The sequence below is a fragment of the Pseudomonas paraversuta genome, assembly GCF_904063065.1.
In the GTDB taxonomy this organism is placed as follows: Bacteria; Pseudomonadota; Gammaproteobacteria; order Pseudomonadales; family Pseudomonadaceae; genus Aquipseudomonas; species Aquipseudomonas paraversuta.
The window spans coordinates 401,987-458,935 of the sequence record NZ_CAJFCL010000004.1; the positions used below are offsets into that span (position 1 = coordinate 401,987).

General features: G+C 58.7%; 55 protein-coding genes, 1 tRNA gene and 1 other RNA gene (2 of these 57 only partly in view). 34 read left to right on the forward strand and 23 right to left on the reverse strand.

Annotation, left to right across the window (positions count from 1 at the left end; all coding sequences use genetic code 11):
• Nucleotides 1–109, reverse strand: partial view of an HhH-GDP family DNA glycosylase gene (locus JQ845_RS10690; RefSeq protein WP_203008970.1) — the start only. 323 nt of this gene lie to the left of the window's left edge; only the first 109 of its 432 coding nucleotides appear in the window; the start codon lies at nucleotides 107–109; its stop codon lies beyond the left edge, outside the window.
• Between the two features lie 147 nt (nucleotides 110–256).
• Between JQ845_RS10690 and JQ845_RS10695 the strand changes: the two genes are divergently transcribed.
• Nucleotides 257–332, forward strand: a tRNA-Thr gene (locus JQ845_RS10695).
• 116 nt (nucleotides 333–448) lie between these two features.
• Here JQ845_RS10695 and JQ845_RS10700 read toward each other — a convergent pair.
• The 5 genes from JQ845_RS10700 to JQ845_RS10720 form a co-directional block, all read right to left on the reverse strand.
• Nucleotides 449–1,216 carry an amino acid ABC transporter ATP-binding protein gene (locus tag JQ845_RS10700; RefSeq protein ID WP_003438455.1) on the reverse strand — a complete coding sequence of 256 codons (768 nt, stop codon included), beginning with the start codon at nucleotides 1,214–1,216 and terminating at the stop codon, nucleotides 449–451.
• A complete protein-coding gene (locus JQ845_RS10705) occupies nucleotides 1,213–1,872 on the reverse strand; it encodes an amino acid ABC transporter permease (RefSeq protein WP_010656847.1) in 660 nt (219 codons plus the stop codon). The genes JQ845_RS10700 and JQ845_RS10705 overlap by 4 nt, the downstream gene beginning before the upstream one ends.
• Before the next feature lie 10 nt (nucleotides 1,873–1,882).
• Entirely contained in the window at nucleotides 1,883–2,530 is a 648-nt protein-coding gene (locus JQ845_RS10710; RefSeq protein ID WP_003438446.1) for an amino acid ABC transporter permease, read from the reverse strand.
• Between the two features lie 62 nt (nucleotides 2,531–2,592).
• On the reverse strand, nucleotides 2,593–3,381 hold the full coding sequence (locus tag JQ845_RS10715) for an ABC transporter substrate-binding protein (RefSeq protein ID WP_127195672.1): 789 nt from the start codon (nucleotides 3,379–3,381) through the stop codon (nucleotides 2,593–2,595).
• A gap of 156 nt (nucleotides 3,382–3,537) precedes the next feature.
• Nucleotides 3,538–6,585, reverse strand: a complete 3,048-nt coding sequence (locus JQ845_RS10720) for an aminotransferase class III-fold pyridoxal phosphate-dependent enzyme (RefSeq protein WP_203008971.1) — start codon at nucleotides 6,583–6,585, stop codon at nucleotides 3,538–3,540.
• Between the two features lie 139 nt (nucleotides 6,586–6,724).
• Between JQ845_RS10720 and JQ845_RS10725 the strand changes: the two genes are divergently transcribed.
• The 8 genes from JQ845_RS10725 (at nucleotide 6,725) to JQ845_RS10760 (ending at nucleotide 15,605) form a co-directional block, all read left to right on the forward strand.
• On the forward strand, nucleotides 6,725–7,162 hold the full coding sequence (locus JQ845_RS10725; RefSeq protein WP_003438435.1) for an Lrp/AsnC family transcriptional regulator: 438 nt from the start codon (nucleotides 6,725–6,727) through the stop codon (nucleotides 7,160–7,162).
• Between the two features lie 174 nt (nucleotides 7,163–7,336).
• Entirely contained in the window at nucleotides 7,337–8,677 is a 1,341-nt protein-coding gene (locus JQ845_RS10730; RefSeq protein ID WP_203008972.1) for a GntT/GntP/DsdX family permease, read from the forward strand.
• A gap of 44 nt (nucleotides 8,678–8,721) precedes the next feature.
• Entirely contained in the window at nucleotides 8,722–10,074 is a 1,353-nt protein-coding gene (gene dsdA / locus JQ845_RS10735) for a D-serine ammonia-lyase (protein ID WP_203008973.1), read from the forward strand.
• 100 nt (nucleotides 10,075–10,174) lie between these two features.
• Complete coding sequence (gene dsdC / locus JQ845_RS10740; protein WP_003438430.1) at nucleotides 10,175–11,125, forward strand: DNA-binding transcriptional regulator DsdC; 951 nt, start codon at nucleotides 10,175–10,177, stop codon at nucleotides 11,123–11,125.
• Nucleotides 11,126–11,301: 176 nt separating this feature from the next.
• Nucleotides 11,302–11,802, forward strand: coding sequence for a sigma-70 family RNA polymerase sigma factor (locus tag JQ845_RS10745; protein ID WP_003438428.1), 501 nt, complete (start codon nucleotides 11,302–11,304; stop codon nucleotides 11,800–11,802).
• Nucleotides 11,802–12,749, forward strand: a complete 948-nt coding sequence (locus tag JQ845_RS10750) for a FecR domain-containing protein (protein WP_203008974.1) — start codon at nucleotides 11,802–11,804, stop codon at nucleotides 12,747–12,749. Before JQ845_RS10745 ends, JQ845_RS10750 begins: the two co-directional genes overlap by 1 nt.
• A 112-nt stretch (nucleotides 12,750–12,861) precedes the next feature.
• Nucleotides 12,862–15,300 carry a TonB-dependent siderophore receptor gene (locus JQ845_RS10755; RefSeq protein WP_203008975.1) on the forward strand — a complete coding sequence of 813 codons (2,439 nt, stop codon included), beginning with the start codon at nucleotides 12,862–12,864 and terminating at the stop codon, nucleotides 15,298–15,300.
• 5 nt (nucleotides 15,301–15,305) lie between these two features.
• Entirely contained in the window at nucleotides 15,306–15,605 is a 300-nt protein-coding gene (locus JQ845_RS10760) for a TagA domain-containing protein (RefSeq protein ID WP_203008976.1), read from the forward strand.
• 182 nt (nucleotides 15,606–15,787) lie between these two features.
• On the opposite strand, the gene JQ845_RS10765 is transcribed toward JQ845_RS10760, so the two are convergent.
• The gene (locus JQ845_RS10765) at nucleotides 15,788–17,071 is read right to left on the reverse strand and encodes an OprD family porin (protein WP_003438421.1); all 1,284 of its coding nucleotides are present in this window, start codon (nucleotides 17,069–17,071) and stop codon (nucleotides 15,788–15,790) included.
• A gap of 248 nt (nucleotides 17,072–17,319) precedes the next feature.
• Entirely contained in the window at nucleotides 17,320–18,018 is a 699-nt protein-coding gene (locus JQ845_RS10770; protein WP_203008977.1) for a DsbA family protein, read from the reverse strand.
• A 259-nt stretch (nucleotides 18,019–18,277) separates the two neighbouring features.
• Here JQ845_RS10770 and JQ845_RS10775 point away from each other — a divergent pair, with 259 nt between their 5' ends.
• Entirely contained in the window at nucleotides 18,278–20,350 is a 2,073-nt protein-coding gene (locus JQ845_RS10775) for a TonB-dependent receptor (RefSeq protein ID WP_003438412.1), read from the forward strand.
• Between the two features lie 60 nt (nucleotides 20,351–20,410).
• Here the strand turns inward: JQ845_RS10775 and aguA are convergent, their stop codons facing one another.
• Nucleotides 20,411–21,517, reverse strand: a complete 1,107-nt coding sequence (aguA, locus tag JQ845_RS10780; protein WP_161720026.1) for an agmatine deiminase — start codon at nucleotides 21,515–21,517, stop codon at nucleotides 20,411–20,413.
• Between the two features lie 129 nt (nucleotides 21,518–21,646).
• On the reverse strand, nucleotides 21,647–21,847 hold the full coding sequence (locus tag JQ845_RS10785; RefSeq protein ID WP_203008978.1) for a hypothetical protein: 201 nt from the start codon (nucleotides 21,845–21,847) through the stop codon (nucleotides 21,647–21,649).
• A 129-nt stretch (nucleotides 21,848–21,976) separates the two neighbouring features.
• Between JQ845_RS10785 and rfbB the strand changes: the two genes are divergently transcribed.
• From rfbB to JQ845_RS10810, 5 genes are all read left to right on the forward strand, one after another.
• Complete coding sequence (gene rfbB, locus JQ845_RS10790) at nucleotides 21,977–23,059, forward strand: dTDP-glucose 4,6-dehydratase (protein WP_203008979.1); 1,083 nt, start codon at nucleotides 21,977–21,979, stop codon at nucleotides 23,057–23,059.
• Between the two features lie 17 nt (nucleotides 23,060–23,076).
• Nucleotides 23,077–23,946: a dTDP-4-dehydrorhamnose reductase gene (gene rfbD, locus JQ845_RS10795; RefSeq protein ID WP_003438405.1), complete on the forward strand. Its 870-nt coding sequence runs from the start codon at nucleotides 23,077–23,079 to the stop codon at nucleotides 23,944–23,946.
• Nucleotides 23,947–24,323: 377 nt separating this feature from the next.
• Nucleotides 24,324–26,138, forward strand: a complete 1,815-nt coding sequence (locus JQ845_RS10800) for a sensor histidine kinase (RefSeq protein ID WP_003438402.1) — start codon at nucleotides 24,324–24,326, stop codon at nucleotides 26,136–26,138.
• Nucleotides 26,135–27,529, forward strand: a complete 1,395-nt coding sequence (locus tag JQ845_RS10805; RefSeq protein WP_203008980.1) for a sigma-54-dependent transcriptional regulator — start codon at nucleotides 26,135–26,137, stop codon at nucleotides 27,527–27,529. The genes JQ845_RS10800 and JQ845_RS10805 overlap by 4 nt, the downstream gene beginning before the upstream one ends.
• A gap of 12 nt (nucleotides 27,530–27,541) precedes the next feature.
• Entirely contained in the window at nucleotides 27,542–27,997 is a 456-nt protein-coding gene (locus JQ845_RS10810; protein WP_161720024.1) for a YiiD C-terminal domain-containing protein, read from the forward strand.
• Between the two features lie 64 nt (nucleotides 27,998–28,061).
• On the opposite strand, the gene cysQ is transcribed toward JQ845_RS10810, so the two are convergent.
• Together cysQ and nudE are read right to left on the reverse strand one after the other, a co-directional pair.
• A complete protein-coding gene (gene cysQ, locus JQ845_RS10815) occupies nucleotides 28,062–28,895 on the reverse strand; it encodes a 3'(2'),5'-bisphosphate nucleotidase CysQ (RefSeq protein WP_202211159.1) in 834 nt (277 codons plus the stop codon).
• A complete protein-coding gene (nudE, locus tag JQ845_RS10820) occupies nucleotides 28,892–29,458 on the reverse strand; it encodes an ADP compounds hydrolase NudE (protein ID WP_003438392.1) in 567 nt (188 codons plus the stop codon). Before nudE ends, cysQ begins: the two co-directional genes overlap by 4 nt.
• Before the next feature lie 88 nt (nucleotides 29,459–29,546).
• On the opposite strand from nudE, the gene yrfG reads away from it, so the two are divergent.
• A complete protein-coding gene (gene yrfG, locus JQ845_RS10825) occupies nucleotides 29,547–30,209 on the forward strand; it encodes a GMP/IMP nucleotidase (protein WP_203008981.1) in 663 nt (220 codons plus the stop codon).
• A gap of 78 nt (nucleotides 30,210–30,287) precedes the next feature.
• Here yrfG and lysM read toward each other — a convergent pair whose 3' ends face one another.
• Nucleotides 30,288–30,728: a peptidoglycan-binding protein LysM gene (gene lysM / locus JQ845_RS10830; RefSeq protein ID WP_003438388.1), complete on the reverse strand. Its 441-nt coding sequence runs from the start codon at nucleotides 30,726–30,728 to the stop codon at nucleotides 30,288–30,290.
• 115 nt (nucleotides 30,729–30,843) lie between these two features.
• On the opposite strand from lysM, the gene JQ845_RS10835 reads away from it, so the two are divergent.
• From JQ845_RS10835 to JQ845_RS10855, 5 genes are all read left to right on the forward strand, one after another.
• The gene (locus tag JQ845_RS10835; protein WP_203008982.1) at nucleotides 30,844–31,731 is read left to right on the forward strand and encodes a LysR family transcriptional regulator; all 888 of its coding nucleotides are present in this window, start codon (nucleotides 30,844–30,846) and stop codon (nucleotides 31,729–31,731) included.
• Nucleotides 31,732–31,824: 93 nt separating this feature from the next.
• Nucleotides 31,825–32,658, forward strand: coding sequence for a formate dehydrogenase accessory sulfurtransferase FdhD (fdhD, locus tag JQ845_RS10840; protein ID WP_003438382.1), 834 nt, complete (start codon nucleotides 31,825–31,827; stop codon nucleotides 32,656–32,658).
• Complete coding sequence (locus tag JQ845_RS10845) at nucleotides 32,655–35,003, forward strand: FdhF/YdeP family oxidoreductase (RefSeq protein WP_010656863.1); 2,349 nt, start codon at nucleotides 32,655–32,657, stop codon at nucleotides 35,001–35,003. The genes fdhD and JQ845_RS10845 overlap by 4 nt, the downstream gene beginning before the upstream one ends.
• Nucleotides 35,004–35,255: 252 nt before the next feature.
• The gene (locus JQ845_RS10850; protein WP_003438376.1) at nucleotides 35,256–35,732 is read left to right on the forward strand and encodes a glycine zipper domain-containing protein; all 477 of its coding nucleotides are present in this window, start codon (nucleotides 35,256–35,258) and stop codon (nucleotides 35,730–35,732) included.
• A 250-nt stretch (nucleotides 35,733–35,982) separates the two neighbouring features.
• Nucleotides 35,983–36,915, forward strand: coding sequence for a hypothetical protein (locus JQ845_RS10855; RefSeq protein ID WP_010656864.1), 933 nt, complete (start codon nucleotides 35,983–35,985; stop codon nucleotides 36,913–36,915).
• A 151-nt stretch (nucleotides 36,916–37,066) separates the two neighbouring features.
• On the opposite strand, the gene JQ845_RS10860 is transcribed toward JQ845_RS10855, so the two are convergent.
• Nucleotides 37,067–37,531 (reverse strand): Lrp/AsnC family transcriptional regulator, encoded by a 465-nt coding sequence (locus JQ845_RS10860; protein WP_003438371.1) that lies wholly within the window; start codon nucleotides 37,529–37,531, stop codon nucleotides 37,067–37,069.
• A gap of 127 nt (nucleotides 37,532–37,658) precedes the next feature.
• Between JQ845_RS10860 and JQ845_RS10865 the strand changes: the two genes are divergently transcribed.
• From JQ845_RS10865 to JQ845_RS10890, 6 genes are all read left to right on the forward strand, one after another.
• Entirely contained in the window at nucleotides 37,659–38,015 is a 357-nt protein-coding gene (locus JQ845_RS10865; protein ID WP_203008983.1) for a hypothetical protein, read from the forward strand.
• A gap of 111 nt (nucleotides 38,016–38,126) precedes the next feature.
• Entirely contained in the window at nucleotides 38,127–39,890 is a 1,764-nt protein-coding gene (locus tag JQ845_RS10870; RefSeq protein WP_203008984.1) for a GspE/PulE family protein, read from the forward strand.
• A gap of 128 nt (nucleotides 39,891–40,018) precedes the next feature.
• On the forward strand, nucleotides 40,019–40,939 hold the full coding sequence (locus JQ845_RS10875) for an SPFH domain-containing protein (RefSeq protein WP_003438363.1): 921 nt from the start codon (nucleotides 40,019–40,021) through the stop codon (nucleotides 40,937–40,939).
• A 3-nt stretch (nucleotides 40,940–40,942) separates the two neighbouring features.
• The gene (locus JQ845_RS10880; RefSeq protein ID WP_010656866.1) at nucleotides 40,943–41,392 is read left to right on the forward strand and encodes an NfeD family protein; all 450 of its coding nucleotides are present in this window, start codon (nucleotides 40,943–40,945) and stop codon (nucleotides 41,390–41,392) included.
• Between the two features lie 66 nt (nucleotides 41,393–41,458).
• On the forward strand, nucleotides 41,459–41,773 hold the full coding sequence (locus JQ845_RS10885; RefSeq protein WP_003438359.1) for a DUF2388 domain-containing protein: 315 nt from the start codon (nucleotides 41,459–41,461) through the stop codon (nucleotides 41,771–41,773).
• 189 nt (nucleotides 41,774–41,962) lie between these two features.
• Nucleotides 41,963–43,105: a DegT/DnrJ/EryC1/StrS family aminotransferase gene (locus JQ845_RS10890; protein WP_060781842.1), complete on the forward strand. Its 1,143-nt coding sequence runs from the start codon at nucleotides 41,963–41,965 to the stop codon at nucleotides 43,103–43,105.
• 95 nt (nucleotides 43,106–43,200) lie between these two features.
• On the opposite strand, the gene gcvH is transcribed toward JQ845_RS10890, so the two are convergent.
• The 8 genes from gcvH to JQ845_RS10930 form a co-directional block, all read right to left on the reverse strand.
• Entirely contained in the window at nucleotides 43,201–43,584 is a 384-nt protein-coding gene (gene gcvH / locus JQ845_RS10895; RefSeq protein ID WP_003438354.1) for a glycine cleavage system protein GcvH, read from the reverse strand.
• Nucleotides 43,585–43,646: 62 nt separating this feature from the next.
• Nucleotides 43,647–44,729 carry a glycine cleavage system aminomethyltransferase GcvT gene (gene gcvT / locus JQ845_RS10900; protein ID WP_203008985.1) on the reverse strand — a complete coding sequence of 361 codons (1,083 nt, stop codon included), beginning with the start codon at nucleotides 44,727–44,729 and terminating at the stop codon, nucleotides 43,647–43,649.
• Between the two features lie 156 nt (nucleotides 44,730–44,885).
• Nucleotides 44,886–46,502: an ABC transporter permease gene (locus tag JQ845_RS10905; protein WP_010656870.1), complete on the reverse strand. Its 1,617-nt coding sequence runs from the start codon at nucleotides 46,500–46,502 to the stop codon at nucleotides 44,886–44,888.
• Between the two features lie 147 nt (nucleotides 46,503–46,649).
• A complete protein-coding gene (locus JQ845_RS10910; protein WP_010656871.1) occupies nucleotides 46,650–47,651 on the reverse strand; it encodes an extracellular solute-binding protein in 1,002 nt (333 codons plus the stop codon).
• Between the two features lie 119 nt (nucleotides 47,652–47,770).
• A complete protein-coding gene (locus JQ845_RS10915; RefSeq protein ID WP_203009003.1) occupies nucleotides 47,771–48,988 on the reverse strand; it encodes a 2-octaprenyl-3-methyl-6-methoxy-1,4-benzoquinol hydroxylase in 1,218 nt (405 codons plus the stop codon).
• 84 nt (nucleotides 48,989–49,072) lie between these two features.
• On the reverse strand, nucleotides 49,073–50,260 hold the full coding sequence (gene ubiH, locus JQ845_RS10920) for a 2-octaprenyl-6-methoxyphenyl hydroxylase (protein ID WP_010656873.1): 1,188 nt from the start codon (nucleotides 50,258–50,260) through the stop codon (nucleotides 49,073–49,075).
• Nucleotides 50,257–51,591 (reverse strand): Xaa-Pro aminopeptidase, encoded by a 1,335-nt coding sequence (gene pepP / locus JQ845_RS10925; protein ID WP_203008986.1) that lies wholly within the window; start codon nucleotides 51,589–51,591, stop codon nucleotides 50,257–50,259. Before pepP ends, ubiH begins: the two co-directional genes overlap by 4 nt.
• Nucleotides 51,592–51,620: 29 nt before the next feature.
• Nucleotides 51,621–52,184, reverse strand: a complete 564-nt coding sequence (locus tag JQ845_RS10930) for a YecA/YgfB family protein (protein WP_003438334.1) — start codon at nucleotides 52,182–52,184, stop codon at nucleotides 51,621–51,623.
• A 134-nt stretch (nucleotides 52,185–52,318) separates the two neighbouring features.
• Between JQ845_RS10930 and JQ845_RS10935 the strand changes: the two genes are divergently transcribed.
• From JQ845_RS10935 to JQ845_RS10950, 4 genes are all read left to right on the forward strand, one after another.
• Complete coding sequence (locus JQ845_RS10935; RefSeq protein ID WP_003438332.1) at nucleotides 52,319–52,528, forward strand: TIGR02449 family protein; 210 nt, start codon at nucleotides 52,319–52,321, stop codon at nucleotides 52,526–52,528.
• Complete coding sequence (locus JQ845_RS10940; RefSeq protein ID WP_003438329.1) at nucleotides 52,525–52,842, forward strand: cell division protein ZapA; 318 nt, start codon at nucleotides 52,525–52,527, stop codon at nucleotides 52,840–52,842. Before JQ845_RS10935 ends, JQ845_RS10940 begins: the two co-directional genes overlap by 4 nt.
• Nucleotides 52,843–52,873: 31 nt before the next feature.
• Nucleotides 52,874–53,051, forward strand: a non-coding RNA gene (ssrS, locus tag JQ845_RS10945) — 6S RNA.
• An 82-nt stretch (nucleotides 53,052–53,133) separates the two neighbouring features.
• Nucleotides 53,134–53,733 (forward strand): 5-formyltetrahydrofolate cyclo-ligase, encoded by a 600-nt coding sequence (locus tag JQ845_RS10950; RefSeq protein WP_010656874.1) that lies wholly within the window; start codon nucleotides 53,134–53,136, stop codon nucleotides 53,731–53,733.
• A 36-nt stretch (nucleotides 53,734–53,769) separates the two neighbouring features.
• Here JQ845_RS10950 and JQ845_RS10955 read toward each other — a convergent pair whose 3' ends face one another.
• The gene (locus JQ845_RS10955; RefSeq protein WP_003438323.1) at nucleotides 53,770–53,919 is read right to left on the reverse strand and encodes a hypothetical protein; all 150 of its coding nucleotides are present in this window, start codon (nucleotides 53,917–53,919) and stop codon (nucleotides 53,770–53,772) included.
• Between the two features lie 196 nt (nucleotides 53,920–54,115).
• Between JQ845_RS10955 and JQ845_RS10960 the strand changes: the two genes are divergently transcribed.
• From JQ845_RS10960 to rbbA, 3 genes are all read left to right on the forward strand, one after another.
• Entirely contained in the window at nucleotides 54,116–54,565 is a 450-nt protein-coding gene (locus JQ845_RS10960) for an EVE domain-containing protein (RefSeq protein WP_003438320.1), read from the forward strand.
• Nucleotides 54,566–54,711: 146 nt separating this feature from the next.
• On the forward strand, nucleotides 54,712–55,677 hold the full coding sequence (locus tag JQ845_RS10965; protein ID WP_003438317.1) for an HlyD family secretion protein: 966 nt from the start codon (nucleotides 54,712–54,714) through the stop codon (nucleotides 55,675–55,677).
• Nucleotides 55,674–56,949 carry the 5' portion of a ribosome-associated ATPase/putative transporter RbbA gene (gene rbbA / locus JQ845_RS10970; RefSeq protein ID WP_003438315.1) on the forward strand. It continues 1,457 nt past the right edge of the window, so 1,276 of the gene's 2,733 nt are visible here — the first part of the coding sequence; its start codon is at nucleotides 55,674–55,676; the stop codon falls past the right edge of the window. Before JQ845_RS10965 ends, rbbA begins: the two co-directional genes overlap by 4 nt.

The window sequence follows — 56,949 nt, forward strand, 5'->3', positions numbered from 1 at the left end:
GTATTCGCTTGCCCATCAAAAAACTGGCAACGAACCATTTGAACAGGGCGGTCTCATCGCTGGCCTGCAACCTGATGCCCAGATCTTTGGCGGTGATCACTTCAGTCATGACGCGCTCCCTCATCAGCCCTGTGTAGATATGAAAAACACCAGGTGTGGAAGTTCGTTTTTTCGGGTCCGCTGACGCGCGCGTAAAAATAGTCAGTTATCAGGGGTTTACAACTAAAAACATCCGGGTATACTCGTCGCCCATAACGCCGGTATAGCTCAGTTGGTAGAGCAACTGACTTGTAATCAGTAGGTCCCGAGTTCGACTCTTGGTGCCGGCACCATACAAGGTTACAAAGACAGCCAACACAGTCTTTGAAACCACCGAAAAACCCGCCTTCTGGCGGGTTTTTTCGTTTTGGGGTTCCGGGCCTGGCGCTAAAAGGATGCCCGTTAACCGCTAGCTATTGTGCAGATGCTTTTTCAGGAACGACCGGGTTCGCTCCTGAACCGGGTTTTGCAGGATCTCGCCCGGCGCCCCTTCCTCGACCACAACCCCGCCGTCCATAAAGATAATCCGGTCTGCAACTTCGCCTGCAAAACGCATTTCATGGGTGACGATCAACATGGTCATGTTCTCCGCGGCGAGCTGCTTCATGACCAGGTTGACCTCTTCGACCAGCTCGGGGTCCAGCGCCGATGTGGCCTCATCGAACAACATGACTTTGGGCTGCATTGCCAGCGCCCTTGCGATGGCAACCCGCTGTTTCTGTCCGCCAGAGAGGCGGGAGGGATATTCATCAAATTTGTCGGCCAGTCCGACTTTTGCCAAATATTCCAGCGCCAGTTCACGCGCGGCTTTTTTCGTCAGCCCCTTGAGCTTTAGCGGGCCCAGCGCAATGTTTTCATATACGGTCAAATGCGGAAATAAATTGAAGTGCTGGAAGACCATGCCCATTTGCTGACGCACGGCATTTATATGCTGTTCATAGGCACGGCCTTTCAATGGCCGGTTAACTTGTTCTCCATCTAACCAGACCTCGCCATCATTCAGCACTTCCAGGTGATTGATGGAGCGCAGCAGAGTGCTTTTGCCAGATCCACTGGGGCCGATGATGGCGATGATTTGCCCGCGAGCGACACAAAGATCTATGCCCTTGAGTACTTCTAGTGCTCCATATGCCTTACGGGCACCCTTGACCTCAACCATATATGTATTATTGATCATCGTGACATCTCTACTTTCTTTTCGAGAAGATGCAGGCCGGCTTCGAGAACAAGATTGGCCGCGTAATAGATAACCGCCACAGTCAGATAAAACTCGAACGGGCTATAAGTTTCGCTGACTGCCAGTTGCGCGCTGTATACCAGCTCTGCAATCCCGATCATTGACACCAGTGAAGTGTCCTTTAACAGGACAATCAGATTATTTCCCAGCGGCGCAAGGGTCCTGCGCAGTGCTTGCGGCACTATGACGTAACACTGGGTCTGTCCACGGCTGAGACCGATAGAACGGGCACCTTCAATCTGACCGGGGTCAACCGAGACCACGCCGGCACGTATCACGTCGGCATTGTAGACAGCGAAGTGCAGGCTAAGGCCAATGATCCCGGCCACCGGTGCAGGAATATCGATGCCCACTTGCACCAGACCATAATAAATCACGTACAACTGCAAAAGCAGTGGCGTGCCCATGAGCAGCCACGTCATAAAACGCACGGGCAATGCCACAACTTTGGGGGCATAAAGAACGATCAGGGCAAAGGCGATCCCGGCCAGCAGACTTACTACGCTGGACGTTACAAACATTATTAGCGTCCACCACAGCCCCATCGCCAGCATCTCGGAATAGGGTGTAACGATACTCAGATCCAGGCTTTGCATATGAATGCTCTCACCTTGCCGCGAAGCGATTGTCGAGATAATCCACAATAAATCTGACCGAGTAGACCATCACAATATAAAGCAGTGCCGACACCATAAAGATTTCGAATGGCTTGTAGGTTGAACTGATAAAGCGTTGCGCCGTATATGAAAGTTCAACCACAGAGATCGTCGACACCAGTGCAGACCCTTTAATCAGTGCGACAGCGTTAACCCCCAGCGGCCGGATCATTAACTTTGCAGCTTGTGGCAGGGTGATGAACCATAACGTCTGGCTGCGCCCGAAACCAATTGAACGTGCAGCCTCTTCCTGGCCAGGGTCCACGTTGGAGATGGCGCCACGAATGGATTCCGCCATATAAGCGGCGATGTTCAGGCCCAAACCTATGACACCTGCGGCAAACGGCTCCAGTTCAATTCCGATCTGCGGGCCGCCGAAGTAGATGATGAACAGCTGAACCAGGCAGGGGGTGCCACGAAAAACACTGATGTAGAGCCTTGCCAGCCAGCGAAATATGAGGACTGTGGATAACCGCGCAGCCACCAGCACGATGGCCACCAGAAAACCAAGCAACAGTGCGAGCACGGAGATTTGCACCGTAATCCAGGCCGCCTCCAGGAAAAACGGAAATGTGCGCTGTATGAGAGTCAAATCCATGGGCACGCTCAGAAAAGTCAGATGACTGGCCCGACGACGAGTCGGGCCAGGCTAACGCCGAATCAGCGGATATCTTTGCCAATCCACTGCATCGAGATCTTTTCGTAAGTACCATCGGCGAGCATGTCTGCAAGCGCGCCCTGCAGCGCCGCCTTGAGCTCGGGGTTATTTTTGCGCAGTGCAATGCCCATGCCTTCAATCCCGCCATCGCTCTGCGGTGGCGTAATGATGCGCACCTTCTGCCCGGTTTCCTTGACTGCGACCAGCACCGGAACGCTGTCCATCACTATCGCATCGATACGCCCGGCATCCAGATCGACCAGCATTTCGGGCAGACCTTTATAGGCTCGCACCTTCAGGTTGCCGCGCGCCCTGGCCCATTTATCGTGGGCATCCCCGAGCGTGACGCCAACCACCACATCTTTAAGGTCATCAAGGCTTGTGATCGAAGAGTCATCCTTCACCACGATCGTGCGGCCCGCATGGTAATAAGGCCCCACGAAATCCACGGCCCTCTGGCGTTCCGGGGTAATGGTCATGGAGGCGATAATGGCGTCATATTTTTTCGCCAGCAGACCGGCAATTATCCCGTCGAACGGCGTGGTAATAATCTTCACCTTTACCCCCAGGCGCTCGGCCAGGGCCTCGCTGATGGAGGCATCGAAGCCGACAATCTGGTTCTGCTCGTTGGCAAAGCTGAAGGGAGAGTATTGGCCGCTCATCGCGATACGGATTTCTTTGGAGTCCTGGACCGACGCCAAATCATCGGCCTGAACAGCTGACGTGCAAAACAGGGCCGCAGCCGCAACTGTGGACGCGGCAATCAATTGCTTGAGCTTTGTAGTTAGCATTGGAGGCACCTTGGAAGAATTGTTTTTTATTTTTCTTGGGATTACTCACCCAGCCTTCACCAAAGCTTTGCATAGGTCATTGCGCAAAGCACCCTGCAAGGTGTCAGCCTGACTGACACATTGCCGGAGTTGGCCGACACAATGTCGGCCGAGGATTTACTCAAGTGCAGCCTTAAAGCTTTCGTCCAGAACCTCAAGCAGAAAATCAGCATTGGTCTGACTGAAAATCATCGCCGGGCGCATTTTCAGAACATTGTCATGGGGGCCTTCCGTACCGATCAAAATGCCTCGCTCCCGGGCACCGTCGGCGACCTTCCTGGCCAGCGCGGTGGCGGGAACCCTGGTTTTTCGATCCGTGACCAGTTCGATGCCGAGGAACAGCCCCTGGCCGCGCACATCGCCTATGGCCTCGTAGCGTAGCTGCAGCTTGCGAAAGCCATCGAGCAGATAGTTACCCATGGTCAGTGCGTTGAGCTTCAAGTTATCGCGCTCGATCACATCCAGCACCGAGAGCCCTATGGCGCATGAAACCGGGCTGCCGGCAAAGGTATTGAAGTACTCCATGCCGTTGTTGAAGCTGTCGGCAATTTCACGGGTGGTCACCACCGCCGACATGGGATGCCCGTTGCCAATGGGTTTGCCCATGGAGACTGCATCGGGAACCACACCCTGGGTTTCAAACGCCCACCAGTGGCTGCCGACCCGACCAAAGCCGACCTGGACTTCGTCAGCCAGGCACAGACCACCCTCTGCACGCACCATGGCATAGACTTCTTTGAGGTAGTTTTCCGGGAAGAACAGTTGCCCGGCGACGCTGGGAATGGACTCCGCCAAAAAGAACGCCGGGGCTCTGCCCTGCTTGCGCATGATCTCGATCTGGTCCGCCACGCTTTCAGCGAAACGTTTGCCCAGCTCCTCGAACGGCCAGTCAGCCGCAGCACGGTACGCATCCGGTACAACCGCCTCAAACACATGCTCTGCACGGCCCTTGCCGGCTTTGCGCTTGTACTTGTAAGGGCTGAGGTCGATCAGTTCCTGGGTCGTGCCGTGGTAAGCCCAGTCCAGCACAATCGCATCGTTGCGACCCGTGTGATTGCGCGCCATACGGAGCATCAGGCTGTTGGCTTCACTGCCTGAACAACCGAAGGAAGCAACCGCCAGACCTGCGGGTAACGTAGCGGTGAGCCGCTCTGCATACTCCACAATATTGTCGTGCAGGTAACGGGTATTGGTATTGAGCCGGGCGGCTTGTTGCGACAGCGCTTGCACCACATCCGGATGGGAATGGCCGAGATGGCAGACGTTATTGAAGCAATCCAGGTAGGCCCTGCCGAAGTTATCTATCAACCAGACCCCGTCCCCGCGTACGAACTTGATCGGATCTGAATACGAAATCGACAAGTTAGGCAGCAGCAACTCTTTACGCTTCGCCACAATCTCGGCCTTGCTGCGCCCGTCCTGGCTGTAGGTTTCCGGAGGAATGCCGGCGAGCGTCGACGGGTCGGGGAACACGTCAGCCCAGACCTCAAGATAAGCCCGCTCACCTACGCCGATGAACTCGCTGGCTTGCAACCCGGTGTCAGTGGACATCTGAAAATGCACATGGGGGATCCAGCCACCATTTTCCGCATCCGTGCCCATATACCCCACAAGCGCACCCGCCTCCAGGCGATCACCGGGCTTGAGCCGCGCCAGCGCTTCATGGGCCATGTGCCCCCACAGCGTCAGGAATGGCGGACAGGCTTCTGGCGAATGCTCGAGCATGATCAAACCACCGTAGCCCAGCGGGTCGCCCTCGACTTCGACGCTGCGCACCACCCCGGCAACAGGGGTATACAGAGGCGTCCCCGCGGGCATGAGCAAGTCGACACCAACGTGAATGATCCGACGCTGCCCTTCAATGAACCGCGATTCGAACGCCGTGTCGGTATAGATGGTTCTGGCCTCGCCCCATGGCCCGATGCCCAGCGGCACCTTATGCCCGGCAGAAAATTCATTCCACCACCTGGCGGCCTCTGCAGGACGCTGCTCGGCAGAAGCGATGGTCATCACGTGGGATGCATCTGCAAACGGCGCAATGGCCTTGTTCATGGTCGCCGCAGACGGATGCACGATATCCGCGAAGGATTTGCTGTTTTCGCCCATCCAGCGGCGAACCGCACCGGCGCCCTCGATCGCATCAAACCCGCAGGCTTTGCGCAGGATCGCCGTCGCCAGGCGCGGGTTCATCCGGTCCATTCGCTCCAGAAGGCGCCAGGCCGGCGCTTCGCTGATGGCCAGGTAGGGATTGTCCTCGGTCTGGCCGCACCGCAAAGCCGACAAGGTGACGCTTGTCACCAGGCGCATGGCAATCAGATTGAAGAGAACATCAAGCTCTTGCGGTTGCAGCGGGTACTTCTCATGGAAACCGGCAGTCAGGGCAGCTGCTGCGCCGACCGGATCTTCCATGTCGAGAATGGAATACGCGCAGGTGATGGCGACTTCGGCAATCAGAATGGTATGGACCGCATCGCCAAAGTCGATGATGCCTGAGACCTTCTGCGGGTTCTGCGGATCGACCAGGATGTTCCAGTCATTACCGTCGTTGTGAATGACCTGGGTGCGCAGACGCGCAAGCCGGGGTTGCACGGAGTGTTCAAAACGATCGATGAAGCGTTCCAGAATGGCTCTTCTGGCAGGGTCCTTGATGAAGTGCAGGCGTGAACGCGAACGTGCGGCGTGACGCAGATCCCAGTCCAGATCCCGTACCGCGCCGGGATGGATGAAGCCTTGAAGGGCCCGGTCTATATCACCGAACGATTGGCCCAGGCTGCGCATCAATTCGAACGTGCGCGGAACCTCGGCCAGGGGCGTACCGTGCAACCAGCTAACCATGCGCACTGCATGGGTTTCACCGGAGGGCGCCACTACAGAGGCCAGAAAGTCACCTGTCAGGCTTTTCTTGAGTGAAGGCACGGTGAGTTCAGGGCTGTAGCTGGCGAGGTGGCTGAGAATGGCGGCCTGAAACTCGCTTTCGACTCGCGGTTCAGTCGAGTTGACCACTTTCAGAATCCATCCCGCACCGGTTCCTGTCTGCAACCGGTAGTTGCGGTCGCGCTCGCCGTCCAGAGGCGCAGCCGTACCTGTAACGTTGAAAAGCTGCTCGCCGAGCTTTTCGGCATCAGCCATCGAGAACCGGGGGGCGGGATGGGAAAGATTAGTCATGGTAATTGTTTTCCAGGCCATTTTTTTCAGATAGCTTGGCATGCGAAACCTTGCAGGACAGTAGGTATGCGGTCGGCTTTGGCCTGCATATTGCCGGAATCAACCGGCACAAATTCGGTAGCAGAATCGGGGAGTTCCAATGCGCGAGCTGGACACGAAAGATCGCGAAATACTCGAAATTCTTTCTAAAGAGGCTCGAATTGCCCTGAAGGCCCTGGCAGCGAGAATCGGTCTTTCAAGAAGTGCTACCAGCGAGCGGGTCATCAACCTTGAACGCAACGGGGTGATCAGAGGCTACCGGGCCGATATCGGCGAAATCGATGCCAACGTGATTCGCGCAATCCTCCTGGTGTGCCTCAAGCGCACGCCTGCAATGGGCCTGCTTGACCTGCTTGCACAAAACTCCCAGGTGCGACGCATCTCTTCGGTCAGCGGTCAGCTCGACCTGGTGATTGAGGTCGAGTCACGCACCATTGATGATCTGAACCGGGTGCGGGATGCAGTCGCCAGCCATGAATCCGTTGAAGACATCACCACCGCAGTGGTGCTTCGCCGCGATATTGACCGGCAGTCCTGAGGCGTCAGCGACTCCAGATTCAAACCGTTATCCGGGGTCTCATAGATGACCCCACGTCATCTGTCCCTTGAGGATCCATCCTTTGTCAGCCCCCTGAGATGTAACTTCTAATTGCTGGAAGCAAAGTGACTCCGATCACTGATTTCAACAATAAAAGCGCTTCCAGGAGATTCCATGCACAGTGCTACCACTCTATTGCTGGTGTTGTTTTGTGCCATTGCTCTGATTGTTTTTCTGATCGTCAAAGTCCGCGTCCACGCCTTTCTGGCCCTGACTGCCGCCAGCTTTGTGGTGGGTATTGGTTCAGGCATGCCGCTGACGCAAATGGCTGCTTCCTATGAAAAAGGTGTCGGCGGCACGCTCGGGTTTCTGGCAACCATCATTGGTCTGGGCGGGATTCTCGGCAAGATGCTGGAAGAGTCAGGCGGCGCCGAGCGCATCGCTCAGACACTGCTCAAGGCCCTGGGTAAGGAGCGCGCCTCCTGGGCCATGATGCTCGTAGGATTCATAGCCGGCATCCCGGTGTTCTTTGAAGTGGGTTTTGTTCTGTTGATTCCGTTGATCTATGTGGTCGCGAAAGAAACCAGAATCAATCTTTTGTACCTGGGCGTGCCCCTGGCCGTGTCGCTGATGGCCGTGCATTGCATGTTGCCGCCCCACCCGGCCGCGATGGCAATTACCGGGTTGCTGGGTGCCGATGTCGGCAAAGTGATTATCTATGGCCTGATTGTCGCCCTGCCGACCGCCATGATCGCCGGACCGCTGTGGGTCAAGCTGGTCTGCAAGCGCGATGCGCCGGACTCTCAGGAAGCGTTTTTGAACGAACACTGCGATGACAGCAAAACCCGGGAGCTGCCAGGCCTTGGCCTGACCCTGCTGACCATTATGTTGCCCCTGCTGTTGATGGTGGGGAAAACCTTCGCTGCCGGGCTGCCCCACGACTCCATGGCATTCAGCGTTATTTCATTTCTGGGCACTCCCCTGATCGCCCTGTCCATTGCCGTGGTGTTTGCCTATTGGTCGCTGGGCTTGCGCCGCGGGCTGAGCATGGCTGATCTGCTGGCTCACACCCAGAAGAGCTTCCCGCCTCTGGCCAGCATTCTGCTGATCATCGGTGCCGGCGGGGCCTTCAACGGCATTCTGGTGGACAGCGGCGTGGGTGACGCACTGTCCGCCACCCTGACCCAATTGAATATGAACCCCATCGTTCTGGCATGGCTGGTGGCCGGCCTGATGCACTTCGCCGTCGGTTCGGCAACGGTGGCCATGATCAGTGCGGCGGGCATGATCCTGCCCATGCTCGGTGCCCATCCCACGGTGAGCAAGGAAATCATCTGCGTAGCCATCGGCGCCGGTGCCATGGGCTGGACCCATGTCACGGACTCGGCCTTCTGGGTGGTCAAGGAGTACCTGGGGGTCTCGCTGACCGACGCACTGAAGATATTTACCACTGCCACGGTACTGGCCTCGTTGATCGCACTGGGCCTGACCCTGGTGCTGTCGCACTTTGTTTGATCCAACCCGAATTTTTCAGCCTTATTGTTTAAAGGGACCACGTCATGATTTTGGGAAAAAACCTTGAAAGCTGGTGTGCCAGCTACCCTCTGATTCGCGATCTGGTCGCGCTGCAAGAAACCACCTGGTTCAATCCCGGCGTGGCCCCGGTCGCCCAGGCCATTGGCGATGTGGGACTGACCGAAGCCGATGTCGCCGATGCCAGCGCCCGGCTCACGCGATTTGCTTCTTACCTGCGCCAGGCGTTCCCGGAAACGGCCAGCAGTGGCGGGATTATCGAGTCGGACATTGTGCCGGTGAGCCATCTGCAGCAACTGCTCGGCGAGCGCTACAACCAGGTATTGACGGGCTCGCTGTGGCTCAAGCGCGACAGCCATCTGCCCATCTCGGGTTCGATCAAGGCGCGCGGCGGGATCTATGAAGTGCTCAAGCATGCCGAAGATCTGGCACTGGCCGAGAATTTCCTGACCCTCGAAGACGACTACGCGGTGCTGCACAGCGACAAGGCCCGGGCGTTTTTCGGGCAGTACAAAATAGCCGTCGGCTCCACCGGAAACCTCGGCATGTCGATCGGGATCATGGGCGCAGCCCTGGGCTTCCAGGTCACCGTGCACATGTCGGCCGATGCCCGCCAATGGAAGAAAGACAAATTGCGCGCTCACGGCGTAACCGTCATCGAATACGCCAGCGATTACAGCGTGGCCGTGGCCCAGGGCCGTGAACAGGCAGAGGCCGACCCGGCCTGCCATTTCGTCGACGATGAAAACTCGGTCAATCTGTTTCTGGGTTACGCCGTCGCCGCCGAGCGTCTGAAGCAACAATTGGCAGCAGCGCAAATTACCGTGGATGCGCAACATCCGCTGTTTGTGTATTTGCCCTGTGGCGTGGGCGGCGCACCGGGTGGTGTGGCTTTCGGCCTGAAGCTGGCGTTCGGTGATGCCGTGCACTGCATCTTCGCCGAACCCACCCATTCACCCTGCATGATGCTGGGCGTCTATACCGGCCTGCACGATGAAGTAAGCGTGCAAGACTTCGGCATTGATAACGTAACCGCTGCAGACGGCCTGGCGGTTGGCCGCGCTTCCGGCTTTGTGGGCAAGGCCATGCAGCGCCTGCTTGATGGCTTTTACACCGTCAGCGATGAAGAAATGTACAGCCTGCTGGCACTGATGGAGCGCAGCGAAGGTCTGCGCCTTGAGCCCTCCGCGCTCGCCGGCGTACCCGGGATTGCCAGGGTGCAGGCCGATCAGCAGGGCTACCTGGCCCGCGCAGGCCTGGACGCCCATGCCATGGCCAACGCCACTCACTTGATCTGGGCTACGGGCGGCAACATGGTGCCTGGCGACGAGATGGACGCTTATCTGGGCAAGGGCCGTGAATTGCTCGCCAGGGGCTGATCCTGCCCGCTGACTCAAAGGCTGGACCGGATGTGGCAAAATGCACCCATTGCCACATCCGGCAAGCCTTACCGGTCTTTTGGCTTGAGGGGAAACAGCCGTGCTCAACCTTCCGCCCCGCATCAGTTCCAGACTCAACAGCAGCCAGTTCGCCAATTTGCATACGTTTCTGGTTGCCGCACGCCATCTGAGCTTCGCCCGCGCCGCAGAGGAACTGTGCCTGACCGCCAGTGCCGTCAGCCACCGTATCAGCCGGCTGGAAACAGCCCTGAACATGAAGCTGTTCCAGCGCCTGACCCGCCAGGTCAGTCTGACCGACGAAGGCGAACGCATCTTCGAAATACTGCAGAACGCGATGGGCGAACTGTCCGAGGCCCTTGAACAATCGTCACAGGCAGAAATTGCCGGCTCCATTGCGCTTTATGTCCGGCCTTCGGTCGCCCAATGCTGGCTGGTGCCCAGACTGGCCGATTTCGTCGAGCGTTACCCGCTGGTCTCACTGGATCTGCGGGTGGGCAATGACAATGTCGACTTCCGCACCCGCAAAATTGATCTGGCCCTGTATTACGCCAACGGTGAATTTCCCGGCCTGACCAGTCACCGCCTGATGCAGGAACGTCTGGCCCCGGTATGCAGCCCGCAATACGCGCAACGCCACGGCCTGCTGCAAAGCCCGGAGAACTTGAGACACTGCACGACCCTGCACGACTCCCTGGCCTGGGATCATGCCGCCTTCGATGCCGAGTGGACGTTGTGGGCCGAACAACACAACATGCTCGCAGCCCTGCCCAAGCGAACCCTGACCTTCGATCGCTCCGACCTGAGCGTGACCGCAGCCATGAACCACGCCGGCATCGCCATCGGCCGCCAGCAGCTGGTCCAAAAACGCGTTGATCGTGGCGAACTGGTGCTGCCCTTCGCCGACTTCAGCGTGTGCGGCCACTACGATTATTATCTGGTTCACCCTCCCCTCAGCACCCTCCCCAAGCGCTTGCTGGTGTTTATGAACTGGCTCAAAGAATGTGCGCGGCAGTCATCGCCACCACTCTGACCCGCGCGCCGGGCTCGCGCATCATGGCGCCCGTCCTGAATCGAAGGACGCCGGGCCGCTGTCTGCAAGCGCCGCCACACAGCGACCCGATCCATCCCGTCAAAAACGCCCTTGCATAAACAGCGTGCCATCACGACAATGCGATCGATTACCATTTACTCACTGGTGGCATTCTCATGTCGGCGCTCGATCGCTCAGCTCTTCATCAGTTGTACAACGACCACAACAGTTGGTTGAAGGGCTGGTTGCGCGTGCGCTTAGGCAATGCTGCCGACGCCTCTGATCTGGCTCAGGATACGTTCCTGCGGGTCATGACCGCTCGTAACGCGGCCCCGATTCGCGAACCACGAGGCTACCTGTGTGCCATCGCACGTTCACTTTTGATTGATAAATCTCGCCGGCGCACCATTGAGCAGGCTTACCTTCACGCGCTGTCGCAAAGGCCGGAGCCCATGGATGTTTCACCAGAGATCCGTTTGTCGATCATCGAAATGCTGGTCTCCATCGATCGCCTGCTCGATGAACTGGGTGCCCGTACCCGGGAGATTTTCCTCGCGGTCCAGCTTGAGGGATTGACCTATGTAGCCGCGGCCGAACGGTTCGGTGTGTCGGTCACGACGGTGAAAAATCATTTGATTCGCGCCATGACCCGGTGCCTGTTGCTGGTTGATAACTGATGAGCGTTAGCCTGGACCTGAAAACACTTGAGGCTGCCGCCACGTGGTACGTGCAGCTCAATGACGGTGAACTCAGCGAAGCCAGGATCCGTGCCTGGCAAGTGTGGATGCAATCCGGTCCACAGAACGCGGCAGCCTGGGCCCGGGTCGAGAAGCTCCAGCAGCAATGGGCCCTGATACCCCGCCGGGCAGCCTTGTCCAGCCTCGGTGCAGCCAGTACGCAACGCCGCGATGTATTGAAAATACTTGGCCTGCTGCTGGCCACCGGCGCCTGTTCATGGCTGGCCGTTGAACAATTGCCCTACCGCCCGATGCTGGCTCAGCAACGCACGGGCTTGGGCGAACGTCGCTCACTGCAACTGGAAGATGGCTCGCAACTGCAGCTGAACGCGGACACGGCGCTGGATATCCGCTTCGACGCAGAGCAACGGCTTATCCAGCTGTTGCGTGGCGAAATTCTGATCGAGACCGCCAGGGACCCCGCACGGCGTCCATTCATCGTGGATACCGGCGAAGGGCGCGTGCGGGCACTTGGCACCCGGTTCAGCGTCCGCCAATTGGCCGGGCGCACGCGAGTCGGGGTGCTGCAAGCCGCGGTACAGGTCTGTGCAAACCGGCATCCCGATCGGGTCGTGCGGCTGGAGGCAGGCCAGCAAGTCTCGTTTGACCGCGATGCGGTGGATGACATTCACCTTTTACCCGCCGGCTCGACCGCGTGGGTACAAGGCATGCTGAGTGTCGACAACTGGCGCCTGGGCGACTTTATCGAGGAGCTGGACCGCTATCGGCCGGGTGTTGTGCGCTGTGCGCCAGGGGTGCAGAACTTGAACATATCAGGCGCTTTTCGTCTCGATGACACGCAAACAGTGCTGGATAACCTGAGCAAAACCCTGCCGGTGAAGGTTCGCTACCTGACCCGCTACTGGGCAAGTATCGAACCGGCATAAGCCCGGCGACAAATGACTGGACGGTTAACCTTGCTGATTTCGATTCTCATCCGTCAATGACATAAGCCGCGATCGCAGCGAGTTTCTGACATGACAACGCAAGGATCCCCGAATGCCCCTGCTCGCCCCCACCCCCACAACTAAAATAACCCGCGCTGTTCGCCTGGCGGTGTTTGGCGTAACCCTTGCCAGCCTGTCCGGCCTGGCGCTGGTGCCCACCCGGGTTTGTGCCCAGAGCCAGGCGACGTACCAGATCAGCGCCGGCCCGCTGGGTAGCGCCCTTACCCAATTTGGCATACAGGCGGGGGTCACGATTTCGTTCGATCCCAAACAGACCGGCCACCTCAATAGCGCCGGCCTGCAGGGCCAATACAGCGTCGATGAAGGCCTGCAACGGTTGCTCGCCAACAGCGGGTTGCAAGCAGAGCGCCAGAGTAACGGAGGCTATGTACTGGTCGCCGGCAGCCCTGAAACGGCACTGGAACTGGGGGCGACTCAAGTTTCCACCAACCAGCTGGGCACTGTTACCGAAGGCACCGGTTCTTACACGCCGGGCTACATCGCCACCGCCACCCGCATGGTGCTCAAGCCCCGGGAGACGCCGCAATCGATCAGCGTGATCACCCGTCAGCACATGGATGACTTCGCGCTCGACAATGTCGACGACGTGATGCGCCACACACCGGGCATTACCGTATCGGCCTACGACACTGACCGCACCAACTACTACTCCCGCGGTTTTTCGATCAACAACTTCCAGTACGACGGCATTCCCTCTGCCGTGCGCAACGTCGCCTATTCAGCGGGCAACACCCTGAGCGACATGGCGATCTATGACCGTATCGAGGTGCTCAAGGGCGCTTCAGGCCTGCTCAGCGGAGCAGGTTCGCTGGGTGGCACCATCAACCTGGTACGCAAGAAGCCGACCAGCGATTTTCACGGCCATATCACCACGGGAGCAGGCTCCTGGAACAATTACCGCATTGAAGCGGACGTCAGTGGCCCCTTGACTGAATCCGGTAATGTGCGCGGGCGCGCAGTGGCGGCCTATCAGGACCGACAGTCGTATATCGACCGCTACTCGAATCAGAGCTCGGTGTTCTACGGCATCCTCGAAGTCGACCTGTCGCCCGACACATTGCTGACCGTGGGCGCCGACTACCAAGACAATAAACCCCAGGGTTCGACCTGGTCAGGCAGCTTTCCGCTCTACAACTATGCGGGTGAGATCAACAGTGCCAAGCGTTCCTTCAGCAACGCCACCGACTGGAGCAGCTGGCAGCAATACACCCGCACCGTCTTCGCCACCCTGGAACAGGATCTGGGCAGTGGCTGGGTAGGCAAGTTGCAGCTGGACCACAAGCTCAATGGCTACGATGCGCAGTTGGGAGCCATCCAGTTCGACCAGCCCGCGGCTGACGGCACCGCCAAAATCAACGCCCAACGTTACAAGGGCGAAACCACCAGCGACGCAGCCGATCTGTATGTCAGCGGCCCCTACGAATTTCTGGGCCGTGAACACGAACTGGTGCTGGGCGGCTCGATCAGTACCGCGAACTGGAAAGGCAAAGGTTACTGGGACGTGACATTCGGCACGCCGAACATTGTCGATTACTTCAACTGGAACGGGCACCTGGCCAAACCCGACTGGGGCAATGCGTCGCAAATCAGCGATGACACCGTGCGCCAGACGGGCATATACGCGACCACGCGCCTTAACCTTACCGATGAGCTGAAACTCTTTGTGGGCGGGCGGGTAGTCGACTACACACTGACGGGCACCACCAACACTTACCGCGAGTCGGGGCGCCTGATTCCCTACGCAGGCCTCACCTACGACCTCACCGACTTCCTGACCGCGTATGCCAGCTACACCGATGTGTTCATGCCCCAGGAGTTCTACAACCTGGACCGCCACAGCAAGATGCTTGACCCGGACCAGGGCGAGAACTATGAAGTCGGGCTCAAGAGCGAGTTTTTCGATGGCCGCCTGAATGCCAGCCTGGCGTATTTCGAGGTCAAGGAAAGCAATCGCCCCATCCCCGACGATGCCTGGAACAACCTGTCACCCACTCCGCCCAACTACGCCTTCAAGGGCACAGCCGCGAGAACCAAGGGCTACGAGCTGGAAATATCCGGAGAGCTGAGCCCTGGCTGGAGCCTGCAGGCCGGGTACACCCACAAGGTGGTGCGCGATGACAGCGGTAAAAAGATTTCGACCTTTGAACCCGAGGATCAACTGAGCTTCTACACCATCTACAAACTCAAGGGCGACCTGAACAAAGTCTCGGTGGGCGGTGGCGCACGCTGGCAGAGCACTGCCTGGCAAGAGATGTACAACAGCCCCAAGGACAGATACGAAGATTTTTCGCAGAAACCCTACTGGGTGGTGGATCTGATGACCCGTTATCAATTCACTGAAAACCTGTCGACCACCCTCAACGTCAACAACGTTTTCGACAAGTATTACTACACCAACATCGGGTTCTATAACTCTGCGATTTATGGTGAACCGCGCAACTTCATGCTGACCACGCGCTGGGACTTCTGACCCCAATGCGTCTGCAGGAGCGAGCTTGCCTTGCGACAGGTGCCAACGACAATCTGTGTGTCGTTGAGAACACCGCGAGGCACGCTCGCTCCTGCAATTTGTGGGTTGAGGAAGAAAACACGACCCATCGTTTCAAATTACACAACTATCGTATCGAATCCGGCCTCATGAACAAATTCCATATCAATATTGCCGAGTCTGATCAACCACGTACTGTTTTGCTGATAAACAATGGCACTGTAATTCTTCGGCAAAGCATTGCCCCCGCCAAGCGCGACCTTACTTATACAATCAATGGCGAATAGGTTTTTTACAACATCTGTACACGGCCCCCAAAAAAGCAGGAAACCTTTCCTCTCGTTGTGGGGGGGTCAAGACTCGACACGCACAATAACTCACGCTGAAACTAAAACGCCCCGAACATCAGGACCTGATGTTCGGGGCGTTTCTTGTTCAGATGTCCGGCCTGTTCAGCAGACCGGTGGCATCAGAAAATGCTGATCGGGTAATCAACAAATACCCGTACTTCGTTACCGCCGACGTTGTAGTCGCTGGCGTTGTTCGACACACGCAACCACGAACCGCGCAGACGCACGCTCAGGTCCTTGACCGGGCCGCTTTGTACGACGTACTTGGCCTGGTTGAAGATTTCACGCTCGGTACCACGGCCACGGTCGGAACCGTCGTCGATGTTGGTGCCGCGCACGTAGGCGATGTTGTAGGTCAGGCCTGGAATGCCAACGGCACCGAAGTCGAAACCATAACCCAGCTGCCACGAACGTTCGTCCTTGGCGTTGAAGTCGGACCAGTAGGAGTTGGCCAGCAGGATGGTGTTGCCGCCATCGCCCACGCCGCCTGCATTGCGGTAGCCGCCATACGGGTAGCCGATTTCGCCGGTGCTGCTCTGGTAAGCCAGGGTCAGGGTGTGTGCGCCAAACGCGTAGGTGGTCGCCAGGCTCCAGATCTTGTTGTCCTGACCGTCTACTTTCAGCACGTCGCGAGCGTAGTCCTCTTTGACGTGGGTACGGTAGCCGTTGAAGTCAAACGTCAGGGACTGTTTGTCTTGCAGCGGCATGACGTAGTTAACACCCACGTACTGCTTGTTCAGCTCGTCTTCCATCTGCGAGCCGTACAGCGAAGCCGACAGGTTGTCGGTGAACTTGTAGCTACCGCCGAACACATTGATGCTTTTCAGGTCGCCGCTGTCTCGTGCGTCAGCGCTTTTACGCGATTCGGCGGTGAAACGGCCGACGTTGAGCTCAAGGCCGTTGATTTCCTTGGAGGTCAACAGGGTACCGGTGAAGCTCTCTGGCATCAGACGCGAGTTGTCGTACATCAGTACCGGCAGAGCAGGCATCTGGTCGCCGTACTTGAGCACAGTGTTGGACACCCGGAACTTCACTGCAGCGCCAGCCTTGGAGATATCGTCAGCGGCTTTGCCGTCGGCACCCTGCTTGAAGAAGTCGATGCCGCCTGCGCCGCTTTTGCCACGGCCGCCATCCAGACGCAGTGCGTAAATGCCGAAGGCATCCACACCCACACCCACTGTGCCCTGGGTGAAGCCCGAGCTGAACGTGCCGAGGAAGCCCTGGCCCCATTCAGCCTTGTCCTGTTTATGGTTTTTGTAGTCACGGCTGATGTAGGCGTTGCGCGCCAGTACATTCAGGTGGCTGTCTTCTACAAAACCTTTTGCATCAGCTTGATCGTTAGCCATGGCCTGGGTAGCAGTAAGTACGCCCAACGCGAGCAGGCCTATCCGTTTGTTCAACATATTATTTTCCTTATTTCTGAATACGAAGCGCGCTGTGGGTATCAAGCTGAAACATTGAGTGGTGGTTGCTTCACATAAACAAAAAAGACCCGCGCGAAGACTCGTGCGGGTCTTTCGAAAAGTTGGTGTATGGCTAGTCGCCACAGGCGTTGGCGGGAATCCTATCCGGCGTGAAGGTAAAGTGTCAATTTCGTGAAAAATTTGTTAATTGCCAAAGTTTTCCTGAAGTTTGTCCAAGACGTCAGCAATTACTCATCACAGCCATTCAGGCCGCAGGCGGGAGCTGAAACGTTTGAGTCGCACACCGCTACGCCATCCAGCTGGCGCAACCAGTCGGCAAAGGCCCGGGGCTGGCCCAGATACTTCCCTGAATCGATCACCTGATACTGACCGGACTGCTCCAGTACGAGCGTCGGGAACCCCTGAGCACCGACCCGCGCCAGCAGCGCCCGACTGTCTTTGAAGTGCGCTTGTGTCATGTCACCCCTGGCCGCAATAAAAGCCGCCTTGAATGCCTCGGCATCCAGTCCGATTTCAGCCGCCAGCTCCAGCAACAGATTTTCATCAGCAATACGCCGGCCTTCCACGTAGTGAGCCGTTTGCAGACGCCCCAACATCTCAAGTCCGCGCCCTGCCACTTGCTGCGCTGCCAATATGGCGGTGGTCGGCGGCTCTGAATCAAAAACCGCCGTGGTATCACGCAGCAGACCGTCAAAGTACGCCTCGCCAAAGGGCTGGCCAGTCAGTTCGGCAATCCGCCGATCGTGGGGCATCACATAGTCCCGCAACTGGGCCGTCACCGGGCGGCGATGGGCACCGGTCATCATGCCGCCGCCATGGGCCACAACCGGCAAGATGCCGCGTGCAGCTTCAATCAAGGGTTTGGCGCCATAGCACCAGCCGCACAAAGGGTCGTAGATGTAATGCAAGACAGGGGTGGTGCTCACGGGTCGCTCCAAATGTTCAACAAGACAGGGCGCCAGCTTAGCTTTGGCTCACAAGGGGAAAAACGCCGGTATGGCTTTTAGTGTGTTTCGCGAATCGGGCGAATCAGATACAGCAAGGGCCTCGTGCCGGTGAAACAAATTGATACATATCTGCCGGACGGGCTAATGGCAATAATTAACATTAAGCAACAAGAACCATTACCATTCGCACCCTAAAAAATATAACCCCCGATCCCACCCGCCCGGACACTTCTCAACCATGCTCTCCCCTTGCCGCTTCACGCCTCTGAATCTGGGGCTGTGTGCCTTGCTGTACGCCGGATTTGGCACGGCTGCCACCACCCTCCCCGAGCTGTCGATTAACGCCAGCGAAGCCGAGGCCGATGACCCCCGGGTCAGAGATGTCACCACTGCCACCCGTACCTCGACCCCTGCGCGTTATGTGCCGCAAGCCATCGATTCGGTGAAAACCAGCAATGTGCTGGATTACGGAATCAACACTCTGGGCGAAGCCCTGAGCGGTATTCCCAACGTCAGCAGCACGGCTGATACCCGTTTCGACAGCCTGCGCATTCGCGGATTCGACGCCAGCAACGACTTCTATCTGGATGGTATTCGCGACGACAGCCAGTACGTTCGCGACCTGCATAACATCGAGCGCATTGAAGTGCTCAAAGGCCCGGCAGCGGTACTGTACGGGCGTGGCAGCCAGGGCGGGATCATCAACCGCGTGAGCAAGATGCCGCAATTCGGGCGTCAATCAAGCATTCAGGCCCAAGGTGGCAGCGAAGACTTGCGCAGCCTCTATGCCGACCTCAGCGCGGACCCGAGTGACACCGTCAGCCTGCGTTTGAACATGGGCAACGAAGACAAAAACAGCTTCCGTGATCACGTCAGCGGCAATCGCCAATTGTTCGCGCCATCGATGAACTGGCAGATAACCCCGGACCTGAACTGGCTGGTGCAATACGAATACAGCCGTTACAACCGCACCCCGGATCGCGGCATCCCAAGCATCAACGGCCGGCCGGCAGATGTCAGTCGCGGCACATCCTATGGCGGGCAGAATGATTTTATCGATGACAAAACCCAGAATCTGCGCTCACGCCTGAGCTATGAATTGAGCGACAACTGGCAACTTCGCCACACCTTGGGCGTGTTCAAGCTCGACAGCCAGTTCGAGAACACTTACCTGGTGGGCTACGACCCGAAAACGGACAAGGTCAATCGTCAGAGCTGGCAGCAGGACATGACCACCCGCAACCTTTTCAACAACCTCGAAATCGAAGGCGGTTTTGACACCTTTGGCCTTGAGCACCGCCTGTTGACCGGCCTGGAAATCGGCAGCCAGCGCCGTGACCCGAAGCTCTATAGTGCCAAGGACGTACCCGCAGTCGACGTCTACAACCCGGATCGAAACCTGCGCCCGAGCGGACCGATGCTGATTTCCAGCGACAACCACACCGAAGTCGAAAGCCAGGGCCTCTATGTTCAGGACCAGATTCGTCTCAACGATCAATGGCAAGTGCTGGCAGGCTTGCGCTATGACCGCTTTGAAGTCGAGTCCACCAGCAATCTCAAGGACATCACCGAAGAACGCAAAAGCCACAGCACCAGCCCGCGGCTTGGCGTGGTCTGGACACCGCTGCAAAACCATTCGTTTTACGCCTCCTGGACCAAGACCTTTTCGCCAGTGGGTGGTGGCCTGATCGGCATCACGCCGGGCGCAGCAGGGAACGCCAACGATCTGAGCCCGGAGCTGACCAAGCAGAAGGAAATCGGGGTCAAAAGCGACTGGCTGGATGATCGTTTGAGCACCACGCTGGCCGTCTACGAACTGGAACTCTACAACCGTCGGACCAAGGATCCGGATGACCCGACCATCACCCTGCTCTCGGGCCTGCAACGTTCACGGGGCATTGAGCTGACCGCCAGCGGCAAACTGGGGGGCAACTGGTACATGCGCGGTGGCATTGGCCTGCAGGATGCAACGGTGGTCAAGGACAACAACGGCTTTGAAGGCAAGCGCATCAACGGCGTAGCCAAGCACAATGGCAGCGTGTTTTTGACCTGGAAACCGGAAATGGGCTGGTACGCAGAAACAGGCCTGACCCTGGTGGGCCAGCGTTATGCGGACAACCAGAATACCGTGGTATTGCCGGGGTACGGCCGCTGGGATGCACTGGCGGGCTATCGCGAAAAGGACTGGGATGTAACCGGTGCGCTGACCAACCTCACCGACCGTTACTACTACGCCTCAGCCACCAGCGGCTCCCAGATCATGCCGGGCGAGCCCCGCAGTCTGGTGATGACCGGGACCTATAAGTTTTAAACCCTGTAGTCGCTGACGAGGCTGCGATCGGGCCTCATCCGCGGCTACAGGAGCCGTGCATTACGCCTTGCGCGGCGCCGGTTGTTGCTGGGTCAGGCAATGGATATTGCCACCGCCCAGCAGCAATTCGCGGCCCGGCACCATCACTACTTCGTGTTGCGGGAAGAGGTTTTGCAGGATGACTTTGGCCGGCGCGTCCATCGGGTCGTCAAAGCTGGGGGCGATGATGCCGCCGTTGACGATCAGGAAGTTCACGTAAGACCCGGCCAGACGTTCTGACGGGTTGCGGTCCTGACTGCCTGCCACTTTATCCACGCCGTCGCATTCTTCCTGGGTCGCATACATCGGGCCCGGGATCGGCATTTTGTGCACGACAAAAGGGCGACCCTTGGCATCGGTACTGCTTGCCAGTACGTCCATTGCGGCGTGGCAGCGCGCATAGTTGGGGTTCTGTTCATCGTCAGTCCAGGCCAGCAACACTTCGCCCGGAGCAACGTAGCAGCAGAAGTTATCCACATGGCCGTCGGTTTCGTCGTTGAACAGACCGTCCGGCAGCCAGATGATCTTGTCCACCGCCAGATGCGAGCGCAGCACGTCTTCGATCTCTTCACGGGACAGGTGCGGGTTGCGGTTACGGTTCATCAGGCACTCGGTCGTGGTGATCAGCGTGCCTTCACCATCCACGTGGATCGAACCGCCCTCAAGCACGAAACCTTCGGTGTGATAACGCGCACTGCGTTCGATTTCGAGGATCTTGCTACCCACCTGGCGGTCGCGGTTCCACGGGAAGTACAAACCGCCATCAAACCCGCCCCAGGCATTGAAGTCCCAGTTAACGCCGCGCACTTCACCGCTGTCATTGATGACAAAGGTTGGCCCGCTGTCACGCACCCAGGCGTCGTCGCTGGACATCTCCACCACTCGAATATTCGGCACATCGAGGTGCGCGCAAGCATTTTCGTACTGGCCGGCCGACACGCCGACGGTCACCGGCTCGAAACGCGCAATGGCCTTGGCCACGGCGACGTGTGCCGCCTGTGCCGGTTTGCCTCCCAACCGCCAGTTGTCCGGACGCTCGGGCCAGATCATCCAGGTCTGGGTTTGCGGAGCCCATTCGGCCGGCATGTGAAAACCGTCAGCGCGGGGCGAACTGTGCAAAGTGGTCATCGGGATCAGGACTCCAGGGAGGCGGTATAGGGGAAATCGAACACGACTAATTCTGAAACAGTGGACACAGGGCAACCATGCGTCAACCACAGGTGCTTTTATAATCGATAAATATCGGCAATAAAACGTTTATTTAATTATTTTCAAAAACCTCGATAGGCGGTTCATCCGGGGCTTTGGCCCTCCCCTTGTCGCGCCCTGCAGGCCACTGCCACCAAGCACGTAGCCATTGCCACCCAGTTTGTGGGCGGCGCTCAGCGCCATGCCCCGTGAATGTTGCTGGCCAGAGAACAGGATTAGACATAAATACCGATATAAATCGATATTCATAAATACCTCCCGTTCAGGCGCGGCCCTGCCCGCAATGACTGCTGTCAACTTGTACTTGCACCACCTCGCACCTGCCCACAAGCTACGTGCCATACGTTTGAAGTCCATCTGGGAATAAGGGATATCCACATGCGCATTTTAGTCACCGGCGGCGCCGGATTTATTGGTTCGGCACTGATCCGTCATCTGATCCGGAACACTGCGCACGAAGTGCTCAACCTCGATAAGTTGACCTACGCCGGTAACCTTGAATCGCTGCAAAGCATTGCCACCGACAGCCGCTACGAATTCGTCCAGGCCGACATCGTCGACCAGGGCGCGGTCAGTGCAATCATCGAACGTTTCCAGCCCCAGGCCATCATGCACCTGGCTGCGGAGTCCCACGTTGACCGTTCCATCGACGGCCCGTCGGATTTCATCCAGACCAACATTGTCGGTACTTACAGCCTGCTGGAAGCCACCCGCGCCTACTGGCTGACCCTCCCGGAGCCGGCCAGGAGCGAATTTCGTTTCCACCATATTTCGACTGACGAAGTGTATGGCGACCTGCATGGCGTCGACGATCTGTTCACCGAAACCACGCCTTATGCGCCAAGCTCGCCGTACTCGGCCAGCAAAGCGGCCTCCGACCACCTGGTCCGCGCCTGGAACCGCACTTACGGCTTGCCGGTTTTGCTGACCAACTGTTCGAACAACTACGGTCCTTTCCATTTCCCGGAAAAACTGATTCCGCTGGTCATTCTCAATGCGCTGGCCGGTAAACCGCTGCCGGTGTATGGCAACGGCCTGCAAGTGCGTGACTGGCTGTTCGTTGAAGACCACGCCCGCGCCCTGCTTAAAGTGGTGACCGAAGGTGTGGTCGGCGAGACTTACAACATCGGCGGCCACAACGAGCAAAAGAACATCGACGTGGTGCGCAGTATTTGTGCCCTGCTCGAGGAGCTGGCGCCAGAGCATCCGCCAGGGGTTGCACAGTTTGCCGACCTGATTACCTTCGTGACTGACCGCCCTGGCCACGATCAGCGCTACGCCATCGATGCCAGCAAAATCGAACGTGAGCTGGGCTGGGTTCCTGAAGAAACGTTCGAAACCGGCCTGCGCAAAACCGTGCAGTGGTACCTGGATAACCTGGAGTGGTGCAAGCGCGTTCAGGATGGCAGCTACCAGGGCCAGCGCCTGGGGTTCACCGAGGCCAAGGATCTGCTGGCATGAGTAACGGCGCAGCGCCCTTGAAAATCCTGATCAGCGGCAAAACAGGCCAGGTCGCCATCGAACTGCAGAAGCACCTTGCCGGCCTGGGCCAGCTGATAGTGCTGGGTCGTGACGAGCTTGATCTGAGCAAGCCCGAGCAAATCCGCGCGCAGGTTCGGGCCCACCAGCCTGACCTGATCATCAATGCGGCCGCGCACACCGCGGTGGATCTGGCCGAAAGCGAGCCTGAGCTGGCATTTGCCATCAATGGCATCGCGCCCGGAGTGTTTGCTGAAGAAGCGGCGGCCCTGGGCATTCCGCTGATTCACTACTCCACTGATTATGTGTTCGACGGCAACAAGCCTGCGCCCTACACCGAAGACGATGTTCCCAACCCGTTGGGTGTCTACGGCAAGAGCAAGCTGGCGGGCGAGCAGGCAATTGCAGCGACCGGTGCTGACTGTCTGATTTTGCGCACCAGCTGGGTGTACTCCACCCACGGCAAGAACTTCCTGCTGACCATGCAGCGCCTGCTGCAAGAAAGGCCGGAGCTGCGGGTGGTGGCGGACCAGGTCGGCGCGCCTACCTGGGCGGGCACCATTGCCCGCAGCACGCGCCTGTTGATCGAGCGCTGGCAAGCCGCAGAAGCCGGAGCATGGGGGATTTACCACCTTACGGCCCAGGGCGAAACCTCGTGGTTTGGTTTTACCCAGGCCATTGCCGAACACCTGTCAGCCCAGGGCAAGCCTTGCGCAACCCTGGAGCCGATCCCGGCCAGCGCCTATCCGACACCGGCTGCCCGGCCACAAAACTCGCGTCTTGATTGCAGCCGCCTTGAGCGCGAGTGGCACGTCGCTCAGCCCGCCTGGCAAAACGCATTACGTGAGTGCCTGGCCGCGCAACACTGACCTGCGCAGAAACTGCTGTCAGCATCGCTGGCAAGCCAGCTCCTACAACAAAGGCCGGGTATAACTGCCCTGTGCCAACCCTGTGGAAGCTGGCGCTACAACAAAGGCTGGGTTTACTGTGGGAGCTGGCTTGCCAGCGATAGCCGCAACACGGTCCGCCAGTGCACCCTCGCCGTCTGCATCGCTACAACAAAGACCGGATATAACTGCCCTGCGCAAACCCTGTGGGAGCTGGCGCTACAACAAAGGCTGGGTTTACTGTGGGAGCTGGCTTGCCAGCGATAGCCGCAACGCGATCCGCCAGTGCACCCTCGCCGCCTGCATCGCTACAACAAAGGCTGGGTATACTGCGCCGTACTCTCGCGGCGCATTATTCGATGATCACGACCCCTTCAGTTCCTCGCAGACCCCGCTGGCGCAGCCTGGCCTTGCTGGCATTGTGTCTGGCGCCTTTGCTGTGGCCGCTGCAACACCTGGCCGAGCGCTATTACCGCAGTGAACTGGCCGGGCAAAATCGCCAGACCCTCGATCTCTATGTCGCCAACCTGCTGGGCACCCTGCATCGTTATGAAGTGCTGCCGCAGATCCTCGGCGAGCTGCCTGCGCTGCGTGCCGTGCTGGCAAATCCGGAGGACCCGCGGGCCCAGGCCAGGGCCAATGAGTTGCTCAATGACATCAGCACCCAGACCGGCGCGGTGGTGATGTACCTGCTGGACACCCATGGCGACACCCTGGCCACATCGAACTGGGATAAAAACGACAGTTTTATCGGCCGCAATTTCGCCTTCCGCCCCTATTTCAGCGAAGCGATGGAAGGCAAGCTGGGGCGTTTCTTCGGGCTGGGTACCACCTCCGGCAAACGCGGCTATTACTTTGCCGCACCGGTCCTGGAAGGCGATAAAAAAATCGGTGTACTGGTGGTCAAGGTCGACCTCGATCACACCGAACAGCTGTGGGGCAAGACCCCCGAACAACTGCTGATGACCGACCACAACGGTGTGGTCATTCTTACTTCCCGTCCGGAATGGCGTTTCCGCGCCACCCGCGATCTGTCACCAGAAGAGCGCGAGGCCATTTTCGCCATCCTGCCCTACCCGACCCGCGACCCGCAGCCGCTCAAACTCGACTTGAGTGCCTGGCTGGTACAGACCCAGAAAATCGACGAAACCGGCTGGAGCGTCAACATTCTTGCCCCACGCACCCTGATCGACCGGCCGGTACGCACGGCACTGGCCATCGGCGGCGCAACCTTGCTGGTGGTGATGCTGTTGATCAGTTTGATGATGCAGCGCCGGCGCCATTACCTTGAACGCATCGCCTTCGAGGGCAAGGCGCGCCGCGAGCTGGAAATGCGTGTGGCAGAACGTACCAGTGATCTCGAAGGCCTCAACCAGCGGCTGCGCAAGGAAGTGCTGGAGCGCGAACAGGCGCAACAGGAGCTGGTGCGCGCTCAGGACGATCTGGTGCAGGCGGGCAAACTGTCAGCGCTGGGTACCATGTCCGCCAGCATCAGCCACGAACTCAATCAACCGCTGGCGGCCATTCGCAGCTATGCCGAAAACGCTGAAGTGCTGCTCGATCACCAGCGCATCGAAGACGCGCGCGGCAATCTCAAATTGATCAACGAACTGACTGGCCGCATGGCGTCGATTATCGCGCACCTGCGCGCCTTCGCCCGCCGTGATCGGCATGCGCCGGAAAGCGTCGCCCTGCAACCGGCGCTGGACGATGCCCTGGCGTTACTGGCCAAGCGCCGGCGCAGCATGGAGGTGGAGCTGATTCGCGACTTGCCTGCCGCCACGCTGTGGGTCGAGGCCGGTGAAACACGTTTGCGCCAGGTGCTGGGCAACTTGCTGGCCAACGCGCTCGATGCCCTGACCGAGAAAGGTCCGCCCCGGCGTTTGTGGCTAAGTGCCCAATCCACCCCGGAAGGCGTCACCCTGTACATTCGCGACAATGGCCCGGGGTTTTGCATGGAAGCTCTGGGCCGCGCCGGTGAGCCTTTCTACACCACCAAAACCCGTACTCAGGGGCTGGGGCTGGGACTGGCCATCTGCGACACGCTGATCCGCGCGTTTGGCGGCGAGTTGTTGTTCGCCAACCACAAGGAAGGCGGTGCCTTAATTACCCTACGTCTGCGCGCAGGTGCGCCGGGCGTCAGCTTGCAAGCTTCCGAGGACTCCAGGTCATGAGCCAGCCCATCGATCCCCACGTACAGATCATCCTGATCGATGATGACCCGCATCTACGTCAGGCCCTGTATCAAACCCTGGACCTGGCGGGCCTCAAGGTCTTGCCACTGGCACAGGCCAGCGGCCTGGGTGAGCGTATCGGCCGGGACTGGCCCGGAGTGGTGGTCAGCGATATTCGCATGCCGGGCATGGACGGGCTTGAGTTGCTGGCCCAACTCCACGCCCAGGACCCGGAACTTCCAGTGCTGCTGATTACCGGCCACGGCGATGTGCCGCTGGCAGTGCAGGCGATGCGTTCAGGGGCCTATGACTTCCTGGAAAAACCCTTTGCCAGCGATGCACTGCTCGACAGCGTGCGCCGGGCACTGGCCCTGCGCGCCCTGGTGCTGGACAACCGCAGCCTGCGCCTGGCCCTGAGCGATCGCCAGCAACTGAGTACCCGACTGGTGGGCCATTCACCGGCCATGCTGCGCCTGCGCGAGCAAATCGGCGCACTGGCCGCGACCAAAGCCGATGTACTGATTCTGGGCGAAACCGGTTCTGGCAAAGAAGTGGTCGCACGGGCACTGCATGATCTGTCGAGCCGGCGCAATGGACCTTTTGTGGCAATCAACGCCGGTGCACTGGCGGAGTCGGTGGTTGAAAGCGAGCTGTTCGGCCATGAACCCGGGGCGTTTACCGGTGCGCAAAAGCGTCGTATCGGCAAGTTTGAGTTTGCCAATGGCGGCACATTGTTCCTCGATGAAATCGAAAGCATGAGCCTGGACGTGCAAGTCAAACTGCTACGCATGTTGCAGGAGCGGGTGGTTGAGCGCGTGGGGGGCAATCAGTTGATCCCGCTGGATATCCGGGTGATCGCCGCCACCAAGGAAGACCTGCGCCAGGCCGCTGACCAGGGCCGGTTCCGCGCCGACCTGTATTACCGGCTCAATGTCGCCCCCTTGCGCATCGCCCCCTTGCGCGAGCGCGGTGAGGACGCCTTGATGCTGTTCCAGCATTTCGCCGACGAATCCAGCAGTCGCCACGGCCTCACACCCAATGTGCTGCAGCCGGCGCAACGCGCACTGTTATTGCGTCACAACTGGCCGGGCAACGTGCGCGAACTGCAAAACGTGGCCGAACGCTTTGCCCTGGGTCTTGAGCTGGCGCTGGACGATGACTCTGCCGATGGCTCGCCCTCGTCCGCCGGTGAAGTTTCGGGAGGCTTGAGCGAGCAGGTCGAACACTTTGAAAGAAGCCTGATCGCCGCCGAACTCGAGCGCTCCCACAGTTCCATGCGCAGCCTGGCTGAAGCGCTGGGTGTACCGCGTAAAACCTTGCACGACAAACTGCGCAAACACGGGCTGAACTTCGAGAGTGGCAGTCACCCGCACAACGATGAACTTGATTGAAGAGGCCATGGCATGAATCGCGACAGTCGTTATCTGGAATCCGTCCTCCATCACGACATTCCGCTTACCCGTGAAATGGGCCTGAAGGTCATAGGCTGGCACCAGCACCAACTGCGCCTGCAGATGCCGCTGGCGGCCAACATTAACCACAAAAGCACTATGTTCGGCGGCAGCCTGTACTGCGGCGCGGTGCTTGCAGGCTGGGGCTGGCTGCACTTGAGCCTGCGCGAGGCGGGAATTGAAGACGGGCATATCGTGATTCAGGAAGGTCACATCAGCTACCCGCTGCCCGTGACCCGGGACGCTATCGTGCTATGCGATGCACCGGCCGATGCGGCCTGGAACAAGTTTCTGGCCATGTACCAACGCCATGGCCGCGCACGCCTGACCCTCGAGACCCGGGTCATCAATGCCGAGGGTGAAGAGGATGCGGTGAGGTTCAGCGGGCAGTATGTGTTGCACCGCTAAATCACTGATCCTGTAGGAGCGGGCTTGCTCGCAAGCTGGCAGAAGATCGCCGGCAAGCTCGCTCCTACAGCTTGTTTTGCGCCAGGGCCAGCAGCTGTTGGCGCCACGGCGCCCTGGCCGGCAATGCCAGAAAATGGTCATTGAGCAGCGACTCACGCGGCGGATAGCAGAACGGTTCGCCATCCAGTTGCAGTACCACCCCTCCTGCACCTTCGAGCACGCCTTGAGCCGCCGCCGTGTCCCACTGTGAAGTCGGCGCCAGACGCGGATAACAATCGGCGGCTCCCTCGGCCAGCAAGCAAAACTTCAACGAACTGCCTACGCTGGTCAGCTGCAACTCGCCCAGCTGCTCGCTTAAACCCGCCAACAAGCGCTCTTGCTGAGGGCTGGAATGCCGGCGACTGGCGACCACCGTTAACGGCTGGCCTGCAGGCGGAGTGTTGCGCACACTGATGGGCGAGCTCACGCCGCCATCCTCACGCCATGCACCCAGCCCTGCACCACCGTAGTAACAACGACCGCTGGTGGGCATTGAGACCACGCCGAAGACCACACGACCGTGTTCGATCAGCGCAATATTGACGGTGAATTCTTCACTGCCTGAAATAAATTCCTTGGTGCCATCCAGCGGATCAACCAGCCACCAGCGGGTCCAGCCGGCGCGCACGCTCTGTGCAATATTGGCGTCTTCTTCAGACAGTACCGGGATCTGCGGGGCCAGCGCCGTCAAGCCATCGAGCAGCACATGGTGGGCCGCCAGATCGGCAGCGGTAACCGGCGAATCATCCGCCTTGGCGGTCACGGCAACGTCGGCACGCCAGAACGGCAAGATCGCGTCCCCTGCGGCATGGGCCAGGGCGATGACGCCTGCAAGCAACGGGTGGGGAAAATCGCTCACGGCACGAATACTCCGCGCTGGGTCAACAAATCCCGCGCCAGATACAGTGCAGCCAGAGCACGGCCTTCGCTGAATTGCGGGTTTTGCACCAGACTCGACAGCTCACGCAGATTGACCCGCTCAACCCGCATCGGCTCGGGTTCATCACCTTCCAGACGCTCTTCATAGAGGTCGGTGGCCAGCACCACCTGGATCTTCTGACTCATGTAACCCGGCGACAGCGACAGCTCGGTGAGGTGTTCCAGCTGGCGGGCGCCATAACCGGCCTCCTCCTTCAGTTCACGCTCGGCGGCGGCCAGCACATCTTCGCCCGGCTCAATCAGGCCTTTGGGTAAAGACACTTCGTACTCATCGGTACCGCCGCAGTACTCTTCAACCAGAATCGCGTGTTCGGAATCGATCATGGCCACAATCATGACCGCGCCATAGCCGTTGCCACGCCCCACCAGCCGCTCGTAAGTGCGCTCGACACCATTGGAAAAGCGCAACTGCACTTCTTCGACGCGAAACAATCGGCTACTGGCAACAATTTCACGGGCAAGTACGGTGGGTTTTTGGCGCATAGCGGCTCCTCAATATGAACGGGTTACTATACCCCGGCTTTTCCGATTGTCTGTGTCGGAAGTTTTTCAACTGCGGGAGAAGTTTTGCATGACAGCGTTACCTTGGGGCGACATTGATACCGTACTGCTCGACATGGACGGCACCCTGCTCGACTTGCATTACGACAATCACTTCTGGCTGGAACACCTGCCCCAGCGCTATGCCGAGTTGCATGGCATCAGCCGGGCAATGGCCGACCTGGAGCTGACGCCGCTGTTTGAGCGCAATGCTGGCCAGTTGCAGTGGTATTGCCTGGACTTCTGGAGCACCGAGCTGAAGATCCCGGTGCGCGAACTCAAGCTCGAAACCGCCAACCTGATTGCCTTGCGGCCCGATGCCGACACCTTTCTGGCAGCGACCAGACAGGCCGGCAAGCGGGTGATCATGATCACCAACGCGCACCGCGATTCGTTGTCGTTAAAAATGGAGCGGATCGAGCTGGCGCCGTACTTCGAGCGCCTGATCAGTTCCCACGATTATGGGTTCCCCAAGGAAAGCCCGGCTTTCTGGCATGCCCTGCAAGCCGATATCGGCTTTGACCCAACCCGCAGCCTGTTTATCGATGACACCTTGCCGATCCTGCGCAGTGCCCGTGATTTTGGCGTGGCCCACTTGCTGGCGGTGAAACAGCCGGACAGCAAAAAGGCCCCGAAAGATACCGAGGAGTTTGCTGCGCTGGGGGATTACCGGGATTTGCTGCAAGGGCTTTGAGAAATTACGCCCTGTCCATGCAGGAGCGAGCTGTTAAAGGCTCGCGAGCAAGCTCGCTCCTGCAAATGAGTGACGGGGTTACTCAGGAATCCGCAGTGTCTGCCCCGGATAGATTTTGTTGACGTCTTTAAGCAGTGGCTTGTTGGCTTCAAAAATCTTGTTGTACTGGTTGGCATTGCCGTACACCCGCAGCGAAATCGCGCTGAGGGTGTCACCTTTTTCTACCACTACAAATTTGGAAGCCACAACCACCGGCCCGGTGACGGTGATCTTGTCTTCAACACTGGCCACACCGGCAATGTTGCCCGCGGCCAGAATGATTTTTTCTTTCTCTTCCTGAGTGGCCACTTCACCGCTCACCGTCACTTTGTCGCCGTCAACGGTGGCCGTAATGTTCGGGTTGCCCAGACCTACCTGTTCAACGTGTTTCTTGAGCTCTTCACTGGCATTGGCATTGCCCGGGGTCAGCAGGTCGATCAATTTCTCGCCGGCTTCTTTCACAAAGCTAAAAATACTCATGAATCACGCTCCAAGGGTTGAGATATCCAGATCCACTAGCGTAGACCATCATTGGCGAAGCAGGCTGCGAACCAGGCGCGCTAGAATCGGCCCGTGAATAGCGCGTGGAGCGACGATGGACATCAAACAGCTGAAATTCCTCATAGCCCTGGACGAAACCCGGCACTTCGGCCAGGCCGCCGCCCGCTGCCATATCACCCAGCCCACCCTGTCCATGCGCCTGCGCAGCCTTGAGCAAGAACTCGACCTGCAACTGGTCAACCGCGGCCAGCGTTTCGAGAGTTTTACCGCTCCCGGCGAGCGGGTGCTGGCCTGGGCCAGAACTGTTCTGGCCGCCTACGACGGCTTGCAGGCAGAGGCCGCTGCATGTCGCGGCAATTTGATTGGGACGTTGCGTCTGGGGGTGGTGCCGCTCTCAAGTTTTGATCCGCTGCCTTTATTACAGCGCCTGCATCAGGAGCACCCCGAACTGCGTTTTGAGCTGTCAGCCCTGAGCTCCGAGCAAATCCTTGAACAGCTGGCCAGTAACCGGCTGGACGTGGGCGTGTCCTATCTGGACCGCCTGGATCAGGAGCGCTTTGATTTTCAGGCCCTCGGGGAAACACGCATGGGGCTGCTTTACGACCAGCGGCACTTCAACTTCGGCGAGCAACCCCTGAGCTGGGAGGCACTGATTGAATTGCCCCTTGGCCTGCTGAGCAGCGGTATGCACTTTCGCCAGTCCATCGATCACAACTTCCATAGTCGTGGCCTCACGCCCCGGCCCATCCTGCAAACCGATGCCGTTCATCAACTGTTGCAGGCCGTACACGGCGGTTTTTGTTGCGCCGTAATGCCGCTGGAGGGCGGGCTTGAAGCTCTGACCGACAACCTGCGCCTGCACCCGATTCAGGACGCCAATACCTTGTCCCGCCTTGGCCTGATCATGCGCCGGGCCGCCCCCCGTTCGGCGCTGGCCGAGGCCTGCTTCGGGATGTACCAACAATCAGCCAAGTCTTCTTGATCGACGCCATCTATCAATAGATAAGGACTAGCGATTAGACGTGACACTGTGTCGCGCCTAGGCTTGTACTGACCCAAATGTCGGTACTGCCCTATGAACGCCAAGCGCCCCCAGTGCGCGGCACCCGCCTCTGTGACTCCCGCTGCCAGCCAGAACTACCACTACGTCACGCTGGACCACAGCAGCGGCGCTGAAACCGCACTGGCCGAAGAAGTTGCCCTGGCCATCGCCTATAACGGCATCAGCCAGGCCGTGATGCTGGTCACGCCCACTGACCTTGAAGACTTCATCGTCGGCTTCAGCCTGGGCAGCGGAATCATTAAAGACGCCAGCGAAATCTACGACCTCAAGCTCACCGGCGCAGGCCCGGCCCAATACGCACAGGTCGAAATCGCCAGTCGGGCGTTCTGGAATCTCAAGCAGCAGCGCCGGCAACTGGCGGGCACCAGCGGCTGCGGGCTGTGTGGGGTGGAAGCGGTGGAACAAGCCCTGCCCGAGCTCAACGTACTTGCAGGGGCGCCCTTGCCGCCCGCCCAATGGCTTGAGGGTTTGCGCCAGCGCATCAGTGAATTCCAGCCGCTGGGCCAACACTGCGGTGCGGTCCACGCAGCTGTTTATATGGACGCGCGGGGTGAGCTGCTGATGGGTCGCGAGGACATCGGCCGACACAACGCCCTCGACAAATTGATCGGCGCACTGGTACGCCAGAACATCGACTTCAGCGGCGGTGCGGCAATAGTTACCAGCCGTTGCAGCCTTGAACTGATTCAAAAAGTGTTGCGCGCCGGTATCCAGACCCTGATCAGCCTGTCCTCGCCTACCGGCCTGGCGCTGCAATGGGCCCGACGCCACAACCTCAACCTCATTCATCTGCCACAAAAAAGCGCACCACGGGTGTACAGCCCGGCGCAGGAGAGTCAAGCGTGAGCACTCATCATCAAGCCGACCAGACCCCTACCCCACGCTACAAGCCCTACAAAGGCCCGGCAGGTGGCTGGGGCGCGCTGATCAGTGTGGCGCAGGCCTGGTTGACCAGCGACAACGCGCTGAAAAACCTGCGCATGATGCTCAAGACCAACCAGAACGGCGGTTTCGACTGTCCGGGTTGTGCATGGGGCGACTCGCCGGAAAGCGGCCTGGTCAAGTTCTGCGAGAACGGCGCCAAGGCGGTGAACTGGGAAGCCACCAAGCGCCGGGTGGATGCCCCGTTCTTCGCCAAACACAGCGTAACGGCCTTGCTCGAGCAGAGCGATTACTGGCTGGAATACCAGGGTCGTCTGACCGAGCCGATGGCTTACAACGCTGAGACCGACCACTACACGCCCATCAGCTGGGACGCTGCGTTCGCATTGATCGCTAGGCACTTGCTGAATCTCTCCAGCCCCAATCAGGCCGAGTTCTACACCTCGGGCCGGGCCAGCAATGAAGCGGCGTATTTGTATCAACTGTTCGTGCGCGCGTTCGGCACCAACAACTTCCCGGACTGCTCGAACATGTGCCATGAGGCCAGCGGCGTAGCCCTGGCGCAGAGTATCGGGGTGGGCAAAGGTACAGTGACGTTCGACGACTTCGAGCACGCAGACGCTATATTCGTGCTCGGGCAGAATCCGGGCACCAACCACCCGCGCATGCTCGAGCCATTGCGTGAAGCGGTTAAACGCGGTGCCCAGGTGGTCTGCGTCAACCCGCTCAAGGAGCGCGGTCTGGAGCGTTTTCAACATCCGCAGCATCCACTGGAAATGCTCACCAACGGCGACCGGCCAACCAACACCGCCTACCTGCGCCCTGCACTGGGCGGTGATATGGCGCTGTTGCGCGGTATGGCCAAGTTTCTGCTGCAATGGGAGCGCGATGCCCAGGCGGCCGACCTGCCTGCCGTGTTTGATCACGCTTTTCTGAATGAACATACCGATGGCGTGCTCGATTACATCGCCAGCCTGGATGCCACCTCGTGGGATCACATCGTCGAGCAATCGGGCCTGACCCTGGTCGACGTCGAACGTGCTGCGCGCATGTACCTCAAGGGCAAAAACGTAATCATGTGCTGGGCAATGGGTATCACCCAGCACCGGCATTCGGTGCAGACGATCCAGGAAATCGCCAACCTGATGTTGCTGCGCGGCAATATCGGTCGCCCGGGTGCCGGGCTGTGTCCGGTACGTGGCCACAGTAACGTGCAGGGCGACCGCACCATGGGCATCAACGAGCGCCCGCCGGTGGCTTTCCTTGACTCCCTGGAGCGTCGCTTCAAGTTCAAGGTACCCCGTGACAATGGCCACAACGTGGTCGAAGCCATTCACGCCATGCTCGAAGGACGCGCCAAGGTGTTTATCGGGCTGGGCGGCAACTTTGCCCAGGCCACCCCGGACAGCCCGCGCACCGCCGAGGCGCTGCGCAATTGCGACCTGACGGTGCAGATCAGCACCAAGCTCAACCGCAGCCATCTGATGCACGGCAAGCAAGCGTTGATTTTGCCGTGCCTGGGCCGTACCGATATCGACATCCAGGCTGAAGGCCCCCAGGCGGTCACAGTGGAAGACTCATTCAGCATGGTCCACGACTCCAATGGCCAGTTGCAGCCATTGTCGAATCAGATGCGCTCGGAACCTTCGATCATTGCCGGTATAGCTGCCGCCACCCTGGGCACCCATCCGGTTGACTGGAACTGGGTGGTGGCCGACTACAGACGCATTCGGGAACTGATTGCCGACACCATCCCCGGCTTCAAAGATTTCAACACCCGGATTCAGCACCCGGGCGGCTTCTACCTTGGCAACTCTGCCGGGGCGCGGCAGTGGAATACCCCGACCCTGCGCGCCAACTTCCGGCCTAACGTGCTGCCCCAGGATCTGGTGGATGCCCGCACCCGTGCGACCGGGAAACTGCCTGACCTGATCCTGCAATCAATGCGCTCCCACGATCAGTACAACACCACCATTTATGGTCTGGATGACCGCTATCGCGGGGTTAAAGGTCAGCGTGACGTTCTGTTCGTCAACGAAGCCGATATCATCCGCCTGGGCTTCAAGCCGGGGCAGAAGGTCGACATCGTGTCGATCTGGAACGACGACCGTGAGCGCCGGGTCAAAAACTTCACGCTGCTGGCTTTCGATATACCCGCAGGTCAGGCTGCCGCCTACTACCCCGAAGTCAATCCGCTGGTGCCGCTTGAAAGCACGGGGGATGGCAGCCATACGCCGACTTCCAAGTTCGTGGCCATATGCCTTGAAGCAGCGAGCCCGTCGAAGCTGATCATGGCCAGGACGGGTTAACCCGTACTGAATCTGCAAAGCTGGATTGCTCGCCCCTGCAGAGCGGTTGAGGAATTCCAGGCACAAAAAAGGCCGTTTCCTGTGAAAACGGCCTATGCCAACTAATTAAAAGACCCCCGAAAACCCATTAAGTTCCCGATAAAAAACAACAAGTTATATAATTGTGTACAACTCGTGTTACTGGTCGGAATTCGATTGTCACCACTCCCCGGCAGCCTCAGGATCGCGTCGTCATCCCTTTGAGGCTCACTTATGAAGCTCACCTCGATTCTCTTGTTGTCCCTTGGCCTGGTCAGTGGCGTAGCCTCGGCCGGTGGCACCACCGAAGCCGGTGTAGGCGGCGCATTAGGCGGGGTACTCGGTGCCGTAGTCGGTCAACAACTCGGCGGCTCGACCGGATCAGCGATTGGTGCTGGCGTCGGCGGCGCAGCGGGTAGTGCCGTAGGCGCCGACAAACGCAGCCGTGGCGAAGCGGCCATTGGCGGCGCCCTCGGCGCAGCTGGCGGCAACGTACTGGGCCGCAGTGTCGGCGGCAGCACTGGCGGCCTGGTCGGTGCAGCGGCTGGCGGCGGCGCCGGTGGCGCGCTGGGTAACTACATGGGCAATAAAAGCGACGCCGATGATCGCCGCTACAACAGCCGCGATAACCGCCGTTACTACCGTGACGACAACCGTGGTCGCGGCCATGCCTATGGCCATCGCAAGAAAAACAAGCATCGTCATCATTGATCGACCGCTTGAGAACGGGAGCCGCAAGGCTCCCGTTTTTCGTTTCGGTTCAGCCCTCTCCCGCAAAATTGTTTCAATGCATTACGCCCGCCTGTTTACCCCCAATCATGCAACCTGCATGACCGTGCATTTCGTTAAAACTTCTAACTAATTGAAAAATATGAAACTGCTGCCAAATATTTAATTGGCATATCCCCTGCAATCTCTTGAATGAACGCTGCACTTCCTTCCATTCAGGAGCACAACAACAATGATCGGGACAACTGAGCACTATCCCGCTGCCCTGCAAGACTCTTCTGGCCACTCAGGTGTTTCCTGGGCCGCCATTTTTGCCGGCGCAGCAGCAGCTGCCGCACTCTCCTTGCTACTCATCATGCTGGGTGCCGGCCTGGGCTTCTCGGCGGTTTCACCCTGGGCGAATGAGGGAGTGGGAGCAAAAGGTCTGGGCATTACTGCCATTATCTGGCTGGCCGTGACGCAGATCATCGCCTCAGGCATGGGCGGCTATCTGGCAGGCCGGCTGCGGGTCAAATGGGCCAACATGCATGGCGATGAGGTGTACTTTCGCGATACAGCCCACGGCTTTTTGGCCTGGGCAGTAGCCACGCTGGTTACCGCCATGTTAATCGCCAGCTCGGTCAGCAGCGTGATTGGTAGCGGCGTTCAGGCCGGAGCCAGCGTTGCCTCGGGCGCCGCCACCGCCATGAGCAGTGCCGCCGGCAGCGCTGCAGGCAGCAACGCCAGCCACGGTTCGGGCAATAGCTCGGACTATTTCATCGACACGCTGTTTCGCGATGATCGTGGCACCGCCGTCAGCGAAGACGCGGCCCATGGTGTGGTGACCCGCATCTTTGTCCGCAGTCTGGGCAACGACGGCCAACTGAGTGCAGAGGACCGTACTTACCTGGCACAAATTGTCGCCCAGCGTACCAACCTCAGCCAGCCTGAAGCCGAACAACGGGTTGACCAGGTCTATGCCAAGGCCCATCAAGCAGTTGCAGACGCCAAAGTAAAAGCCAAGGAAGCAGCAGACACCGCTGCCAAAGTAGCGGCCTGGACCACCCTGTGGATGTTTATCAGCCTGTTGCTCGGTGCGTTCTTCGCCAGCCTGTGCGCCACCTTTGGCGGCCGTCGCCGCGATGCAGTGACGTATCTGACCACTACCACCACACCCCTTGTTTAACCCCGGACCTTTTGCTTACTGGAGAATAAAATGCGCTCACTTCTGCTGCTATTTCTCGGCATTCCCATCCCGATCATCATCCTGATTGCGCTATTTGTTCACTGATTCAGCGGATCAACCTGACAACGGCCTTCCTTGTGAAGGCCGTTTTTTATACCGGCAAGCAAGTGGTGGATTTGATCTCGGACAAGGCAACAATCGAGTTCACCTCTTGAATGCCGGGCACCATCGACAGCTTTTCGAAGAAAAACCGTTCATAGGCTTCAATGTCAGCGGTGACGATACGCAGTAGAAAATCCACCGCGCCCATCAGCACGTAACACTCCAGGACCTCAGGAAAGCCGCGAATGGCATCGGTAAACTCGGTGAAGTTGGAACGACCGTGGGCGTTGAGTTTGATCTCGGCAAAAATCTGCGTATTGAGGCCGATTTTCTTACGATCGAGCAGGGTCACCTGGCCGCGGATAATCCCTTCGTCTTTCATCCGCTGAATCCGCCTCCAGCAAGGCGATTGCGACAACCCTACCTGCTCCGCGATTTGCGCACTGGACAGCGAGGCGTCCTCTTGCAGCAGCGCGAGAATGCGCCGGTCATAAGCATCCAGCTCGATTCGCATAGAAATACCTCTTTATGACGTATTTAAGACTTGATCCAGTCTTAATTTCGTTTAAATCCTGCATCTTAGATAAAAAATTCCCGCCCTGGCGTGTAAATATTTCTCCAGTCTAATCAGGAGTTTTAGCATGCCGCCTCTGCAAGCCGTCAGCCACTCAGTCCGCCCCGACGTCTGGGCCAGCAACGCCGCCCCATGTCCGGTGTACTTTTATATTCAGGCCGAGGCAGAGGCCGATGTGCTGTGCCGCGTACTGAATCTGTTTGCCTTGCAGCAACTGACTCCCCGATCGGTCAACGTAGAGCGCGACAACGACAGGTTAAGCATTGAAATTCTGAGTGATGAGCAAAGCTGGCACCGGGCTCAGGTGATTGGCGAAAAACTACGCAACCTGGTCAGTGTCTTCGAAGTGCAATTGCTACCGGCCAAATCCCGGGACGCTGATTTCAAGGGTGGCGCCATGAACCACCAGCGCGTTGCCGGGTAATAGCTCGCAACCATTGGCCAGGCCTGGGTGATGGGCCAGCAACTAGGCTTTGGACTTCACGGCCCGGACAGGGATATGTCGGGCCGATGCTTTAAAGCCCAAGGAGCTTGTATGCACTTCGCCCCCGCCCATGACCACTGGCTGGATCTCAACGACCTGGTCACCGCACTCCTCGCCCAGGGCCGCCTGCACAAAGGTAGCGCAGAGCAGGCATTGAACGCTGGCCGCGAGCCTCGTCACAACGCCGTGCACCCGCTGGTGTTGCTGGCCAGCCTGCAGCTCATCGACCCCGGTCGCCCCGGCAAGGCCCTCGACCTTGAGACCCTCACCGCCTGGCTGGCGGAGCAATGCCAGCAGCCTTACATGCGCATAGATCCACTGAAAATTGATGTCGTGACGGTTACCGGACTGATGTCCCTGGCATTTGCCCAACGGCATGAAATCCTCGCGGTGGCGGCAGATCAACAGTCCATTACCATCGCCAGCGCTCAACCCGGGGTCAGCCGCTGGGAAGCGGATCTCAAGCAAGTGCTCAAACGGCCCATCAAGCGTGTGGTTGCCAACCCTCTGGATATCCAGCGCCTGAATGTGGAATTTTTTCAGCTGGCCAGATCGGTCAACGGCGCCACGCTAAATGATCATAAAACCAGCAAGCAGACCAACCTCGAACAACTACTCACCCTCGGCGGCGGCCAGACGCCCGATGCCAACGACGCGCATATTGTGAATATCGTCGACTGGCTGTTTCAGTACGCCTTCGAGCAACGCGCCAGTGACATCCACATCGAGCCGCGTAGTGAGCAGGGCGGCGTACGCTTTCGCATTGATGGCGTGCTACATAACGTTTACCAATTTCCGACACAGGTGACGACGGCCGTTGTCAGCCGCCTCAAGAGCCTGGGCCGGATGAATGTCGCCGAAAAGCGCAAACCCCAGGATGGCCGGATCAAAATCAGAACCCCGGCCGGGGCACAGGTTGAACTGCGGCTCGCCACCTTGCCCACCGCCTTTGGCGAAAAAATGGTGATGCGTATTTTTGATCCGCAGGTGCTGCTCAAGAGTTTCGACCAGCTCGGTTTTACCCCGCAAGACCTGCAACGCTGGCAGCACATGACCCGCCAGCCCCACGGCATTATTTTACTCACCGGCCCCACCGGTTCGGGTAAAACCAGCACCCTCTACGCAACCCTCAAACAGCTGGCCACAGAACAGATCAACCTGTGCACCCTTGAAGACCCCATCGAAATGATTGAGCCGGCGTTCAATCAAATGCAGGTGCAACCCGGCATCGACCTGACTTTCGCCAGTGGCGTACGCGCCCTGATGCGCCAGGATCCGGACATCATCATGCTCGGCGAGATACGCGATCTGGAAACTGCCGAAGTCGCGATTCAGGCCGCCCTGACCGGCCATCTGGTGCTGTCGACCCTGCACACCAACGATGCTCCCAGCGCCATCAGTCGCCTGCAGGAACTGGGCGTCGCGCCTTATTTGATCAAGGCCACGCTGCTGGGGGTCATGGCACAACGACTGGTGAAAACCTTGTGTCCCGAATGTAAAAACGAGGAGCCATTGACGCCGGACGACTGGCAGAGTTTCGTCAAACAATGGCCGGGACCAGCACCGGAGCGTACCTGCAGGGCGACGGGCTGTGCTGTGTGCCGGGATACGGGCTACCGTGGCCGGGCCGGTATCTACGAAATAATGCTGATGAATGACAGCCTCAGAACCTTGATCGATTCCCGGACCGACTTGAACGCCGTACATCGCGCAGCGTGCGCCGCAGGCATGCAGCCCTTGCGACTGGCGGCAGCCCATAAAGTGGCCACAGGCATGACCACGCTGGAGGAAGCTTTGCGCGTTACACCTGCGTGATGATTCGTTTTGACTAAAATCTAAACAGTTGCACCGTTTACATGCAGGAGTGAGCTCACGAGCCTTGGCCGTTGAGTGCATACAATCAGGTCGGTTCTTTCCCCTTACACCTCGAACAAGGAATTGTCATGCAAGTGGGTACAGTGGTCCTGTTATTTGTCGCCTTGGCTATCGCCGTGCTTTTCATGGGGTTCAAGGTCGTGCCCCAAGGTTATCAGTGGACAGTAGAACGCTTCGGCCGCTACACCAACACCCTGAAACCGGGCCTGAATATCATCATTCCGGTCATGGATCGCATCGGACGCAAGATCAACGTGATGGAAAGCGTGCTGGATATCCCGCCCCAGGAAGTCATTACTGCTGACAACGCCACCGTACAAATCGATGCCGTGTGTTTTTTCCAGGTGGTCAACACGGCCCAGGCGGCATATGAGGTCAATAACCTCGAGCATGCCATTCGTAACCTGCTGCAAACCAACATCCGCACGGTGCTCGGCTCCATGGAGCTGGATGCCATGCTCAGCCAGCGGGACGGCATCAATGAAAAACTGCTGCGCACTGTTGATGAAGCCACGGCGCCATGGGGGATCAAGATCACCCGTATCGAGATCAAGGACATCAGCCCGCCTGCAGACCTGATGGCCGCCATGTCCGGCCAGATGAAAGCCGAGCGCATCAAGCGTGCGCAAATCCTTGAGGCTGAAGGCCTGCGGGCCTCGGCAATTTTAACCGCCGAAGGTAAAAAGCAGGCGCAGATCCTCGAAGCTGAAGGCGGCCGCCAGGCGGCTTTTCTCGAGTCCGAAGCCCGGGAGCGCCAGGCCGAAGCCGAAGCCCGGGCGACCCAGGTAGTGTCTGAAGCCATTGCCAATGGCAACGTGCAGGCGATCAACTACTTCGTCGCGCAAAAATACATCGATGCCCTGGGCAAGCTGGCCTCTGCCAATAACAGCAAGGTCATCCTCATGCCGCTGGAGGCCAGCCAGGTCATCGGCGCGGTGGGCGGTATCGGCGAAATCGTTAAAGCCACCTTCGATAACAAAAAGGTCTGAGGCATGTGGGAGTTCCTGCAAAACCTGAACTACTGGGACTGGCTGGCACTGGGTACGGTGCTGCTGATTCTGGAAGTGTTCGGCGCCGGTGGTTATCTGCTTTGGGCAGGCATTGCCGCGATCATCGTCGGGGCCGTGACCTTCCTGATACCGGGCCTGGCCTGGACCCTGCAGTTCCCTCTGTTTGGCGTACTGGCGATTCTCACCGCGCTGTACTGGTGGAAACGCCAGCGTGGCGCTATCGCCAGTAGCGATCAACCGGACCTGAATCACCGGGGACACGAGCTGATCGGTCGCACCTTTGTCGTTCAACAGGCGATAGTCGGGGGAAGGGGTAAAATCAAGGTCGGTGACGGGGTATGGATGGTGACAGGGCCCGATGCTGACGTCGGCACCCGGGTTCGGGTAACAGCCCAGAACGGGACGGTGCTAAGCGTAGAAGTTACTGCATGAGGTTACGGAACTCCCGGCCGTTAACTAGAATCAAAGTTGGTAATTAACCTATTCGGAGTCACTGTCATGCGTCTCAAATATGCTGTTGCCGCGATCGCCCTGCTGTCCCTTCCTGTTGGTTCTGCAATGGCCGACACTTTTTGGCGCAATGTGCTGTCTTCCGGCGCGACCACCGGCTCCACCTACCTGACCTTCAAAAAAGACCGCAAAGTAATCGCCGCCCAGGATGACGCCGGGAGCTTTGTTGCCAGCAACGGTTCGATCCGCGGCCCTTATCTGGAATCCGCCATGCAGCAAGTGCGTGCCGATAACCCGCAACTGAAAGTCAGTGACATGGATCTGGCCAACGCCATCCTGGCGAAAAACGCGACTGTCGAGTAACGCCTCTAGCCACTGGCGCTGGTTGCCATGGAATTGCTGGGCCGCTGCTCCTGGCGGCCCTGAAGACCAGGCACCCGGGCCAGCAGCTCAGGACTGGTCATTCAGCCCCTAGACAGAAATTTCACCCGATGTGAGCCATGCTATGGGTATGCTTTGCCCACCCAAACTCACATCGGACGTATTGCTTCCATGAGCTCACTGCCTTTCCTGCCGTTTTCCAAACCCACCATTGATGAAGCCACCATTGCTGCGGTTGGCGACGTGCTGCGCTCAGGCTGGATCACCAGCGGGCCCAAGGTTCAGGCTTTCGAAGCACAGCTGTCCGAGTACTTTGGCGGTCGCCCGGTGCGTACCTTCAACTCCGGCACCTGCACCATGGAAATCGCTCTGCGCATCGCGGGTATCGGTGCCGGTGATGAAGTGATCACCACTTCTATTTCATGGGTCGCCACGGCCAATGTGATCCTCGAAGTAGGCGCCACACCGGTGTTCGCCGATATCGACCCGGTTACACGCAATATCGACCTGGCCCAGGTCGAGGCCGCCATCACCCCGCGTACCAAGGCCATCATTCCGGTGTATTTGTCGGGCTTGCCGGTGGACATGGACGCGTTGTACGCGCTGGCCAAAAAATACAACCTGCGCGTAGTCGAAGATGCCGCCCAGGCTCTGGGCTCCAGCTGGAACGGGCAACGCATCGGCGCACGCGGCGATTTCGTTTCTTTCAGTTTTCAGGCCAACAAAAACATCACCTCGTCCGAAGGCGGGTGTCTGGTGCTGAACAATGAAGAAGAAGCGCGGCTGGCCGAGAAATATCGCCTGCAAGGGGTTACTCGTACCGGTTTCGACGGTCTGGATGTCGACGTGCTTGGTGGCAAGTTCAACATGACCGATATTGCAGCGGCTATTGGCCTGGGCCAGTTTGCCCATATCGAAGCCATTACCGCCCACCGCCGGCAATTGGCAAAACATTACTTCGAATGTTTTGGCCCTGACTTTGAAGCCGAATACGGCGCGCAACTGCCGGTGGCTGACTTCAACAATACCAACTGGCATTTGTTCCAGCTGGTGCTGGCGGAGCGCAAAGATGGCGAACCTGCCCGTGCCAGCTTCATGAAAGACATGCAGGCACTGGGCGTCGGCGTCGGCTATCACTACCCGCCGATTCATTTGCTGAGTTTGTATCGTGCGCAAGGCTTCAAGGAGGGGATGTTGCCGATTGCCGAGCGCGTGGGCCGGCTGATCGTGTCGCTACCGATGTTTACCGCCATGACCAAGGCCGATGTGGAACGCTCTGTAGCGGCGGTTAAAGCGGTGTTGAAAGACGCTTGAGTATTTAGAACAACTGCAGGAGCGAGCTTGCCTTGCGCTCTTTTGATCTTCTGAAAGATCGCGAGCAAGGACGCTCCCACAGGAACAGGCCGGGGTTACTCGCCGATTGCGGCTTTGTAACCGGCAGCATCCAGCAGCTTTTCCAGTTCCGCGGTGTTGCTTGGCTTGAGCTTGAAGATCCAGCTGGCGTAGGGTTCGCTGTTCAGCGACTCAGGGCTATCGGCCAGTGCTTCGTTAACGGCAATGACTTCGCCCGACACCGGCGAGTAGATATCCGAAGCAGCTTTTACCGACTCCACGACTCCCGCAGTATCACCGGCGGCAAACACTTTGCCGACTTCGGCCAGCTCAACAAACACCACATCCCCCAAGGCTTCCTGAGCGTGATCGCTGATGCCGACAGTAACCGTACCATCAGCTTCCAGACGGGCCCACTCATGACTTTCAGCAAAGCGCAGGTCAGCAGGGATATCGCTCATATTCAGTGTCCTCAAGAAGAAATTTCAGCGGCTCACACAGCGTGTTTGCCCGCCAGTAAACATTAGATCAAGGCTTTGCCAAGACGCACAAAAGTCGGTTTAACCACGCGAACCGGATACCACTTACCACGAATTTCGACCTCGGCACGATCGGCCGTTGCCACTGGAACCCGTGCCAAGGCAATCGATTTGCTCAGCGTAGGAGAGAAACTACCACTGGTTATCTCTCCTTCGCCAACATCAGCGATACGAACCACCTGATGAGCCCGCAGGACACCCCGCTCTTCGAGTACCAGACCCACCAGTTTGAGCTTCACTCCGCAGGCCTTTTCGGCCTCCAGCGCTTCGCGGCCAATGAATTTTCGCGAGGACGGTTCCCACGCGATGGTCCAGGCCATGTTGGCGGAAAGTGGCGAGACAGACAGATGAATATCCTGTCCGTAGAGGTTCATGCCGGCTTCAAGACGCAAGGTATCGCGAGCGCCCAGGCCAATAGGCGAGATACCGGCGCCCACCAGGTCGTTAAAGAAAGCCGGGGCCTGATCGGCCGGAAGCAGAATTTCCAGACCGTCTTCGCCGGTATAGCCGGTGCGCGCGATAAACCAGTCACCACAGCTCTGCCCTTCGAAGGGCTTGAGTTGCTGGATCAACTGGCTGCGGGCCTGATTCACCAGCTCGGCCACCTTATGCCGGGCCTGAGGTCCCTGAATTGCCAGCAAAGCCAGTTCGGAACGCTCGTGCAGCTCAACGGCATAGCCTTGAGCCTGAGCCGCCATCCAGGCCAGATCCTGATCACGGGTAGCGGCGTTGACAATAAGCCGATAGCCGTCGGGCATGAGGTAGACAATCATGTCGTCGACCACACCGCCCTGCTCATTGAGCATGGCGCTGTAAAGAGCACGGCCGGGCGTGTTCAGACGTTCGACATCGTTGGCCAATAAATGCTGGAGCCATTCCTTGGCCTGATTACCGGTGACGTCAATCACGGTCATATGCGAGACATCAAAAACTCCACAGTCGCGGCGCACCTCATGGTGTTCCTCGACTTGCGAGCCGTAATGCAAGGGCATATCCCAACCGCCAAAATCGACCATCTTCGCGCCAAGGGCGAGATGCAGGTCATACAGAGGCGTACGCTGTCCCATGGGTTTCTCCTTCCGGGCTTGGCGAAGGTGCGGACAGGCTTGTTTTGGGCCCCAGCCCTCTTAAAGAGGGCTTGATGCGTTTAACAGAGAACCTGGCCTGACAGACAGACCGCACCGAATGCCGCGCATTGTATCCACATGGGGAGGGACTGGCACCTAACCGATTCGATGTGCCGAGCGACGGATCAGCCCGATGACCGGCAATAAACCGACCAGCACCAACGTCAGCGCCGGTAACGAGGCCCGCGCCCACTCACCTTCACTGGTCATCTCAAAGATCCGAACCGCCAGCGTGTCCCACCCGAACGGGCGCATCAGCAAGGTAGCAGGCATCTCTTTGAGCACATCGACAAATACCAGCAGCGCAGCACTCAGGGTGCCCGGCAGCAATAACGGCAGATACACTTTGATAAACAGTCGCGGGCCACTCACTCCCAGACTGCGGGCCGCTTCCGGCAAAGAAGGCCGGATGCGCGCCAGGCTGTTTTCCAGCGGGCCGTAAGCCACAGCAATAAAGCGCACCAGATATGCCAGCAGCAAGGCCGACAGGCTGCCCAGCAAGAGCGGCTTGCCTGCTCCTCCGAGCCAGCCTGATACCGGGATCACCAGTTCACGATCCAGATAGCTGAAAGCCAGCATGATCGATACCGCCAGCACCGATCCCGGCAATGCATAGCCCAGGTTCGCCAGACTGACCCCGGCGCGGATAGCCGGAGTGGGCGCCTGTCGTCGGGCAAACGCCAGCACCAGCGCCACGCTGACGGTGATCAGGGCGGCCATGGCGCCCAGATACAGGGTGTGCAGAATCAGGCCGGTATAACGCTCATCAAGATCAAAGCGCCCGCGCTGCCAGAACCACACCACCAATTGCAGCATCGGGATCACGAAAGCGCAGGCGAACACCAGCAAGCACCAGCTGCTGGCCAGCCACGCCTTGGCCCCCCGCAAGTGATACAAGGCCTTGACCCGGGGCCGCTCGTTACTGGCGCGGCTGGCACCCCGGGCCCGGCGTTCGCCATAGAGCACGAGCATCACCACCAGCAGCAGCAAACTGGCCAGTTGCGCAGCGGTGGACAGGCTGAAAAAGCCGTACCAGGTTTTGTAGATGGCCGTGGTAAAGGTATCGAAGTTGAACACCGACACGGCGCCGAAATCGGCCAGGGTCTCCATCAGTGCCAGCGCCACCCCCGCACCAATTGCCGGGCGTGCCATTGGCAGCGCCACACGCCAGAACGCCTGCCACGGACTCTGGCCCAACACCCGGGCCGCTTCCATCAGGCCTTTGCCCTGAGCGAGGAATGCGCTGCGCGCCAACAAGTAAACGTAGGGGTAGAACACCAGAATCAGCACGATAATCACGCCGCCGGTGGAGCGCACCCTTGGCAGCCGCAGGCCCATGCCGAACCATTCCCGCAGCAGGGTTTGCACCGGACCGGCAAAGTCCAGCAGGCCGACAAAAACAAATGCCAGCACATAGGCAGGAATCGCGAACGGCAGCATCAGCGCCCAGTCCAGCCAGCGCCTGCCGGGGAACTCGCACAGGCTGGTTAACCACGCCAGGCTCACGCCCAGCAGCGTCACGCCTATGCCGACCCCCACAATCAGGGTGAGGGTGTTGCCCAGCAGGCGCGGCATCTGCGTATCCCACAGGTGGCTCCAGATCTGTGCATCAATGCTTTGCCAGGACAACAGCAGAACGCTCAGCGGCAACAGCACCAGAGCGGCAATGACAAAAACCAGTGGATACCAGCGACGTTGGGCAGGATGGGCCACGAAAAACTCTCGGAAGTTGTTTGGAAGTACCGATAACAAATATGGGAGCGGGCTTGCTGGCGATAGCCTCAGCCCGGTCTCCTACAGAAACCACGCTGATGCTATCGCGGGCAAGCCCGCTCCCACAGGTAAAACTTCAGTTTTTTATCAGTTCCAGCCAGCACGATCCATCATGCGGATAGCTTCTGCCTGGCGCTTGCCTGCGACTTCAACCGGCAGTTCATCGGCCTTGAAGTTACCCCAGCTGGCCACTTCGGCTGAAGGTGCAACAGTCGGGTTGGCCGGGAATTCCTGGTTAGTCCCGGCAAAAATCGCCTGGGCTTCAGGGGTGGTCATCCACTCCACCAACGCCTTGGCCGCTTCAGGATGCGGAGCGTATTTGGTCAGGCCAATACCCGACAGGTTGACGTGAACGCCGCGGTCCGCCTGGTTCGGCCAGAACAGTTTCACCGCCAGATCCGGCTTCTGCTTGTGCAGACGGCCATAGTAGTAAGTGTTGACGATGCCGACGTCGCACTGCCCGGCGTTGATCGCCTCCAGCACTGCGATGTCATCCGAGAACACATCGGTAGACAGGTTATTCACCCAGCCCTTGAGGATTTCTTCAGTTTTCTGCGGGCCATTCACTTCGATCATGGTGGCGGTCAGCGACTGGTTATAAACCTTCTTGGCGGTGCGCAGGCACAGGCGGCCTTCCCACTTTTTGTCCGCCAGGGCTTCGTAAGTCGACAGTTCTTCAGGTTTGACCCGGTCAGAGGCGTAGGCAATGGTTCGCGCACGCAAACTCAAGCCTGTCCACTCGTGGGAGGAAGAGCGGTATTGAGGCGGGATATTTTTATCGATCACGTCAGATTTGAGCGGCTGCAAAATGCCCATTTGCTCGGCCTGCCACAGGTTGCCGGCATCCACAGTCAGCAACAGGTCAGCAGTAGCGTTCTGCCCTTCGGCCTTGATGCGCTGCATCAGCGGCGCTTCCTTGTCGGTGATGAACTTGACCTTGACTCCGGTTTTGGCGGTGTAGGCGTCAAATACCGGCTTGATCAGCTCGTCGATGCGCGAGGAGTAGACCACCACTTCATCGGCAGCAAAGGCGCTGCTCCCGAAAACAGTAAGGGCCAGGGCAGTCAGTAGACGCTTGGGTACCAACATGGAGGGCGGTCTCTCTTAATGCGAATCGGGCGTAAATGGTAGTGAATCACATTTGCCATCTCAACCTAACTCGCCCTAGAGCCGTTACCAGATGTTGCAAGAAACGCCTTCTGCAGGTCTCAGGCTTTGGCCAGCGGCGGCAAGTCGCCGGTCAGGCCCAGCGCCTGACGCACAAACAGCGCTTTGGCTTCGGGCATTTGATTGACCCATTTCAACCCGCTGTTACGCAGCAAGCGGGCAGTCAACGAATCTGACTGGAACAGGCGCTCAAAACCTTCCATCGCCGCCATCAACGCCAGGTTGTGCGGCATGCGGCGGCGCTCGAAACGGCTCAGTACCCGCACATCCGCCAGCCGTTCACCACGATCCACCCCGTGCAACAGCACATCTGCCAGCACCGCTGCATCGAGGAAGCCCAGATTCACCCCCTGCCCGGCCAGGGGGTGGATGGTGTGTGCCGCATCGCCGATCAATGCCAGGCCTTCGGCCACATAACGCTTGGCGTGACGCTGGCGCAGAGACACGCAGACCCGCGGGTCTGCACTCACAACGTTGCCCAGCCGGCCTTCGAAGGCCAGCTCCAGCTCGCGGCAGAACCCCTCGTCATCCAGCGCCATCAGGTGCGCGGCCTGCTCAGGGATGGTCGACCAGACTATTGAGCACCAATCCTGCTGGCCATCACGCTGCAGTGGCAAAAACGCCAGTGGCCCGTGATCGGTAAAACGCTGCCAGGCGGTCTGCTGATGGGGTTCTGCGCACCGCACGCTGGTGACGATGGCGTGATGCTGGTAATCCCACTCACGGGTCTCACAGCCGGTCAGGCGGCGCACAGCCGAGTTGGCACCGTCGGCGGCAATCACTACCGGTGCCCGCAGGGTGCGTCCATCGGCCAGGGTCAGCAGCCAGTCGTCAGCGGAACGACGCATTTGCTCCAGCCGTGCATTGGCCAGCAGTTGGATATCCGTGGCTTGCAGGCACTCCAGCAGCGCATCCTGGATCACCCGGTTTTCAACGATATGGCCCAGCACCTCGGCATGCACACTGGCCGCCGAGAAGTGGATCTGCCCCGTGCCGCTGCCATCCCACACGTGCATGTGCGAATACGGACTGGCACGCCGCCGGGCAATCCCGTCCCAGGCTCCCAGGCGTTGCAGGATGCGCTGACTGGCGGCCGACAAGGCACTGACCCTGGGTTCAAACGGGGCCTGCGGGCTGAACGGTTTGACATCCAGCGGGCTGCCATCGAGCAGCAGAATTTTCAGTCCGCTGTCCTTGAGCGCCAGTGCCAAAGCACTACCGACCATTCCGGCCCCGACAATCAGCAGATCTGCGCGCATTTCCATGCTTTAAGCCTGTCTCGCTAGCGGCATACGCCGCACTTGAAAAATGGTCCGACACGGGGCATGCCCCGGCCGTCATTATTAACTGTCGGCGCGGGTGCCCAGCCCCATCGCCTGGCGGGCAAACCAGCGTTTGGCCGGCGGCAACAAATCGAGGCCGAGCAAGCCAAGATTGCGCCCCAGCGATACCAATGGCTGCTCACTACCGAAAACCCGTGTTACCTGGTCCGAGAAACCAATTGTCAGTTGCTGGTCGAGTTTTTGCCGCTGTTGATAACTCAGCAGCGTGGCAAAATCACCGGGCTTTTTGTCGCTCGCCAACAAGGCGTCGGCCAATGCCTGCGCATCGCGCAAGGACAGGTTGAAACCCTGGCCGGCAATCGGGTGCAGGCTGTGAGCCGCGTTGCCCAGAATAGTCAGGTGCGGGCGTACCTGCTCTTCGGCTTCGACCAGCGAAAGCGGGTACAAATGCCGTGCGCCGACCTGCTTGAGGGTGCCCAGGCGGTAGCCGAATACAGCCTGCAACTCGCTGAGGAAGCTGCGCTCATCCAGTGCCGCCAGGCGCCGGGCATCCATCCCCAGACGGGTCCATACCAGCGCACAACGGTTGTCGGGCAATGGCAGCAAGGCCATCGGACCTTCATCGGTGAAACGCTCGAACGCCATTCCGGCGTGGGGCTGGCTCGGGGTGATGTTGGCAATTAGCGCACTTTGATCGTATGGCCGCTTGCGCACATGAATCCCCAACTGCTCGCGCAAGCCCGAGCGACCGCCATCGGCCAGCACTGCCAGGTCGCAGTCGAGCGTGGTTTCGTCATTGAGCGTCAAGCGGTAGCCATCTTCGAGCGGCTGCATGTGGATAACTTCAGCCGGGCAACGCCAGCTGATCACGTCCGGGTCCAGACTTTTCCACAGGCTTTGGCCGAGCCAGGTGTTTTCGACCACATACCCGAGCGCCGGAACCCCTTCTTCGCTGGACGACAAACGAGCCGTGGAAAAACGCCCGCGATCGGACACGTGAATGTCCTTGATCGGCTCGGCACGCTCGGCAATGGCTTGCCAAAGCCCCATCCGCTCGTAGATTTGCCGCGCACCATAACTAAGCGCCGACGAGCGGGCATCGTAGCTCGGCTGATAACTGTTGCCGGGAGCAAACGGCTCGATCAATACGATTTTCCAGCCCCGGGCCTTGGCCCCGGCCTGCAGCGCCAAGGCAAGACTGGCACCGACCAGTCCGCCACCGATGATCGCCAGACTGACCCGGTTCATACCGCGCCCGCTCGTGCTGCAGCCATCAAGGCTTCGATATCCGCGACGGTTTTCGGCACGTCGCCGGTCAAGACTTCACAGCCCTGTTTGGTGACCACTACGTCGTCCTCAATGCGCACCCCGATGCCACGCCATTTTTTGGCGACATTCAGATTATTCGGGCTGATGTAGATGCCGGGCTCAACCGTCAGGGTCATGCCGACTTCCAGCACGCGCCATTCACCGCCCACCTTGTATTCACCCACGTCATGCACATCGAGCCCCAGCCAGTGGCCAGCGCGATGCATGTAAAAGGGTTTATAGGCTTCGCTGGCGATCAGTTGATCCACATCGCCCTGCAACAGGCCCAGTTCAACCAGCCCCGCCGTGATCACCTGAACCGTGGCTTCGTGGGCCTGGTTCCAGTGTTTGTCGGGCGCGATCTGGGCAAACGCGGCTTCCTGGGACGCCAGCACCAGTTCGTAAATGGCTTTTTGTTCAGGCGAGTACTTGCCGCCGACCGGGAATGTACGGCTGATATCACTGGCGTAGCAGTCGATCTCACACCCGGCATCGATCAATACCAGGTCGCCATCCTTGAGCAGGGCGTCATTTTCCTGGTAGTGCAGGATGCAGCTGTTATCGCCCGAGGCGACGATCGAGCCATAGGCTGGCATTTTTGCCCCGCTTTTACGGAATTCATAATCCAGTTCGGCCTCGAGGCTGTACTCATGCAAACCGGCACGGCTGGCCTGCATGGCGCGCACATGGGCGCGAGCCGAGATTTGCGCCGCATGGCGCATGACCTTGATCTCTGCCGCCGATTTATACAGGCGCATGTCATGCAGCAGATGATCCAGAGCAACGAATTCGTTGGGCGGCTGAGCACCGAGGTTCGCCTTGGAGCGGATCGTGTTGATCCACTCCATCAGGTTGCGATCAAAATCGGGGTTGCTGCCCATCGCCGAATACACCCGGTCACGGCCTTCAATCAGCCCCGGCAGGATGTCGTCAATGTCAGTGATGGGAAACGCATCGTCTGCGCCGAAGTCGCGGATCGCGCCTTCTTGCCCGGCCCGCAAGCCGTCCCACAGCTCACGCTCGGCATTGCGCTCGCGGCAAAACAGTACGTATTCACCGTGAGTCCGGCCCGGAATCAGGACAATCACCGCCTGGGGCTCTGGAAAGCCGCTCAGATACTGGAAATTGCTCTCCTGGCGGTAAACATGTTCGACATCGCGATTACGAATTGCCACTGGCGCAGCAGGAAGAATCGCAATGCTGTTGGGCTCCATCTGCGCCATGAGCGCCTTGCGGCGACGTGTGTATTCCGATTTCGGGATATGGATCATGGGCAGACGGGTTCCCTCTTGACGATCAATCAGTGCAGCGAAGGCTTGGCAGCCGCAGGCTCAGCAGTTTTTTTGGTTTCAGTGAACAGCAACAGCGGCGCGACGCGCAGGTATTCCATCACTTCCATGTAGTCGCTTTCGCCGTCTTCGGATTCTTCCAAGGCATCTTGCACCTGGGAAATGGCCGCCAGATCGTTCAGCACTTCTTTACCTTCAAGACTCAAGGCATTGTCACGGTAGTTCAGGCCGAAACCGGCCAGGAAACCCTGACACCACTCACCCAGGGCGATGGCGCGTTCAGTCAGCGGCGCATCATCGGTAGGCAACAGCAACACGACGGTCATGTCGTCGCCGGTCAGTTCGCCTTTAACCATTTCTTGCAAACCGATCAGGGCATTGCGTACGTTGTCACTGATTTCATTTTCGCTTTGGAACAGCTCTTTGGCATCCGCCAGCCAGCCGTCGTGGTCAAAGCCGGCGCCAGCAGCGCTGCGACCCAACAACAGGCCGTGCAGTTCTGCAGGCGAAACATTATGGCCGCTGGAGGTCAGCAGGGTGGCAAAGGCTTGATACGGGGAATTCTGAATAGGCATGGTCAGCTAGGCGCCAAGCGGCGCTATGTCTAGAATGGAGGCCTTGTATCCTAGCATCGGCAGACGTGCCAGACCATCGAGGCGTCAACTCGTTTGACGGTTACCATCCATCAGAAAATACACAGTAGGACACAATGGAAGACACCGACCTGCATGCACTGATGGCCAGGCTCGAGCTGCTGATCAGCCGCGTCGAGCAACTTAACCGTCAAAACGGACTCTTAGTAGCTCAGGAAAAAACTTGGCGCGAGGAACGCGCGCACCTCATTGAAAAAAACGAAATCGCCCGACACAAGGTGGAATCGATGATTTCGCGCCTCAAAGCCCTGGAGCAAGACTCATGAGTACTAGCAGCAGCGTCACCGTGCACATCCTCGATAAAGAATATTCGATCATGTGCCCCCAGGAAGAACGCACCAATCTGGTGAGTGCCGCCCGCTATCTGGATGGCAAAATGCGGGAAATCCGCAGCAGCGGCAAAGTTATTGGCGCCGACCGTATCGCCGTAATGGCCGCCCTGAATATCACCCACGATCTGTTGCACAGACAGGAAATCGCCGAAGTTCAGCCCAACGGCTCAACTCGCGAACAGGTGCGCGACCTGCTGGAGCGCGTCGATCTGGTGCTCGCCACTGATCCGAACGAACGTCAGAGCTGATTCAAAAGGTTTCTTTGGGGTATACTCGCGCCACTCCCTGGAGTATTCGCCAGTTAGCGATGTCCCTGAGCCGATTCGCACTACCCTGGAGCTTGCACGTTGGACCGGTGTGCATGTCCGCTCGACGGAAAGCCTTAAGGTCTACTGCAACTTCCACCTTGAACTTTCGGGTTCAAGGGCCAAGCCGACAGCGGTACGTCGGGGAGCCTGATTTCCAGCGCAATGCCGGCCATGAGCTGGCATTGCCTTTCACGAGCCAACCGTCCGGTGAACTCGATCTTGAACAGCACCATGACCGAACCTGCGACACGCCCGCAACTTCGACGACTGCTGCGCAAAGCCCGCCGCGAACTTTCGCCCTGCGAGCAACGCCAGGCTGCCCGCGGCCTGTACCGGCAACTGGCGCAACACCCGCTGTTTCGCCGCGCCAGACATATCTCGCTGTACCTTCCCACTGACGGTGAAATCGATCCGCGCCTGCTGCTGCGTGAAGCACAGCGTCGGGGCAAGATTACTTACCTGCCCGTGCTCAGCGCATGGCCACGAACCAAGATGGTGTTTCAGCGCGTTGCTCCCGGTGAAAAACTGATCCCCAATCGCTTTCGAATTCTCGAACCCCGAATCAACCGCGCACGCCAGCGCAAGGTCTGGGCACTGGACCTGGTGCTGTTGCCGCTGGTGGGGTTTGATCAAGCCGGGGGACGACTGGGCATGGGCGGCGGTTTTTATGACCGCAGCCTGGCCTATCTGGCCCGTCGCCAAAGCTGGCGCAAGCCGACACTGCTGGGGCTGGCCCACGAATGTCAGAAAGTAGAGAGTCTGGCCCAGGCCAGTTGGGATGTGCCGCTACAGGGTACGGTCTCGGACAAGCAGTGGTACGTTGCCCACTGACTGCCAGGGCGTCTCTGTCAAATTGACTGGAAGTGTCTAGCGCTTGAAAGGTTGTACCTGTTGCTGCGCCAGTTCCATCGAGGTGTCGGTCGAAGTTGACCAGAGGCTTTGCGCATAACCCGTTGTAACCACGCCCAAACCGAACAAAATAACCAAAATCCACAGTAAATCCGGTTTGCGTTTCATCGATTGCCCCCCTTCAGGCAAATCAACACGATGACAGCAACGGTTTTTGTTATAGGCCGTGCAGCAGCGTCAAGCTTAAAATCCCGGCATTCTGAGGCAACACGAACTGACACGCAAACGCTGGCGTCAACCGACTGTCGGTTTACAAATATCTTGCCAGACAAAATGACCAGGCAGCATTTGAGGAGCAGTGAAAATGGCCTATTGGTTGATGAAATCCGAGCCCGACGAGTTCTCTATCAAGGATTTGCAGAAGATTGGCGAAGCGCGCTGGGATGGCGTGCGTAACTATCAGGCGCGCAACTTTATACGGAGCATGAGCACCGGCGACGAGTTCTTCTTCTACCATTCCAGCTGCCCCGAGCCTGGGATTGCCGGGGTTGGCCGAATCGTCCAGTCCGCGTATCCGGACCCCACGGCCCTGGACCCCGAAAGCCACTATTTCGACCCCAAGGCCAGCGCCGAAAAAAACCCGTGGAGTGCATTGCAAGTGGCACACGTGCAAACCTTCCCCAGGGTCATCAAGCTCGACTACCTGAAACAACAAAGCGCGCTGGCCGAAATGCCACTGGTACAAAAAGGCAGCCGCCTCTCAGTCATGCCCGTAACTGCCGAGCAATGGGCAGTGGTACTGGGCCTGCTTTAGTAACACCCGGCTCCCGGGTTGAATCCGCCCCGGCTCCGGCAACATCCTGTATTAGCGTCTAGGCTCTCAACTTCCTTTGACTGGCATCAAGCCTGCGCGGCCTTGAAACAGTCAAACTAGAGCGCTCTGTGACACAGGATGTCGGCATGTCTAAGAATCACCGTCTTTCCCATTACTTCGTTATTCCTTTGGCAATATTGCTGATTGCCGCAGGCGGGTTCGGTTACTGGAAATCCCTGCACGACCGCCTCCCTGAAGGGATCAGCATGGGCAACGGTCGACTCGAGTCCACGGAAGTGCAGATCGCCGCGAAGATTCCGGGCCGCCTGGCCGAGGTTCTGGTCGATGAAGGTGATCACGTGACCAAGGGCCAGTTACTGGCCCGCATGGACACCCGCACCCTTGAAGCCACCCGCGCCCAAGCCCAGGCCGAAGTACAGCGCGCACGTGAGGCCCTGGCGGCCAATGAAGCCAACGTGCAATTGCGCCAAAGCGAAAAACTGCTGGCCAGTCAGGAGCTCAAACGCTTTCGCCAACTGTCCGAACGCGGTTTTGCCAGCGCCCAGCTGCTAGATCAGCAACAGGCAAAATTCAATACCAGCAACTCCGCGGTGGTTGCCGCACAGGCTCAAGTTGCCGCCGCCAAAGCCGCCATCGTGTCCAGCGAAGCGCACGTCGCGCAACTCACCAGTGAAATAGAAGACAGCAGCCTGCGTGCGCCAATCAACGGGGTGATCCAGTTGCGCCTGGCCGAGCCCGGCGAAGTGCTGGGCTCCGGTGGACGGGTATTCATGCTGATCGACCCGAGCGACCAGTACATGAATCTGTACTTGCCCGCCTCGGTGGTCGGCAAGCTGGCGGTTGGCGCTCAAGCCCGCATCGTGCTCGACGCCCTGCCCGATCAGCCACTGCCGGCAAAAATCTCCTTTGTCGCCGCCAAATCGCAGTTCACCCCCAAAGAAGTCGAAACCCGTGACGAGCGGCAAAAACTGGTGTTCCGGGTCAAGCTGCGCCTGACCGACCCGGCCGCCGTACCTCAAGCAAAACCGGGCATGCCGGGAGCCGGTTATGTTCGGACCAGCGACGTGAACTGGCCGGCTAACCTGCAATGAGCGACCTGGCGCTCAACGCCAGTGGCATCAGCCACAGGTACGGCAAACAACAAGCCCTGCTAGACATTGCCTTCAGCCTGCCAAAAGGCACGCGCTGCGGGCTGATTGGCCCGGATGGCGCGGGCAAGTCGAGCTTGCTGGGGCTGATTGCCGGGGTCAAAAAACTACAGCAAGGCTCACTGCAAGTGCTTGGCGGCCCCATTGACGACCGCCGCCATCGCAACACCCTGTATCCGCTGATTGCCTTTATGCCCCAGGGCCTGGGCGGCAATCTTTATCCCGAATTGTCGATCAGCGAGAACATCCGTTTTTTTGGCACTCTGTTTGGCTTGTCCAGAGATGACTGCGAACAGCGTATGGCGCAGTTGCTCAAGGCTACCGACCTTGAGCGCTTTGCCGAACGCCCCGCAGGCAAGCTGTCCGGCGGGATGAAGCAAAAGCTCGGGCTATGTTGCGCGCTGATCCACGAGCCGGACCTGCTGATCCTCGACGAACCCACCACCGGTGTCGACCCGCTGTCACGGCGACGTTTCTGGGAGCTGGTGGATGACGTACGCAGTCAACGCCCACAACTCACATTGCTGGTCGCTACGGCCTACATGGAAGAGGCCGAGCAATTCGAACACTGCCTGATGCTGGATCGCGGCAAGTTGATTGCGGCCGGATTGAGCCGGGAACTGGCAGCCGTCACCACTACCGGCAAGCTGGATGAAGCCTTTACCCACTACCAGGGCGACAGCGCTCATAACAATGAACCGCTGGTGATCCCGCCACGCACCAGCGACAACAGCGACATCGCCATTGAGGCCCACAACCTGACCCTCAAATTCGGCGACTTCACCGCGGTCAACAACGTCAGCTTTGCCATTGGCCGGGGCGAGATTTTCGGCTTTTTGGGCTCTAACGGCTGCGGCAAGACCACCACCATGAAAGTGCTGACCGGCCTGATGCCCGCCACTCAAGGCAGCGCCAGGCTGCTGGGTAATCCGGTTAACGCCAAAGACCTGGCCACCCGCAAGCGCGTAGGTTTCATGTCGCAGAGCTTCTCGCTGTACGGCGAATTGAGCGTACGCCAGAACCTGGTATTGCATGCCCAACTCTTCGACTTGCCCAAGGCGCAAAGCCAGACCCGGATCGAGGAGCTGATCCAGCGCTTCGACCTCGCAGAGGTTGCCGAGCAACAATCCGGCGAACTGCCATTAGGTCTGCGCCAGCGCTTGTCACTGGCTGTGGCGGTGTTGCATCGCCCCGAAGTGCTGATCCTCGATGAGC

Coding starts and splice junctions, on each gene's coding strand:
- JQ845_RS10865 (WP_203008983.1), top strand. CDS start 37,659: ATGCCGCCTCTGCAAGCCGTCAGCCACTCAGTCCGCCCCGACGTCTGG.
- JQ845_RS10710 (WP_003438446.1), bottom strand. CDS start 2,530: ATGGATTTGACTCTCATACAGCGCACATTTCCGTTTTTCCTGGAGGCG.
- JQ845_RS10955 (WP_003438323.1), bottom strand. CDS start 53,919: ATGAAACGCAAACCGGATTTACTGTGGATTTTGGTTATTTTGTTCGGT.
- JQ845_RS10750 (WP_203008974.1), top strand. CDS start 11,802: ATGAGCGTTAGCCTGGACCTGAAAACACTTGAGGCTGCCGCCACGTGG.
- JQ845_RS10880 (WP_010656866.1), top strand. CDS start 40,943: ATGTGGGAGTTCCTGCAAAACCTGAACTACTGGGACTGGCTGGCACTG.
- JQ845_RS10700 (WP_003438455.1), bottom strand. CDS start 1,216: ATGATCAATAATACATATATGGTTGAGGTCAAGGGTGCCCGTAAGGCA.
- JQ845_RS10800 (WP_003438402.1), top strand. CDS start 24,324: ATGATCACGACCCCTTCAGTTCCTCGCAGACCCCGCTGGCGCAGCCTG.
- JQ845_RS10935 (WP_003438332.1), top strand. CDS start 52,319: ATGGAAGACACCGACCTGCATGCACTGATGGCCAGGCTCGAGCTGCTG.
- JQ845_RS10930 (WP_003438334.1), bottom strand. CDS start 52,184: ATGCCTATTCAGAATTCCCCGTATCAAGCCTTTGCCACCCTGCTGACC.
- JQ845_RS10870 (WP_203008984.1), top strand. CDS start 38,127: ATGCACTTCGCCCCCGCCCATGACCACTGGCTGGATCTCAACGACCTG.
- JQ845_RS10885 (WP_003438359.1), top strand. CDS start 41,459: ATGCGTCTCAAATATGCTGTTGCCGCGATCGCCCTGCTGTCCCTTCCT.
- JQ845_RS10805 (WP_203008980.1), top strand. CDS start 26,135: ATGAGCCAGCCCATCGATCCCCACGTACAGATCATCCTGATCGATGAT.
- JQ845_RS10860 (WP_003438371.1), bottom strand. CDS start 37,531: ATGCGAATCGAGCTGGATGCTTATGACCGGCGCATTCTCGCGCTGCTG.
- JQ845_RS10785 (WP_203008978.1), bottom strand. CDS start 21,847: ATGAATATCGATTTATATCGGTATTTATGTCTAATCCTGTTCTCTGGC.
- rfbB (WP_203008979.1), top strand. CDS start 21,977: ATGCGCATTTTAGTCACCGGCGGCGCCGGATTTATTGGTTCGGCACTG.
- gcvH (WP_003438354.1), bottom strand. CDS start 43,584: ATGAGCGATATCCCTGCTGACCTGCGCTTTGCTGAAAGTCATGAGTGG.
- aguA (WP_161720026.1), bottom strand. CDS start 21,517: ATGACCACTTTGCACAGTTCGCCCCGCGCTGACGGTTTTCACATGCCG.
- yrfG (WP_203008981.1), top strand. CDS start 29,547: ATGACAGCGTTACCTTGGGGCGACATTGATACCGTACTGCTCGACATG.
- JQ845_RS10745 (WP_003438428.1), top strand. CDS start 11,302: ATGTCGGCGCTCGATCGCTCAGCTCTTCATCAGTTGTACAACGACCAC.
- JQ845_RS10940 (WP_003438329.1), top strand. CDS start 52,525: ATGAGTACTAGCAGCAGCGTCACCGTGCACATCCTCGATAAAGAATAT.
- JQ845_RS10855 (WP_010656864.1), top strand. CDS start 35,983: ATGATCGGGACAACTGAGCACTATCCCGCTGCCCTGCAAGACTCTTCT.
- JQ845_RS10775 (WP_003438412.1), top strand. CDS start 18,278: ATGCTCTCCCCTTGCCGCTTCACGCCTCTGAATCTGGGGCTGTGTGCC.
- JQ845_RS10960 (WP_003438320.1), top strand. CDS start 54,116: ATGGCCTATTGGTTGATGAAATCCGAGCCCGACGAGTTCTCTATCAAG.
- JQ845_RS10875 (WP_003438363.1), top strand. CDS start 40,019: ATGCAAGTGGGTACAGTGGTCCTGTTATTTGTCGCCTTGGCTATCGCC.
- JQ845_RS10715 (WP_127195672.1), bottom strand. CDS start 3,381: ATGCTAACTACAAAGCTCAAGCAATTGATTGCCGCGTCCACAGTTGCG.
- JQ845_RS10835 (WP_203008982.1), top strand. CDS start 30,844: ATGGACATCAAACAGCTGAAATTCCTCATAGCCCTGGACGAAACCCGG.
- JQ845_RS10965 (WP_003438317.1), top strand. CDS start 54,712: ATGTCTAAGAATCACCGTCTTTCCCATTACTTCGTTATTCCTTTGGCA.
- fdhD (WP_003438382.1), top strand. CDS start 31,825: ATGAACGCCAAGCGCCCCCAGTGCGCGGCACCCGCCTCTGTGACTCCC.
- JQ845_RS10725 (WP_003438435.1), top strand. CDS start 6,725: ATGCGCGAGCTGGACACGAAAGATCGCGAAATACTCGAAATTCTTTCT.
- JQ845_RS10760 (WP_203008976.1), top strand. CDS start 15,306: ATGCGTCTGCAGGAGCGAGCTTGCCTTGCGACAGGTGCCAACGACAAT.
- ubiH (WP_010656873.1), bottom strand. CDS start 50,260: ATGAACCGGGTCAGTCTGGCGATCATCGGTGGCGGACTGGTCGGTGCC.
- JQ845_RS10810 (WP_161720024.1), top strand. CDS start 27,542: ATGAATCGCGACAGTCGTTATCTGGAATCCGTCCTCCATCACGACATT.
- gcvT (WP_203008985.1), bottom strand. CDS start 44,729: ATGGGACAGCGTACGCCTCTGTATGACCTGCATCTCGCCCTTGGCGCG.
- dsdA (WP_203008973.1), top strand. CDS start 8,722: ATGATTTTGGGAAAAAACCTTGAAAGCTGGTGTGCCAGCTACCCTCTG.
- pepP (WP_203008986.1), bottom strand. CDS start 51,591: ATGATCCATATCCCGAAATCGGAATACACACGTCGCCGCAAGGCGCTC.
- JQ845_RS10915 (WP_203009003.1), bottom strand. CDS start 48,988: ATGCGCGCAGATCTGCTGATTGTCGGGGCCGGAATGGTCGGTAGTGCT.
- JQ845_RS10890 (WP_060781842.1), top strand. CDS start 41,963: ATGAGCTCACTGCCTTTCCTGCCGTTTTCCAAACCCACCATTGATGAA.
- JQ845_RS10705 (WP_010656847.1), bottom strand. CDS start 1,872: ATGCAAAGCCTGGATCTGAGTATCGTTACACCCTATTCCGAGATGCTG.
- JQ845_RS10850 (WP_003438376.1), top strand. CDS start 35,256: ATGAAGCTCACCTCGATTCTCTTGTTGTCCCTTGGCCTGGTCAGTGGC.
- lysM (WP_003438388.1), bottom strand. CDS start 30,728: ATGAGTATTTTTAGCTTTGTGAAAGAAGCCGGCGAGAAATTGATCGAC.
- JQ845_RS10910 (WP_010656871.1), bottom strand. CDS start 47,651: ATGTTGGTACCCAAGCGTCTACTGACTGCCCTGGCCCTTACTGTTTTC.
- JQ845_RS10765 (WP_003438421.1), bottom strand. CDS start 17,071: ATGTTGAACAAACGGATAGGCCTGCTCGCGTTGGGCGTACTTACTGCT.
- JQ845_RS10755 (WP_203008975.1), top strand. CDS start 12,862: ATGCCCCTGCTCGCCCCCACCCCCACAACTAAAATAACCCGCGCTGTT.
- nudE (WP_003438392.1), bottom strand. CDS start 29,458: ATGCGCCAAAAACCCACCGTACTTGCCCGTGAAATTGTTGCCAGTAGC.
- JQ845_RS10720 (WP_203008971.1), bottom strand. CDS start 6,585: ATGACTAATCTTTCCCATCCCGCCCCCCGGTTCTCGATGGCTGATGCC.
- JQ845_RS10730 (WP_203008972.1), top strand. CDS start 7,337: ATGCACAGTGCTACCACTCTATTGCTGGTGTTGTTTTGTGCCATTGCT.
- JQ845_RS10950 (WP_010656874.1), top strand. CDS start 53,134: ATGACCGAACCTGCGACACGCCCGCAACTTCGACGACTGCTGCGCAAA.